A 57,005-nucleotide genomic window follows, 5' to 3' on the forward strand; every position below is an offset into this window, starting at 1 on the left:
GAGAACGAGAGGTGGTTGCTGGCCAGGATCACCGGGCCGGCCTCCGGGACGTTCTCCAGCCCCTCCACCTGCGGGCGGAAGATCAACCTCAGCAGCGGGCCGAGGATGATGTACTTCAGCAGCCAGTACAGCACCGGGGTCCTTCCAGGCGGGAGCGGTGACGGGCCACGATCGCCGGGGCCGCCGGGACCGTGCCCCGGGGCGCCGTCGGCGAGCGGGACTGTCGGGGAAGAGCGTACGAACAGGGAGCGGCACGCCACAACGCACTCCCGGAACCGGGTCCCGACGTGTCAGGATTCAGGGCACGACGATGCGGCGAAGGGGGTGACCGGTGTCAGGGGGCGGGCCCCGTCGGGGACGACGGGACAACGGGCTCGACGCGGCCGAGTACGCGGTCGCGGGCGACGTCGATCCGCGCGTCGGGGAGCACCTGCTCGACGTGCTCGCCGCGGGCGGCATCGCCGCCTACCTCCAGCCCTCGGCCGACCTCAACCCGGTGACCCGCACCACCACCGTCCCGTCCCGCCCGATCGACCGGCTCTACGTCGACCGCTCCCACCTGACCACCGCCCGCGACTACCTCACCCAGCTCAGCGACGAGGAGCGCCGCGAGCCGGCCCGCGACGACGAGCCGGACATCGAGGCCGAGTGGGCGAAGATCGTCGCCGGTTTCCACACCGCACCGAGCGCCGGGAGCCACCCCTGGCCGGCCGCCGAGGACGTCGACGAGCCGGTGGACCCGACCACCCCGGGCGGCGGCGCCCCGGGCCGCGCCGAGGAGACCGCCGGCCCGACCGCCACCGACGTGCGGCGGCTGCCCTACGCGGCGGACGTCTCCGGCATCTCGCTGAGCCGCGGGCGGCAGGACGAGCCCTCGCTCCTGGACGGCCTGGACACCTTCGGCGCCGACCTGCCCGGCGACGCGGACGAGGAGCACTTCACCCCGCCACCGCCGCCGCCGCTGCCGCGCTTCTCGAAGTACGCGGTGCTGGGTGTGCTCTGCATCGTGGTCGGGTTCCTGCTCTTCCTGTCGCCCACCGTGCTGTCGGCGGTCGACCCGTCGGTGGTGACCCTGTTCGGCTTCACCGGCATCCTGGCCGGCTTCGTGATGCTGATCTGGCGGCTGCGCCCCGGCGACTCCGACGAGCACGACCCGGACGACGGCGCGGTCGTCTGACCCGGGCGGGCAACCCGCGCCCGGATGCCGGGACACCCGCGTACCGGGCCGGCGACGTAACAGGGGTGTAACTTACTGTCAGTAGGAATACCGCTGAACGTCACTTCCCGCACCGGCTGTCCGGGTTGGGCGCCTCCTCCGGTGGTCGGTCCTCTGCTGATCGGAATGCCCGAGATGCGACAGAGTCCCCTCGTGGTGGTCGCCAACCGCCTTCCCATCGACGACAGTGTGGCGCCGGATGGCGCCTTCGAGTGGCGCCGCAGCCCCGGCGGCCTGATGAACGCCCTGCACCCCCTGCTCCGGCACATCCCGGCGACCTGGGTGGGCTGGGCCGGCGGCACCGGCCCGGCCCCGCACCTGCCCGACGTGGACGGGGTCCGGATGCGCGCCGTCGCGCTCAACGGCGAGGACTTCCGCGACCACTACGAGGGCTTCGCCAACGCCACCCTCTGGCCGCTCTACCACGACGCCGTCGAGCAGCCCGAGTACCACCGGCGCTGGTGGGAGGCGTACCAGCGGGTCAACCAGCGGTTCGCCGAGGCCGCCGCCGAGGTGGCCGAGCCCGACGGGCTGGTCTGGGTGCAGGACTACCACCTCCAGCTCGTGCCGGGGCTGCTCCGCGACCTCCGCCCCGACCTGCGGATCGGCTTCTTCCTGCACGTGCCGTTCCCGCCGCCGGAGCTGTTCATGCAGCTCCCCCGCCGCGCCGAGCTGCTGCGCGGGATGCTCGGCGCCGACCTGATCGGCTTCCAGCGGGCCCAGGCCGCGCACAACTTCGCCCAGCTCGCGACGAAGGTGCTCGACCTGCCCGCCACCGACCGGCGGATCGGCGTCGGCGACCGGGTGGTCCGGATCGGCGCCTTCCCGGTGTCGATCGACGCCGCCGAGCTGGGCGCGCTCGCCGCCCGGCCGGACGTCGCCGACCGGGCCCGGCGGCTGCGCCAGGATCTCGGCGACCCGGAGCGCGTCATCCTCAGCGTCGACCGGATGGACTACACGAAGGGCATCGAGCAGCGGCTCAAGGCCTACCACGAGCTGCTGAGCAGCGGGGACGTCAAGGTCCGGGACACCGTGCTGGTGCAGGTGGTGGTGCCCACCCGGGACCGGGTGGCCCAGTACCAGATCCTCCGTGACCGGGTGGAGCACCAGGTCGGCCGGATCAACGGTGAGTTCGGCCGGGTCGGCGAGCCGGCGATCCACTACCTCAGCCAGCCCTTCGACCGCACCGAGCTGGTCGCCCTCTACCGGGTCGCCGACGTGATGGCGGTGACCCCGCTGCGGGACGGGATGAACCTGGTGGCCAAGGAGTACGTGGCCGCCCGGGTCGACGGCACCGGCGCGCTGCTGCTCAGCGAGTTCGCCGGGGCAGCCGCCGAGCTGGCGCAGGCGTACCTGGTCAACCCGCACGACCTGGACGGGCTCAAGGCCGCGCTGCTGGCCGCCCTGCGGGCCGCGCCCGAGGACGTGGCGGCCCGGATGCGGGCCATGCGGGAGCACCTGGGCCGCAACGACATCCATGCCTGGGCCCGGTCCTACCTGCGCGCCCTGGACGAGAGCGGGTCGCTGGTCACCCGGGTCGCCGGCACCGAGTGACCCGCGCCGCCGCTCACCCGAGGGCGGGCGCCGGGTCCTTGTCCAGCCAGTCGAGGATCGCGTCGACCGGCTCCCGCCAGCGGGCGTCGAGCATCAGGTCGTGCCCCATGCCGGGAAACAGCAGCGGGGCGGAGGCGTAGCGGCGGGCCGCCCGCGTCAACGCGGCCGCCGGCACCACCCGGTCGTCGGGGCTGCCGAGCACCAGCACCGGCGGGCGGCCCACCGCCGGCTCCGGCTGCCGCCCGGTGAGCAGCTGCCACTGTGCCCGGCGGCCGGCCCGGCCCAGCCGGGCGAGGTGCCGGCGGGCCTCGGCGTCGGGCAGCTCCCGGCTGAACAGCTGCCGGCGGTTCAGGCGCAGGCCGGCGCCGAACACCGCGGGCACGGTGCCGGCGGGGTTGCGGCGCAGCGCCGTGCCGAAGGTGCCCCAGCCGCCGAGCACCGGCGCCACCAGCACCGCCGCCCGGGCCGGGTAGCGGGCCAGGGCGTGCGCCACCACCCGGGCGCCGGCGCCGTGCCCCACCAGCACCGCCTGCCGCGGCAGGCTCGCCGCCGCCTGGACCACGTCATGGGTGTACGACCGCAGCGTCGCCCCCGGCGCCGGCTCGCTGCCGCCGTGCCCGCGCAGGCTCAGCGCGTACGCCGGGAAGCCGCGGCCGGCGGCGTGCCCCAGCCAGTGCTCGGCGAACGCCCACGCCCCGTGCCCGAACCCGGGCACGAACAGCAGGGGTGGCTTCGCCTGGTCCAGCTCGGGCACCGCGGCGACGACCTCGCGGCGGGCCCGACGCTCCGGACGGGCCCACTCCCCACCCCGGACGACCCGCACCCGCTCGGCAGTCACTGAGCCGGCCTGTCGTTCGCGACTGCGGGACCACGCTGCGCTGCGTTCCTCGCGCTCACTTGTCCTCCAGGTCGTGGAGCGCCCGCTGGAGCGCGCGCAGGTAGTCGGCGTGGCCGACCTCGAACCAGTGCCGGGTGCTGTCCTTCACCCGGCCCGAGTACCGCTCGCCGAGGCCGGCGGCGACCCGGCGGCCGAACGCGGCGGCCCGGTCCGGGCGGGTGGTGCGCAGCGTGAGCAGCCGGGCGAAGAGCACGCTCTGCCAGTGCGAGATGGGGAAGATGCCGGAGTCCGGCTGCACCAGGCCCACCACGGCCAGGGTGGGGTGGCCGGCCGCGAACGCGTTCAGCCAGAGCCGGGGCCGGCCCGAGCCGTCCGCGTCGCCGAGCACCTGACCCTCCAGGAACTCGAAGCGCGGCAGGTAGCCGGTGGCGAAGACGACCAGCTCGGGGTCGATCTCGCGGCCGTCGGCCAGCTCGACGGTGCGGTCGCCGAACCGCGCGACGTCCGGCACCGGGGTGATCTCCCCGTGGCCCACGTAGTAGACGAGCTGGCTGTTGGCGATCGGGTGGGTCTCGTAGACCCGGTGGTCGGGCCGGGGCAGGCCGAACCGGGTCAGGTCGCCGACGGTGAGCCGCAGCGTCCAGTGGTAGAGCCACTGCCGCACCCGCAGCGGCACCCGCAGCGCCAGCAGGGTGTCGTTGACCTGGTCGGCGGGACGGCCGAAGACGTACTTCGGGGCGTACCAGTAGCCGCGGCGGGTGGAGTGCCAGCAGCGGGACGCCTGCTGGGCCGCCTCGACCGCGATGTCGCAGCCGGTGTTGCCGGCACCGACCACCAGCACCCGTTTGCCGCGCAGCTGGGCCGGGTCCTTGTAGGACGAGGCGTGCATGACCTCGCCGCGGAACTGCTCCAGCCCTTCGTAGCGGGGCAGCTTCGGCGACCAGTTGTGCCCGTTGGCCAGCACCACGGCCGCGTAGCGGGAGGTGCGCTCCGGGCCGTAGCCGCCGGTGCTGCGGGTGGTGACGTCCCAGCGGTCCCCCTCGACCGGCTCCACCCGGACCACCTCGGTGCCGAACCAGACGTGCTGGCGCAGGTCGAAGTGGTCGGCGTAGCGCTCGAAGTAGGACAGCAGCTGGGCGTGGTGCGGGTAGTCCGGCCAGTCGTCCGGCATCGGGAAGTCGGGGAACTGGGTGAACGGCCGGGACGAGATGAGGTGCGTGCTGGCGTAGACCGGGCTGCGGTCGTGCCGCCAGTTCCACGCGCCGCCGACGCCGGTCTCCCGCTCGTAGCAGTCCACGCCGAAGCCGGCCTCGCGGAGGTTCTTCACGGCGGTCAGGCCGCTGGCCCCGGCGCCGATGACGCAGACGGTGTCGCCCCGGTCGGAGACCGGGCGGCCGTCCCGGGTCGGGGCGACCGTCGGGTCCGGATCGGGACGGCCGAGGTCGGTGGAGGAGGACACCGGGGAATCTCCTTTTGTGCGGCACGAGTGCCGGGTCGGTGCGAAATCCTGCCGACAATGCCCGCCGTTGTCCAGCCCCCACGGGCGGATCGCGGCGGGCGGGGGCTCAGTCGCCGGCGGGCAGCAGCAGGTCGACCAGGACCGGGAAGTGGTCGCTGGCCCGGCGGGTACGCGGGGTGTCGACCACGTCGTAGTCGACCACGATGATCCGCGGGTCGACGAAGAGGGCGTCGATGCGCCGCCGCGGGTCGGCGCAGGAGAAGGTCTGCCGGTCGGCCCGGTCCGCGGCCACCGCCGCGTCGGTCAGTCCCTCCGCGACGGTCCGCCAGGCCGCCCCGTCCGGCCCCTCGTTCAGGTCGGCGCCCGCCACCACGGGCAGCGTCGCGGCGGCCAGTTCCCGCTTGAACGCGGCCGCCTGGGCGGGCCGCTCCGCCGGGTCGGTGGAGAGGTGGGAGCCGGCCAGCAGGAACCGGGTGCCACCCACGAGGCACTCGGCGTACGCGGCGCCGCGCAGGTGCCGCCCCGGGGTCAGCGGGTAGCGCTGGCAGCGGGTGGCCGTCACCCGGACGCGCAGGCTGGTCAGCAGCACGTTGCCCAGCGACGGCAGGCCACCGGCCGCGACGACCAGCCCGAACGAGTCGGCCAGCGTGGCGCACTTCTGCCGCCACCGGAACCGCCGCAGCCCCTCCTGGACGACCACCACGTCGGGCGCGGCCTCCCGGACCACCTCGGCCAGCGCCGCGGTGTCGTCCCGCTGGCTGTGGATGTTGTAGGACACGACCCGCAGCGGCACGCCGGCTGCCGGCACGTCAGATCCGCCGGGCCAGGTCGGCGGCGCCGATGACGCCGGCGGTGTTGCCCAGCTCGGCCGGGCGCACCTCGGCGACGGGCAGGCGGCTGCGCTGGGCCAGGGCGTCGGTGAACGACCGGCGGGTCGGGCCGAGCAGCAGGTCTCCGGCGTCGATCACGCCACCGCCGACCACCAGCACCTGCGGGTCGAGGATCTGCGCCATGTCGGCGAGGCTGGTGCCGAGCCAGCGGCCGACCTGGGCGAACGCCTCGGCGGAGACCGGGTCGCCGCCCTTCGCGGCGGCGGTCACCATCGGCCCGGTGATCCCCTCGGCCTCGCCACCGGCCAGCTCCAGCAGGGCGGTGGCCCGGTGCGGCTCCTGGCGGGCGGCGGCGCGGGCGAAGCGGACCAGGGCGCTGCCACTGGCGTACTGCTCGATGCAGCCCAGCCGGCCGCAGCCGCACTGGTGGCCGTCCGGCACGGTGAGCATGTGCCCCAGCTCGGCCGCGATGCCGTGGGCCCCGCGGACCAGCTCGCCGCCGAGCACGATCCCGCCGCCCACCCCGGTGCCGATGGTGAACATGACCATCGAGTCGTCGGCGTGCCGGGCCGCGCCGTAGCGGAACTCCGCCCAGGCCGCGACGTTGCCGTCGTTCTCCACGATCACCGGCAGGCCGGTGGCGTTGCTGACGTACTCGCGCAGCGGCTCATCCCGCCAGGCGAGGTTGGGGGCGAAGAGCACGGTGGAGCGGGAGGCGTCGATCCAGCCGGCCGCGCCGATGCCGACCGCGTCGACGGTCCGGCCGGTGGCCAGTTCGGTGACCAGCTCGGTGATGACGTCGCGGGTCTTGGCCACGTCGTCGGCGGGGGTGTCCCGTCGGGCCTGCACGAGAACCTTGCCGGTGTCGTCCACGACACCGCCGGCCACCTTCGTGCCACCGACGTCGACTCCGATGGTCAGCGTCACCGCTGCCACTCCCCTCTGCTGTGCTGCCCGGCGCGGCCGAACCGGCCGTGCGATCCCGGGATGTCCGGTGGTCAGGCCCCGTCGCCTGGTGCGTCCTCGCCCACCTCGCCGGACGCCCGCGAGGCGGGCACCACGGGACGGCCGGCCGGCCGCCGGCTCGGCGCCGGCACGTCGCACCCGTCGGCATCGGCGGGTGCGCCCTCCCCCCGGGTGGCGGCGGACCACACGTCCTGCTCGGGTGCCGGCTGAGAATCATGCCCGGTACGGGTCGCCTCGCGCCACACGTGATCCCCCGTCGCCGGTCCGGCGGCCGCCCCGTCGGACCCGCCCGTCGCCGTGGGGGCACCCGGCCCGGCCGGCTCCGCCGGGGTGAACGCGCGCAGCAGGCTGGCCACTCCGGCGGCCAGATCGCCGGCGCCGGTGGCGAGCCGCTCGGCGAATTCCGGACTCGGATCGCGCAACGCCGCGATACCCCGGCAGACCGGGCAGACGCAGCATTCCGGCGAGCCGGTGGCGAAACGCGCGCCGGCGCCGGGCGCGGCGGGCGAGCCGCCACCCGTGCCGGCGCCGCCCGGGGTGTGACCGAGGACACCCGAGAGGATCCCGCCGAGCGGGCCCCAGGGACCGGAGCCCGGCGTGGCGGCGGCCAGCTTCGCGCTGGCCAGCAGCATGGCGACGAGGCGCTCGGCCTCTTCCCGGGCCGAACCCGGATCAGTGGTGCCCATGGTTCGGCTCCTTCACCGTGACAACCGGGACGACGGTCGGGTCAGTGGGCCGCACCGAGTGCTTCTACCCGGCGCTTGAGCTGCTTCAACGCTGCATCCATGATCATCTTCTCGGCCTTGCGGCGAAACATGCCGAGCATCCCCACGGACAGCTCCACCTCGAGGGTGTAGGTCACCGTGGTCGTTCCGTCCGGGTTGTCGACGAGGTCGTACGACCCGCGCTGGGACTTCTGCATCTTCGACGGCGCCACCAGGCGCCACTCGATCCGGGAGATGTCCTCGGCGTACTCGTAGGCCAGCACGTACTCGTCGGCCATCACGCCCGCGTCGATGGTGAACCGGACCTGGCTGCCGTAACCGTCCTCGTACTCCTCGATCACCTCGGCCCGCCGCACCGCCTCGGCCCACTCGGGATAGCGGGCGAAGTCGCAGATGACCGCCGCCACCCGGTCCGGTGACGCGCCGACGACGATCGACTGGGTGGAGGAGTCCGCCATGGGGGGGAGGCTACCCGGCGGCGGACCGGCGCGCGCCGCTCCACCCCCGCCCGTCGCGGCGTGCCCGACGAGGGTGTCCCACCAACCGGGCGGGGAACCTCCCCACCTTCTCCCCGGAAGCGGGCGGGTAGGTTTCGACAGAGCCGACCACGGCCGGCCCGGCCAGTGCGAGCACGAGGGAGTGCAGGTGCGCGAGTTCTCCGTTCCGCCGATCGTCACCGTCGGCGACGCGGCCAACCTGACCGACCCGGTCTGGGACAACGCCGAGGTCGCCCCGGACGCCGTGCAGTTCGTCCGGCGCGCCGAGGGCACCGGCGGCACGTGGATCGACGTGACCTGCCGGCAGTTCCGCGACGAGGTCGTCGCGGTGGCCCGCGGGCTGGTCGCGGCCGGTGTGGCCCCCGGTGACCGGGTCGGCCTGATGAGCCGCACCCGCTACGAGTGGACCCTGTTCGACTACGCGATCTGGGCCGCGGGCGCGGTCACCGTGCCGATCTACGAGACCTCCAGCGCGGAGCAGGCCGCCTGGATCCTCTCCGACTCCGGCGCGGTCGCCGTGGTGGTGGAGAGCACCGCGCACGCCACCCTGGTCGCCGGGGTCCGCGACCGGCTGCCCGAGCTGCGTGAGGTCTGGCAGATCGAGCTGGGCGCGGTGGACGAGCTGGTCGCCGCCGGCGCGGCGGTCGACCCGGCCGACGTCGAGGTACGCCGCTCGACGCTGAAGGCCGACGACGTCGCCACCATCATCTACACCAGTGGCACCACCGGCCGTCCCAAGGGCTGCGTGCTGACCCACCGCAACATCTACGCCGACATCGCCAACGCCGTGCCGGTCCTGCCGAACCTGTTCCGCCAGGGCGCCTCCACCCTGCTCTTCCTGCCGCTGGCGCACGCCTTCGCTCGGCTCATCCAGGTCGGCGTGGTGCAGGCCCGGGCCACCATGGCGCACTGCTCGGACACCAAGAACCTGGTCGGCGAGCTGCAGGAGTTCAAGCCGACCTTCGTGCTCTCCGTACCCCGGGTCTTCGAGAAGGTCTACAACGGCGCGCGGCAGAAGGCCGAGGCCGACGGGAAGGGCGGGATCTTCGATCGGGCCGAGAAGGTCGCCATCGCCTACAGCGAGGCGCTGGAGACCCCCGGCGGCCCCGGCCTGGGCCTACGCGCCCAGCACGCGCTCTTCGACAAGCTGGTCTACGGCAAGCTGCGGGCGGCGATGGGCGGCCGCTGCCGGGACGCGATCTCCGGTGGCGCACCGCTCGGCACCCGGCTCGGGCACTTCTTCCGCGGCATCGGGGTGACCATCTGCGAGGGCTACGGCCTCACCGAGACCGCGCCGGCCGCCGCCGCGAACCTGCCCGGGCACACCCGGATGGGGTCGGTCGGCCGGCCGCTGCCCGGCGTCACCATCCGGATCGACGACGACGGCGAGATCCTGATCTCCGGGGAGATCATCTTCCAGGGGTACTGGCACAACGAGGCGGCCACCGCCGAGGCGCTGAGCGCCGACGGCTGGTTCCGCACCGGCGACCTGGGGCAGCTCGACGAGGACGGCTACCTCCGCATCACCGGCCGCAAGAAGGAGATCATCGTGACCGCCGGGGGCAAGAACGTCGCCCCGGCGGTGCTGGAGGACCAGGTCCGGGCGCACCCGCTGGTCAGCCAGTGCCTGGTGGTCGGCGACCGGCAGCCGTTCATCTCGGCGCTGGTCACCGTCGACGAGGAGGCGCTGCCGAAGTGGCTGGCCGCGCACGGCCGCCCCGAGGACACCAGCGTCGCCGAGCTGCGCGAGGACGAGACGCTGCGGGCCGAGGTGCAGACCGCGATCGACCAGGCCAACCAGACGGTCTCCAAGGCCGAGGCGATCAAGGTGTTCCGGATCCTGCCGCAGGACTTCACCGAGGCGACCGGCGAGCTGACCCCCTCGCTCAAGGTCAAGCGGCAGGTCGTGCACAAGACGTACGCGGCGGAGATCGCGGACATCTACCGAGGCTGACTACCATCCGTCACGTGCCCGCCTCGACACCCAGCCCACCGCAGACGCAGCCCCTCGCGGCCGCGGCCCGCGCGGTCCTCCTCGCGCTGGTCGCCGCCCTGACCCTGTTCGCCACCCGCGACGCCACCCAGCTGTGGTGGATCGCCCTGCTCGGCGTCGCCGGGCTGCCCGCCGTGCTGGCCCCGCAGCACCGACTGCTCGCCCCGATCAGCCGCTTCGCCGAGGTGGTGGTCCTCGGGCTGGCCGCCAGCCAGGTCGCCGCCGACACCCACCTCACCGGGGTCACCGGCGGGCTGGGCGCGTCGGCGGTGCTGCCGTACCTCGCCGTGCCGGTCACCGTGACCGCGCTGCGCCGCCGGTTCCGCGAGGGCGCGGCGCTGCTCGTGGTGTCGGCGGCAACCCTGCTGGTCAGCGCGGCCTTCACCGAGGTCGGCGGCGAGCCGCAGCTCGGCCAGCTCGGCTACCTGGCGGTCTGCGCGCAGTGGCTGATCCTGGCCGGCCTCGGGCTCTACACCGCCGGCATGCTCCAGCGGGTGATGCGGGTCCGCGGCGAGGGCAAGCCCCAGCCGTACGCGGAGGCCACCCGGCTGCTCACCCAGCTGCGCACGGTCGCCCGCCAGCTTCCCGGCGCCACCCTCGACCCGGGCGGCATCTCCGAGCACCTGCTGGAGGAGCTGCGGGTGGTGGCGAAAACCGACCGGGGCGCGGTGCTGTCGGCCAGCGGAGGCGGCCGGCTGGTGGTGCTCGCCCAGATCGGTGCGGACCGGGTGGACTGGGAGACCACGCTCGACGCGGACTCGGCCATCGCCGACGCCTGGGCCAGCCAGCAGCCGACCACCTCGGCCCGCTCGCAGGCCCGCTCCCGGCAGTCCGGCGAGGTCTCGGCGCTGATCGTGCCGCTGGTCGCCGGGGTGCGCACGGTCGGCCTGGTGGTCGTCGAGGCGGACACCGCGCACGCGTACCCGCCGCCGGTGGTGTCCCGGGTGACCGCGCTGACCGGCCCGGCGGCGCTGCGCCTGGAGGCCGCGCTGCTCTTCGACGAGGTGCGCTCCCTGGCCACCAACGAGGAGCGGCAGCGGCTGGCCCGGGAGATCCACGACGGGGTCGCCCAGGAGCTGGTGATGGTCGGGTACGGCATCGACAACGCCCTGGCCACCGTGCACGACGACGCCGAGGAGACGGCCGACTCGCTGCGCACGCTGCGCCAGGAGGTCACCCGCGTGATCACCGAGCTGCGGCTGAGCCTGTTCGAGCTGCGCAGCGAGGTGGACCGGCACGGCGGCCTGGCCGCCGCCATCGCCGAGTACGCCCGCACGGTCGGCGCCTCCGGCGGCCTGCGCGTGCACCTGTCCCTGGACGAGTCCACGGCCCGGCTGCCCGCCGCCACCGAGGCCGAGTTGCTGCGCATCGCGCAGGAGGCGGTGACCAACGCGCGCAAGCACGCCGGGGCGGCGAACCTGTGGGTCACCTGTGAGGTGGACCCCCCGTACGCGCAAATTGAAGTGTCGGATGACGGTCACGGCATCGGTGACCAGCGCCCCGACGGGCACTACGGTCTTGCGATCATGGCCGAGAGGGCGGAACGTATCCGGGGCCGGTTGGAGATCAGGCCGCGACAACCGAGCGGCACGACCGTGGCGGTGGTACTCGGCTCCTCGCCCCGGCGCGGTAAGGTGCGCGGCAGCGCAGCAGCAGAAGGGGAGTAACCCGAGGATGACCACTAGCCCGACACCGGCCACCCGTACCAAGGTTCTCCTTGTCGACGATCACGATCTGATCCGCAAGGGTTTGCGGCACGCCTTCGAGCGGGACCGGCAGTTCGAGGTCGTGGGCGAGGCCGCCACGGCCGCGGAGGGTGTGCGCCAGGCCGGCGCGCTCCAGCCGGACGTGGTGATCATGGACCTGCGGCTGCCGGACGGCAGCGGCCTGGAGGCCACCCGCGCCCTGCGCAAGTCCAGCGCGTCGATGGGCATCGTCGTGCTCACCATGTACGCCGGTGACGACCAGCTCTTCGGCGCCCTGGAGGCGGGGGCGAGCGCGTTCGTGCCGAAGACCGCCCCGGCCGACGAGGTGGTGGCCGCCGCCCGGCACGCCGCCTCCTCCCCCAGCGCGTTCACCGCGGCCGACCTGGCCGAGGCGATGAAGCGCCGGCTGGCCCCGTCCGGTCCGCAGCTCTCCCCCCGCGAGGGCCAGGTGCTGCGGCTGCTGGCCGACGGCATGAGCGTCGCCGGCATCGCCAAGCAGCTGTTCGTCAGCGAGTCGACCGCCAAGACGCACATCTCGAAGCTCTACGAGAAGCTCGGTGCCGCCAACCGCGCCCAGGCGCTCATGACGGCGCTGCGACTGGGGCTGCTGGAGGCCCCGGACGCGCCGAAGTTCTGACGGCGTCCCGCCAGCCTGACGCCGGAGAGGCCCCCGTCCGCACCGCGGACGCGGGCCTCTCCGGCATTCCGGGCACCTCGTGACCGCGTACGGTGAGGGGCCGGACGCGGAGCGATGGCGGTCTTTGCACCGCGACGGCGGGCGGGCAGAATACCCGGGTGATCCGCGCGGCGGTGACCCCCGCGCGCCGCCGACACAAAAGGGGCAAGCGCATGCAGCGGCCGGACTGGGCACCCGAGACCATCGACATCGAGCGCCCCAGCGTGGCCCGCATGTACGACTACTACCTCGGCGGCTCGCACAACTTCGCGGCCGACCGGGCGGCCGCCCGCGCCATGGTCGAGGCGGTGCCGGAGGCCCCGCTCATGGCCCAGGCCAACCGGGCCTTCCTCCGCCGGGCGGTGCAGTTCCTGGCCGACTCCGGGGTACGCCAGTTCCTCGACATCGGCTCCGGCATCCCGACCGTGGGCAACGTGCACGAGATCGCCCAGCGGATCGACCCGGAGTCCCGGGTGGTCTACGTCGACGTCGACCCGGTCGCGGTGGCGCACAGCCGGGAGATCCTGGCCGGCAACGACCGGGCCGCGGTGGTCCAGGAGGACCTGCGCCGGCCGGAGGCGATCCTCCGCCATCCCGACGTCCTCCGGCAGCTGGACTTCTCCCAGCCGGTCGCCGTGATGATCGTTGCGGTGCTGCACTTCATCCCCGACACGGACCGCCCGGAGGAGTTCCTGCGGACGCTGCGGGCGGCACTGGCCCCCGGCAGCTACCTGGTCATGTCGCAGGCCAGCGACGACGGCCGGGCCGGCACCGGCGAGCGGGCCGAGGCCGAGCGGGTCTACCGGCGCACCGACAACCAGCTCTTCATCCGCAGCCGGGCCGAGCTGACCGCGCTGTTCGCCGGCTTCGAGCTGGTCGACCCGGGCGTGGTCTGGGTGCCGCAGTGGCGGCCGGACGCCCCGGAGCACGCGGAGAACGCCGCGCAGGCGGTCTTCATGGGCGGCGTCGGGCGGCTCGGTGGATGACGACGGGGCCACCGCCACCCGCTCCCGCCCCGGCGCCTTCGCCCGGGCCTGGGCGAAGGCGGTCTCCGGGACCAGCTACCTGCCGATGACCCAGGCCCAGCTGGAGGCGCTGCTCCAGCGGCTCACCGAGCGGCTGGCGCTGGCGTTGCGCGCCGACCCGTTCGACCTGCGGATCGGCCAGCAGGTCGGCGCCGAGCTGGTGCAGTCGCACATCGCCTCCGCGGAGGGGCTCGGCCGCACCATCGAGGTGATCCAGCTCCGCCTCGTCCGGGATCTCGACCTGGCCGTCGACGACGTCGACGACCGGATGGCCCGGCTGCTGGCCACCGTCGCCACCGGGTACGCCCGCGCCCTGCGCGACCGCACGCTGGACGAGCAGGAGGCCATCCGGCGGGCCGCCATGATGGCCCGGGCACAGGCCGAACGCGCGCTGCGGGAGAGCGAGGCCCGGTTCCGGCACCAGGCCACCCACGACCCGCTGACCGACCTGCCCAACCGCACGCTGTTCACCGAGCGGCTCACCGCCGCCATCACCGCGCCCGGGCGGGGCGCCGACCGGATCGGGGTCTGCTTCCTCGACCTGGACCGGTTCAAAGTGGTCAACGACGCCCTCGGCCACCAGGTCGGCGACTCGCTGCTGGTGTCGGTGGCACGGCGGCTGCGCCGGGCGCTCGGCGAGCACCTGGTGGCCCGGCTGGGCGGCGACGAGTTCGTCATCCTGGTCGAGCGCACCGGCTGCACCGAGGACGTGGTGAAGGTGGCCGAGGCGGCCCTGGCCGCGGTGAGCGAGCCGGCGCTGGTCGACGGGCACGAGCTGACCGTGTCCGCCAGCGTCGGCATCGTGGAGCGGCAGGTGGCCGGCACCTCGCCGCTGGAGCTGATGCGCGCCGCCGACAGCACGCTGCACTGGGCCAAGGCGGCCGGCGGGGCCCGCTGGTCGTTGTTCGACGCCGACCGCAACCGGCGGGAACTGGCCCGGTACGCCCTCTCCGCGGCGATCCCCGCCGCGCTGGACCGGGGCGAGTTCTACCTCGACTACCAGCCGCTGACCGGGCTGCGCGACGGCCGGGTGGTCGGCATGGAGGCGCTGGTCCGCTGGCGGCACCCGGAGCTGGGCGTGCTCAGCCCGGACAGCTTCATCCCGCTGGCGGAGGAGACCGGCCTCATCGTCCGGCTCGGCAGCTGGGTGCTGGCCGAGGCGTGCCGCGAGGCGCGTACCTGGGCGGCCGGGCCGGCCGGCGCGCCGTTCGTCAGCGTCAACCTCGCCGTCCGCCAGCTGCACCGGCCCGGGCTGGTGCAGGAGGTGCAGGGCGTGCTGGGGCGCAGCGGCCTGCCCCCCGAACGGCTGCAGCTGGAGATCACCGAGAGCACCATGATGAGCGCCGTGGCCGAGCCGGTCCGCGCCCTGCGGGTGCTGGCCGACCTCGGCGTCCGGGTGGCCATCGACGACTTCGGCACCGGCTACTGCAACCTGGCGTACCTGCGGGACCTGCCGGTGAGTGAGCTGAAGGTGGCCGGCGAGTTCGTGGCCGGGCTGCGCGCCCCGGCCGACGACCCGGGCAGCCGCACCGACGAGCGCATCCTCGCCTCGCTGGTCTCCCTGGCGCACGCCCTCGGCCTGACCGTCACCGCCGAGGGGGTGGAGACGGCCGACCAGGCGGACCGGCTGCGGGCGATCGGCTGCGACGCCGGGCAGGGCTGGCACTTCGGCCGCCCGGGGCCGGCCGGGCCGCACCTGGACCGCTCCCCCGCCCTGACCGACACCGCCTCCTGAGCCGCGTCAGGCCGGGGTCCGCGGCCGGCGGCCGTCCTCCCCGTGCAGGTAGGCCAGCACGGCCAGCACCCGTCGGTTGTCGTCGCCGGACGGCGGCATCCGCAGCTTGCTGAAGATGTTGTTGATGTGCTTGTTGACCGCCTTCTCGGTGACGAAGAGCCGGGCCGCCACCGCCCCGTTGGACCGGCCCTCGGCCATCAGGCCGAGGACCTCCCGCTCCCGGGCGGTCAGCTCGTCCAGCGGTCCCGCCCCGGACCGGCTGGCCAGCAGTTGGGCCACCACCTCCGGGTCCATGACGGTGCCGCCGCCGGCCACCCGGCGCACCGCGTCGACGAACTGGTCCACGTGGGACACCCGGTCCTTGAGCAGGTAGCCCACCCCACCGAGCCGGTCGGAGAGCAGCTCCCGGGCGTAGAGCTGTTCGACGTGCTGGGACAGCACGAGGATCGGCAGGCCGGGGATCTCGGCGCGGGCCCGGATGGCGGCCTGCAACCCCTCGTCGGTGAAGGTGGGCGGCAGGCGGACGTCGAGCACGGCGACGTCCGGGCGGTGCGCGATCAACGCGGGCAGCACCGACGGTCCGTTGTCGACGGCCGCTACCACCTGGCAGCCGAACGCCTCCAGGATGCGGATCAGCCCGTCCCGGAGGAGGGCGAGATCCTCGGCGATGACAACTCGCACGGCAGCTCCATGCTGATGACGGTGGGCCCACCGGCCGGACTGGTCACCACCATCGTCCCATCGAACGCGGCCAGCCGACGCCCCATCCCCGCCAGGCCGCTGCCCGCCGCCGGGTCGGCCCCGCCCCGCCCGTCGTCACCGACCACGATGGTCAGCCGCCCGTCGGCGTGGCCGAGCTCGACCCAGGCCCGGGACGCCCCGCTGTGCTTGCTGACGTTCGTCAGCCCCTCGGCCACCGCGAAGTACGCGGCGGACTCCACGGGGGCGGCCGGGCGGCCCGGCAGGTCGACGGTCACCGCCACCGGCAGCGGCACGGCCAGCGCCAACGCGCGTACCGCGCCGGCCAGGCCGCGCTCGGCGAGCACCGGCGGGTGGATGCCGCGTACCAGCCCGCGCAGCTCGGCCAGGGCCTGCCCGCTGGTCTCCCGGGCCTCGGCGAGCAGCCGCCGCACCGCCTCCGGGTCGTCCCCCACGAGCTGTTCGGCCAGGCCGATGCTCATGCTCAGCGCGACGATCCGGGCCTGCGCCCCGTCGTGCAGGTCCCGCTCGATCCGCCGCAGCTCGGCCGCCTGGGCGTCCACCGTCTCGGCCCGCGTGACGGTGAGCTGGCGGACCCGCAGCGCCAGCTCGGCCGAGCGGGTCGGCGGCAGGAAGAACCGGGCGAAGGCCAGGTGCAGCCAGACCAGCCAGCGTCCGGCGGCCAGCCCGCCGACCAGGAACAGCGCGCCCAGCGGGAAGCAGAGCAGCGCCTCGACGAGGTTGTCGATCGGCCAGAACGGGCCGTAGCCGAAGCCTACGGTCAGGTGCAGCACCAGCGGGACCCCGAGCACCCCCTCCAGGCCGTACAGCGGCAGGGCGAAGGCGGCCAGGCAGACCGCGCCGGTGACCGCGCCGGGCAGCAGCCAGGACAGGTCGCGCCAGGTGGCCGGGTCGGTCACCACCCAGCGGAACCGCCGCCAGGTGCCGAACTGCGCCCCCGCCGGAGCCGGCAGGTAGGGCATGGCCAGTTCGACCCCGCCCCAGCCGGCCAGCCGGCGGTGCAGCCCGGCGCAGAGCCGGACCAGGGCAGTGGCCACCGGGAACAACGCGAAACCCACGCCAAACACCGGGATCAGCAGCAGCGACACCAGTGACAGCACGAAGAGCGCGACGTGCGTGCTCAACGACAGCAGGGCGATCAGCAGCCCCTGCGCGGCGGTGACCGCGCCGGGCCGGATCCAGGTGCGGAGCAGTCCGCGTACGTCCACGGGCCCATTCTGCGGCACCGGCCGCGCCGGATCGGTGGTGCTGCCACCACCTCGGCCGGCGCGCTGACACCCCTGACCCGCGCCGGGCGGGGCCGAAGGATCGGAATCGGGGTCGCCGACCCCGCAACCGTGACGACGAAAGGAAACTCGGATGTCCCCGCAACGCCTGGCCGGCCTGCCCGCCGGCCGCCGCAGCAAGTACGCGGTCCTCCTCCTCTGGCTGGTGCTGCTCGTGGCGGCCGGCCCGCTCGCCGTGAAGCTCGGCGAGGTGCAGGACAACTCGACGCTCGGCGCGCTGCCGGCCGGCGCCGAGAGCAGCCGGGCCGTGCAGCGGGCCGAGGCGGCCTTCCCCGAGTCGCGGCACCCGCTGGCCATCGCCGTCTACGTCCGCGACAGCGGCCTCACCGCTGCCGACCGGACCCGGGTGGAGGCCGACCGGGCCGCCTTCGCCCCGTACGCCGACGGCGGCGCCGTGTCCCCGCCGGTGGCCGCCGCCGACGGCCGGGCGCTGCTGCTCTCCCTGCCGGTCAGCCTCGACGACGAGCGGCGCGCCGAGGCGGTCGACGCGCTCAAGGACCGGCTGGCCGACGGCGCGCCACCCGGCCTGCGGACCGCGCTGACCGGGGACGCGGCCGCCGAGCACGACGTCTTCGACGCGTTCTCCGGGATGGACGGCGCGCTGCTGCTGGCCACCGCGCTCACCGTCGCCCTGCTCCTGCTGGTCACCTACCGCAGTCCGGTGTTGTGGCTGATCCCGCTGGTCGGGGTGGCCGTCGCCAACCAACTCGCGGGGGCGGTGGTCTACCTGCTGGCCCGGCACGCCGGGCTGGCCGTCGACTTCCAGAGCCAGACCATCCTCACCGTGCTGGTGTTCGGCGTCGGGGTGGACTACGCCCTGCTGCTCATCGCCCGCTACCGCGAGGAGCTACGGCGGCACGCCGACCGGCACGCCGCCATGGCGGCCGCGCTGCGCCGCTCGGCCGGCGCGGTCTGCGCCTCGGCGGCGACCGTCGCGATCGGACTGCTCTGCCTGCTCGCGGCCGACCTACCGGCCACCCGAGGCCTGGGCCCGGTCGGCGCGGTCGGCATCGCCGCAACGCTGCTGGCCATGACCACCCTGCTGCCGGCGGTGCTGGTGCTGTGCGGCCGGTGGCTGTTCTGGCCGTTCGTGCCCCGGTACACCCCCGGCGCCGACACCCGCGACCACGCCGCGGACCACGGGGTGTGGCGCCGGATCTCCGGTCTGGTCGCCGGCCGGCCCCGGGTCGTCTGGCTCGGCACCGCCGCCGCGCTGGCCGCGCTGACCCTGGGCATCGGCAACCTCGGCCTGGGCCTGCCCGACGACGAGTCGTTCACCACCGAGGTCGGCTCGGTCGCCGGGCAGCGGCTGATCGCGGCCCACTACCCGGGCGGCTCTGCGGCGCCAGCGGAGATCCTGGCCGCCGCCGCGACGGCCGACCGGGTGGTGGCCGCCGCCCGCGCGGTGCCGGGCGTCGCCGAGGTGGGCGCGCCGGAGCGCTCGGCGGACGGCCGGTGGGTCCGGGTGCCGGCGGTGCTCGCCGCCGCACCGGACAGCGACGCCGCCCGGGACACGGTGACCCGGCTGCGGACCGCCGTGCACGCGGTGCCCGACGCGCGGGCCCTGGTGGGCGGGCGGACCGCCACCGTGCTCGACGAGGAGCGCACGGTGAACCGCGACAACCGGGTGGTCATCCCGCTGGTGCTCGTGGTCGTCCTGGTCATCCTGGTGCTGCTGCTCCGGTCGCTGGTCGCGCCGCTGCTGCTGATGGTCAGCGTGGTGCTGTCGTACGCGGCCGCCATGGGGGCCGCCGGGCTGCTGCTCGACGCCCTGGGCCACCCCCGGCTCTTCGTCGGGGTCCCGCTGCAGGCGTTCCTGTTCCTGGTCGCGCTCGGGGTGGACTACACGATCTTCCTGATGACCCGGGCCCGGGAGGAGGTCGCCCGGATCGGGCACCGGCCGGGCGTGCTGCGCGCGCTGACCGTCACCGGGGGGGTGATCACCAGCGCGGGCGTGGTGCTGGCCGCCACCTTCGGCGCGCTGCTGGTGCTGCCGCTGGTGCCGTCGGTGCAGATGGGCGTCATCGTGGCGGTCGGCATCCTGCTGGACACCCTGCTGGTGCGCAGCCTGCTCATCCCGGCGCTGACCCTGGACCTCGGCGTGCGCACCTGGTGGCCGGGGCGGTTGGCCCGCCGGTCGCCGCAGCCGGTCCCGCCGGAGCCGGCCCTGGCCCGGACCTGACCGGTTCCCGTTCGCGACCCCGGCCCGGCTCCCGGGCCGGGGTCAGCCGGCGAGCAGGGCGGCCATCCGCTCGGCCTGGGTCTCCCAGCGCCACTCCCGCTCCACCCAGGTCCGGCCGGCCGCGCCGAGCTGGCGGGCCAGGTCCCGGTCGGCGAGCAGGGTGGCCACCCGGTCGGCGAGCTGGGGCACGTCCCGGCCGCGGACCACGTATCCGGTCTCGCCCTCGCGGACCGCGTCCGGCGCGCCACCGGAGTCGCCGGCCACCACCGGCAGCCCGGTCGCGCTGGCCTCCAGGTAGACGATCCCCAGGCCCTCGACATCCAGGCCGCGGTTGCGGGTCCGGCAGGGCATCGCGTAGACGTCGCCGGCGGCGTAGTGGGCGGGCAGCTCGGCCGAGGGCACCGAGCCGGTGAACACCACGTCGCGTTCCACCTCGGTGTGCCGGGCCAGCTTCTCCAGCGTCGCCCGGTAGGGGCCGCCGCCGACCACCAGCAACGCGGCGTCCGGCACCCGGCGGCGGATCTCCGGCATCGCCCGGATGAGCATGTCCTGCCCCTTGCGCGGGACCAGGCGCGAGACGCACACCACCACCGGCCGGTCGGCCAGCCCCAGCCGCAGCCGCACCCGCTCGCCGTCGACGCCCGGGTGGTAGGTGTCCACGTCGACGCCCGGGGCGAGCCGGCGCAGCTCGGTCACCCCGTCGAGCACCCGGGCCAGCCGGACCCGGGTGTACTCGCCGAGGTAGGTGGTGACGTCCACGCCCCGGCCGATCCGGCGCAAGGCCGTCCGGGCGCCGGGCAGCGCGGCCCAGCCGGCCTCGTGCCCGTGGGTGAGCGCCACCGCCCGGCGGATCCCGGCCCGCCGGCGCAGCCCCGTCGCGAGCAGCCCCAGCGGGGCCGCCGCGCCGAACCACACCGTGTCGCAGTCGTAGGCCCGGGCCAGCAGCGCCGCCCGGCGGGCCACCAGCGGGGTGGGCAGCAGCACCCTGGTCCGCTCCCGGACCACCTCGAACGGCTGGTCGGCGTCGAACTTGGCCGCGCCCCGCCAGCTCGACGCGTAGACCACCACCGAGCCCGGGGGCTGGCGCACCGCCAGGTTGTGCACGAACGACTGGATGCCGCCGGGGCGGGGCGGGAAGTCGTTGGTGATCAGCAAGGTGCGGCTCATCCGCCGGACTCCCTGGCGTAGGCGCGGGCGGCGGCCATCCGCTCCACGGTGGACGGATGGGACGCCGACCAGAGGTATTCCCAGCGGGGCGGGTCGGGGTCGGCCAGGTTCACCCCGGCCAGCCGGCGCTGCATCGCCTCGAAGGTGGCCGGGTCGCCGGTGAGCGCCAGCGCGTGCGCGTCGGCCCGGGCCTCCACCCGCCGGGAGACCAGCGCCTGCAGCGGCGTGGCCACCAGGCCGGCCACCGTGACCAGCGCGAGCAGCAGCGGGAACGCCCGCGGTTGGGCGATCGAGTCGACGCCGGCCTGCCGCAGCAGCGGCGCCCAGGACCCGATCAGGTAGAGGGCCACCACCGCGGCGGCGGCGCCCAGCGCGCCCGTTAGGGTGCCGGTCCAGACGTCCCGGTCCTTGGCGTGCCCCAACTCGTGGGCGACCACGCTGGTGACCTCCGCCGGGGCCGCCTCGCGCAGCAGGGTGTCGTAGACGACCACCCGCCGGGTCGGTCCCAGCCCCGAGACGTACGCGTTGACCGCCCGGGTCCGCCGCGAGGCGTCGGCGACCAGCACGTCGCGCACGGGCACCCCGTCCCGGGCCGCCAGGCTCGTCAGCTCGGTGCGCAGCGGGCCGGGCTCCATGGGGGTGAACCGGTTGAACACGGGCTCGACCAGCACGGGCAGCACGAACGACAGCAGCACCACCAGCGCGGCGGCCCCGGCCGCGCCGAACGCCCACCACCAGCGCGGGGAGAGCCGGACCACCGTGTAGAAGCCGAGCAGGACGAGCGCGCCGATGACCGCGCTGACCGCGTACGACTTGAGCAGGTCGACGGCCCAGCCGCCCCAGCCCTGGGTGCTCAGCCCGTAGCGGGTCAGCACGGTCTGCCGCCAAGCGGCGAAGGGCAGGGTGAGCAGGTCGGCGAGGAACACCACGGCCAGCCCGCCGAGCACCGCCTGGGCGGCCCAGTGCCCGCCGAAGGGCCGGCCGGCAAGCTCGACCAGGCGGCCGCCGAGCGGGGTGAGCCCGAGCAGCACGGCCACCACGAGGCCGACGGCGAGCGCCGACCAGCCGGCCGGGCGCAGCGCGCCGTGGAAGGCCCGGCCCCGGGCCACCTGGTCGACGGGGAGCGCGCGCAGCGCCGCGAGTTGGTCGGCGCGGGGTGCCGGCGGCCGGCTCCACGGCACCAGCAGCGCCCCGGCGACGAGCAGCGCGACGGCCAGCCCGGCCAGGGTCAGCACCGCCCAGCCGCGCGGGGTCACCGCGCCACCCCGTCGCGCCCTACCCGCATCATGCCGCTCCCCTCCCGCCGTGAGGGCTCATCCTAAGGCCCGTGGGCGGCGCGGTGGCCGTGGTGCCCGAGCGGGATCAGGCGACCCGGCGGCGGGCCGGACGCCGGGGAGCGGGCGGGGCGGCCAGCACCTGCACCTCGAACCCGGCCCGGGCGAACACCTCGATCGCCCGGTGCTCGGCGGGGCCCAGGTCGGCGGCCGCGGAACCGGTGTCGAGCAGCGCGGTCACCAGGCAGCCGGAGCACCCGGCGCCCCGGATCCCGCAGGTGTCGCAGTCGATGAGCATCAACGCCTCCTGACGAGTCGCCGGTGGCGGACAGGAGAGGAGCCCACCACCGTCGGTCACCACGAGGCTAGGCCGAGGCTGTGACAGAACCGGACAACGAGGCAGCACCCACCCCGAACCCGATCATCGGCGTCAGGACCGGGCGAGCCGCCGCAGCAGCGAGTCCGCACCGAGCGGGTAGGCGCCGTGCCGGCGTACCCCGTCGGCGACCTCGCGGTCGGAGGAGACCACCACCACCGGCCGCCCGGCCGGCTCGGCCCGGACCAGCCGGCGGATCAGCTCGTCCGCCGTCTCCCCCTTGTGGGAGAAGAGCACCCGCACCCCGCGCGGCGCGGGCGGCAGCCCGTGGATCCGCTCGGCGCCGTCGAAGACCACGGTGACCTCGTCCCCGGTCTGCGCGGCGATCCCGCCCAGCCCGGTGATCAGCCGCTTGCGCTGCTGCTCCAGCGACATCTCGCCGAAGCCCCGCTTGGTGACGTTGTAGCCGTCCACCACCAGGTGCGCCTTGGGCAGGGCGAGCAGCTGGTCGAGGCGGGCGGGGTCGTCGGTGTCCCGGGCCCGGGTCGCGGCCCCGGCCGGGGTGGCACCGGACCGGTCGGCGAACGCGTCGGCGACGAAGTCGGCGGGCAACTTCTCCACCGGGTCCAGGGCCAGCTCGCGGCGGAGCCCGACGGCGGCCTGTCCGATCGTCTCCAGCAACAGCCACAGCTTCGCCTCGTCGACCGAGCGGGCCTCCTTGGCGCTGACCCGGGCCACCCCGGCCGCGGCCTCCGCCTCGGCCAGCCGGGCCCGGGCGCGGCGCAGCTCGGCGTCCGCGTCGGCGGCCGCGCGGGCCGCCCGGCCGCGCTCGGTGGCCAGCATCTCGGTGGCCTTGCGCTCCCGGGCCTGGGTCTCCCGGAGGGTACGGGCGAGCTGCCGGGCCTCCTCGCGGAGCTGGCCCAGCTCCTCGCCGACCCGGGCGAGCTCGTCGCGGAGCTTCTCCGCCTCGACCCGGGCCACCGCCCGGTCGTGCTCGGCGCGGGTGGCCCGCTGCTCGGCCTCGCGGACCAGCTCGGCGACCACCGCGCTGTCCGCCTCGGCGCGCACCGCGGCGCCGCTGGCCTCGATCAGCTCCCGCCAGCCCCGGGGCCGGGCCAGGTAGGCCAGGGCGGCCACCTCGACCGGGTCCGCCGCCGCCGGGGCGGTCCCCTCCACCACGGCCGCGCCCAGGTCGCCGGCGTCGGCGAGCACCCGGGCGGTGACCCGCTGCCGGAACAGCGGGTCGGCGGTGAGCTGGGCGGCGATGGCCGGGGCACCGAGCCGGGCGCGCCGGTTGGGGGCGAACTTGGCCACCCGGCGCAGCGGCACCGGCACCTCGTCGGCGGCCAGCCCGGGCAGCACCGCGGCGGTGAGCGCCACGATGCGCTGCCGGACCGGCTCGGGCAGGGTGGGTTCCGGCTCGGGCGGTGCGGAGGGGTTCTCACCGGCGTCGTGCGCGCCGACCACCGGCTCCTCCAGGGAGGAGTCGTCGTCGTGCGGCTCGGTGAGGGGCATGTGGCAAGTCTCCCACCCCGAACGGGCTCACCACCCGGTGAGTGAGCCGATCTCTCATCCTACCGCCGTGGTAACCCTGGGGCTGCCGGGACGGGAGTGTCGGACCCCGCCGCTAGCGTGCCGCGGGTGACGCGAGCGGACTACGTCCAGGAGGCCCTGGCCGGCCTGGACCGGGTGGCGGGCACGGGGGTGGACCCCGCGCTGCCGCTCTACGCGACCACCTTCGTGGTGGTCGACCTGGAGACCACCGGCGGCGCGCCGGACGGCGGCGGGATCACCGAGATCGGCGCGGTGAAGGTGCGCGGCGGCGAGGAGCTGGGCGTGCTGGCCACCCTGGTCAACCCGGGGGTGCCGATCCCGCCGTTCATCACCGTGCTGACCGGGATCACCCAGGCCATGCTGCTTCCCGCGCCGCCGATCGAGCAGGTCCTCCCGAGCTTCCTGGAGTTCGTCTCCGACGCCGTCCTGGTCGCCCACAACGCCCCCTACGACGTGGGCTTCCTCAAGGCCGCCTGCGCGAAGCACGGCTACCGCTGGCCCAACCCGCGGGTGCTCGACACCGCCGCGCTGGCCCGCCGGGTGCTCACCCGCGACGAGGTGCCCAACCGCAAGCTCGGCACCCTGGCCGCCTACTTCCGCACCGCCACCCAGCCCACCCACCGGGCGCTGGACGACGCCAAGGCCACCGTCGACGTGCTGCACGGGCTGATCGGCCGGCTCGGCGGGCACCGGGTCGACACCATCGGCGAGGCCATCGAGTTCGCCCGGGCGGTCACCCCGACCCAGCGACGCAAGCGGCACCTCGCCGAGGGGCTGCCGAAGGTGCCCGGCGTCTACATCTTCCGCGCCGCCGACGACCGTCCCCTCTACGTCGGCACCTCCGGCGACATCGCCACCCGGGTGCGCAGCTACTTCACGGCCGCCGAGAAGCGGGCCCGGATCTCGGAGATGCTGGCCGCCGCCGAGCGGGTGGAGGCGGTCGAGTGCGCCCACTCGCTGGAGGCCGAGGTGCGCGAGCTGCGGTTGATCGCCGCGCACGCGCCGCCGTACAACCGGCGGTCGAAGTACCCGGAGCGCCAGGTCTGGCTGAAGCTGACCGACGAGGCGTACCCGCGGTTGTCGATCGTGCGCGACCTCGCCCCCACCGACTCGGCCTACCTCGGTCCGTTCCGCTCCAAGCAGGCCGCCGAGCTGGCCGCCGCCGGGTTCCACGACGCGGTGCCGCTGCGCCAGTGCACCCATCGGCTGTCCCGGCGCACCACCATGCCGGCCTGCGCCCTGGCCGAGCTGGGTCGCTGCCCGGCGCCCTGCGAGCACCGGATCACCCCCGAGGAGTACGACCACCGCGCCGCCGTCCCGTTCCGCACCGCCACCCGGGACGACCCGCAGGTGGTGGTGGACGCCCTGCTGGCCCGGATCGAGGTGCTCTCCGGCGCCCAGCGCTACGAGGAGGCCGCGGTGGTGCGCAGCCGGCTGGCCGCGGTGCTGCGCGCGGCGGTCCGGATGCAGCGCCTGGCCGCGCTGACCGGCATCGCCGAGCTGGCCGCCGCCCGTCCGGCCGCCCGGGGCGGCTGGGAGCTGGCCCTGGTGCGCCACGGCCGGCTGGCCGGTGCGGGGGTGTCCCCGCCGGGTGTCCACCCGCGACCGACCATCACCGCGATCCGGGCCACCGCCGAGACGGTCCTGCCCGGGCACGGCCCGGTGCCGGCGGCCACCGCGGAGGAGACCGAACGGATCCTGTCCTGGTTGGAGCGACCGGAGACCCGGCTGGTCGAGACGTCCGCCGGGTGGGCCTCGCCGATCGCCGGCGCGGGCCGGTTCCGCGACCTGCTGACCAAGGCGGAGAACGGCGCATCCCACCAACTCTCGACCGAACGCTCATGACCAAGTGTCCGATCGGACTACGTCAACTCCCTTAGGCTGTTGGAGAAGTGCAGTCCTGCCCGATTCGCGGGCCTGCTCCCGGTCGCCGGTCCCGGCGGCCCGGGGGCCGGGGTGAGGAGGTGTCCCAGGTGGACGTCGACGCCGGACACGGCGCCGCCCTGGGCGGCGCCCTTCCGACCCAGCCCGGCGACCTGCCGCTCTCCCGGCGCCTGCGCTCCCTGCTCACCTGGCCCACCACCGACAACGACCCGGTCACCGCGCTGGTCCGCGCCCATCGCGGCATCCATGCCAGCGCCGACGCCTCGGTGCTGCGGCGGGCCTACACGATCGCCGAGAACATGCACCGCGGTCAGTTCCGCAAGAGCGGCGAGCCGTACATCACCCATCCGCTCGCGGTCGCCCAGATCTGCGCGGACCTCGGCATGGACACCACCACCCTGGTCGCCGCGCTGCTGCACGACACGGTGGAGGACACCCGCTACACGCTCCAGGCGCTGCAGGAGGACTTCGGGCGCCAGGTGGCCCACCTGGTCGACGGGGTGACCAAGTTCGACAAGGCGTTCTACGGCAAGGCCGCCGAGGCGGAGACCGTCCGCAAGATGATCGTGGCGGCCGGCAAGGACGTCCGGGTGCTGATCATCAAGCTGGCCGACCGGCTGCACAACATGCGCACCCTCGGGGTCCGCTCGGCCGCCTCCCGGGAGCGGATCGCCCGCAAGACCCAGGAGGTGCTCGTCCCGCTCTGCGACCGGCTGGGCATCCAGACCCTCAAACGCGAGCTCGACGACGTGGTGCTGCTGCACCTGCAGCCGGAGGAGCACGCGCGGATCGCCCGGTTCGTGCACGACCGGCCGGGCTGGGACGCCTACCTCGACGACGTGGTGACGAAGACGAAGGCGGCGCTGCGGCGCAGCCGGGTGGACGCCGAGGTCGGCCCCCGCCCCCGGCACCTCTACTCGATCTGGAAGGACACGGTGGCCGGCGAGCACACCGCGCCCTACGACCTGCCCCGCATCGCCATCGTGGTGGACGGCCCGGCCACCGACTGCTACGCCGCGCTCGGCACGGTGCACGGGCTCTGGCGGCCGGTGCCCGGGCGCTTCAAGGACTTCATCGCCTCCCCGAAGAACAACCTCTACCGATCCCTGCACACCAGCGTCTGCGGCCCCCAGGACCGGACCGTCGAGGTGCTGATCCGCACCGAGGAGATGCACCACGCCGCGGAATACGGCGTGGCCGCCCACTACCGCTTTCCCCGCGCCACCGGCGGGGCGCCCGACCGGGCGGACGAGCTGGCCTGGCTGCGCCGGGTGCTCGACTGGGAGCAGGAGACGGTCGATCCCACCCAGTTCATGGAATCGCTTCGCTGCGACCTGGCCGAGGCGCAGATCCAGGTGGTCGCCGACGGTCGGCAGGTGGTGCTGCCGGCCGGAGCCACCCCGGTCGACCTCGCCTACGAGCTGGGCACCGAGCGGGGCGACCACTGCCTCGCCGCGCGGATCAACGGGCGGCTCGCCCCGCTCTCCTCCGAACTGGAGGAGGGCGACGTGGTGGAGATCTTCACCGAGAGCGACGCGGAGAGCGGCTTCGAGGTCGACGTGGCGCCGCGCGGGCCGCGCCGCGAGTGGTTGGGTTTCGTCAAGTCCCCGCACGCGCAGATGCAGATCAACCGCTGGTTCGCCGAGCACACCGAGCCGGGCATCTCGATCGCCGACAAGGTCCGCCTCGGCCGGGCCACCATCGGCCTGGCGCTGCGCAAGCACGACCGGGGCCTGGCCAGTGATCTGCCGCTGCTGCGGCTCTCCGAGGAGCTGGGTTACCCCGACCTGGAGACGCTGCTGGTGGCGGTCTTCGACCGCACCGTGGAGCCCGACACGGTCGTCCGGCAGCTGATCGATCTGGTCGACCACCGGCAGTAGCGAGCTCCGCTCATCCGCCGGCGCCGCCCGGCCACTAGCCTTACAGGCATGATCCCCCGCGCGCGTGCCACCGGACGGGCCCTCGGCTACCAGATCTTCTACCGGCTCCCGGTCCCGCTGCGGCGCCGGCTCGTCCGGCTCGCCGTACCGAAGTACATCGTCGGCGCGGTCACCCTGGTCCGAGACGCCGAGGCCGGCGGGGCGGGGCGGATCCTGCTGCTGCGCCAGCCGCCCGGCCACAGCTGGACCCTCCCGGCCGGCCTGCTGCAGCGCGGCGAGGCGCCGGTGGTCGGTGCGGCCCGGGAGCTGTACGAGGAGTCCGGCATCCGGCTCTCCCCCGAGCGGCTCCGCCCGGCCGTGCCGAACGCCGTGGTGCACGCCAAGGGCTGGGTGGACGTCGTCTTCGAGGCGGAGGTGCCGGCCTCCAGCACCGAGCTGACGGTGGACGGCGCGGAGGTCTTCGAGGCCGCCTGGCACCCGCTGGACGAGCTGCCGCGGCTGAGCCGGGCCACCGCCAACCTGCTCCGGTACTACGGGATCGGCCCGCGCGCGGGCGAGGTCCCGCCGGCGGCGCCACCCGCCGCGTGACCGCCGCCGGCGCGCCCGCCGCGTCCGGGCCGGGCTGGCGGACCGCCGTGGACGTCTGTGCGGTGGTGCTCGCCGCCGGCGAGGGGACCCGGCTGCGCCCGCTCACCGCGCACCTGCCCAAGGCGCTCTGCCCGGTGGGCAACGTGCCGCTGCTCGACCGGGCTCTGGACCGGCTGGCCGGGCTGGGCCTGACCGGGCCGGACCGGGTCGCGGTGAACGCCTGCTACCTGGGCGGTCAGGTGGTGGCGCACGTGGGCGCCCGGGCGCACCTGTCGGTCGAGCCGGGCGATCCGCTCGGCACCGCCGGCGGGCTGGGCAACCTGCGGGACTGGATCGCCGGGCGGGGGGTGCTGGTCGGCAACGCCGACGCGTACCTGGCCGACCCGGACGCCCCGCCGGGACCGGACGTGGCGGTGCTGCTGGACGGCTGGGACGGGCGGAGCGTACGCCTGCTCGGCCGGCCGGCGGACGACCCGGCGGCCCCCGGCACCTTCGACGGCCACCGGTTCGTGGGGTTCTCGCTGCTGCCGTGGCGGCTGGTCCGGGAGCTGCCGGCGACCTTCGGCGATCTGGTCCGGGCGGTCTGGCGGCCGGCGGAGGCGGCCGGCGCGCTCACCGTGGTCCCCTACCGGGGCACCTTCTACGACACCGGCACCCCGGCCGACTACCTGGCGGCCAACCTGCACGCGGCCGGTCCCGGCGGCCTGGTCGACCCGTCCGCCACGGTCGACGGGCGGGTGAGCAGTTCGGTGGTCGGCGCGGGCGCGGTGGTGCGCGGCGCGGTGGACCGCTCGGTTGTCTGGCCCGGCGCGACGGTCGCCGCGGGCGAACGCCTCAGCGGGGTGATCCGGGCGGGCACCGACCTGACCGTCCCGGCGGCCCGGTGACCCGCCCAGCCCTTAGCATGGGCCTCGACGTCGACGAACGGAGAAATGTCCCGTGATCACCGCGATCGTGCTGATCGACTGCGCCACCGACTCCATTCCCGAGGTGGCCGAGACGCTGGCCAACCTGCCCGGCGTCAGCGAGGTCTACTCGGTGGCCGGGCACGTCGACCTGATCGCCATGGTCCGGGTCCGCGAGTTCGAGCAGATCGCCCAGGTCATCGCCGGCAGCATCTCCAAGGTGCCCGGCGTGCTCAACACCGAGTCGCACATCGCGTTCCGCGCCTACTCCCAGCACGACCTGGAGGAGGCGTTCGCGATCGGGCTGGCCAACGCCGACTGACGCGCACGCGGGTGGCCGGCCCGCCCCGGGGGGGCGGACCGGCCACGGTCGGTCGTACGCGTCGTCAGCTCTGGCCGGGCGCCGGCGTCTCCGTGGTGCCCGGAGCGGGCTCCTCGGTGCCGGTGCCGCCCGGAGCCGGCGACTCGGTGCCGCCCGGAGCCGTCGACGTGGTGCCGCCCGGGCTGGGCGTGCCGCTGGCGCTGGTCTGCGGGACCGGGACGCCCAGGGTCTGGGCGAGAGCCACCAGTTCGTCGTAGTGCGCCTGGAGGATCGGCAGGGCGTCCTGGGCGAGCTGGACCACCGACTGCTCGGAACCCTGCGAGATCTCAGTCTGGGTGGCCTGGATGGCCTGAACGTGGCCGGCCAACTGGGCGGTCACCCACGCCTTGTCGAACTCGGCGCCGCTGAGGTTGTTCAGCCGGTCGAGGACCTTCTGCTGGTCGGCGGTCGGGTCGGCCGGCAGCTGGACGTTGAGCTGCTGGGCGGTGGACTGCACCGTCTGGTCCAGCTGGGTGTGGTCCGTCACGAACATCTTGCCCAGGTCCTTGACCTGCTGGTTCTGACCCTTCTGCTGCGCCAGGTTACCGGCGGTGATCTCGAACAGGTTCACCTGGTGCACCGCCTGCAGGTACTGCGTGTCCTGCGTCGACGGCTGCGCCGCGGCCTGGGCCGCGGCGGCTGGTGCCAGTCCCACGAGCACCAGCGCGGCCAGCAGGCCCAGGCGTTTGATTCCCAACATGCTTTCCCCCCCCTTGAGACGTCGGACCGCACGGATACCCGGCTGACCGGGGTTATTCCTGCGATTCCACCCGTCCGTGTCGGGGGGTGGCGGGACATCGGAGCGGGGCCGACCGGCGTCGCGCGGGCGGAACGGGACGGCGGGGCCGGAAACGGCCGTGGCGCCCGCCGGTGATCCGGCGGGCGCCACGGTCAGTCGTATCCGGGCGGGTCAGCGGCGGCTCTCGCCGCTGCCGATCTCCTCCCGTTCCGGTCGGGGCTCGACCGGCGGGTGCCCTGGCGAGACCGGCGCCTCGGCCGGCTTCTCGATCGGGTAGAAGAAGCCCCGGATGGCCGGGCCGAGGGCGCCGAGCCGGTTCATCTTCTTCGGCACCACCCAGCCGACGTAGTCCAGCGCCGGGCCGTGCCCGTCGTGCCCGTCGACCGGGGTGAGCGGCTGGTGGACCTCGACGAACCGGCCGTTGGGCAGCCGCCTGATGATGCCGGTCTCCACGCCGTGGGCCAGCACCTCCCGGTCGTGCTGCTGGAGACCCAGGCAGAGCCGGTAGGTGAGGTAGTAGGCGAGCGGCGGGACGACCAGCAGGCCGACCCGGCCGGCCCAGGTCATCGCGTTCAAGCTGATGTGGAACTTGTCGGCGATGACGTCGTTGGCGCCGGAGAGCGTCAGGACCAGGAAGAAGCCCACCGCCATCGCGCCCGCCGCGGTCCGGGCCGGAGTGTCCCGGGGCCGCTGGAGCAGGTTGTGGTGCTTGTAGTCCTTGAGGTGGCGGGCCTCCAGGAACGGGTAGAACAGGGAGATCATCACCAGGATGCCCGGCAGCACCACCGTCGGCCAGAACAGCGGCGGGATGACGTAGCCCTGACCGATGGGGATGCTGATCGCCCACGCCGGCATGAGGCGGGTCGAGCCGTCGAGGAACATGACGTACCAGTCGGGCTGGCTGGCCGCCGAGACCACCCACGCCTCGTACGGGCCGAAGTACCAGATCGGGTTGATCTGGAAGAGGCCACCCATCAGCGCGATCACGCCGAAGACGACCATGAAGAAGCCGCCCTGCTTGAGCGCGTAGCGCGGGAACATCCGCTCGCCGACCACGTTCTCGTTGGTCCGGCCGGGGCCGGGCCACTGGGTGTGCTTCTGCTTGAAGACCAGGCCCAGGTGGACGCTGATCAGCGCCACCAGCAGACCCGGGATGAGCAGCACGTGGGCGATGAAGAAGCGGCTGATGATGATGGTGCCCGGGAACTCCCCGCCGAAGACCGACGCGGTGACCCAGGACCCGATCACCGGGATCGACAGCATGATCGCGGAGGCGATCCGCAGGCCGGTGCCGGAGAGGCCGTCGTCCGGCAGCGAGTAGCCGGTGAAGCCGGCCAGGAAGCCGACCCAGAACAGCAGCGAACCGATGATCCAGTTCGTCTCACGCGGCTTGCGGAACGCGCCGGTGAAGAAGACCCGGAGCATGTGCACCACGATCGCGGCCATGAACAGCAGCGCCGCCCAGTGGTGCATCTGCCGCATGATCAGGCCGCCCCGGACGTCGAACGACAGGTCCAGGCTGGAGGCGTAGGCGGTCGACATCGGGGTGCCCCGCAGCGGGGCGTAGCTGCCGTCGTAGACCACCTCGGTCATCGCCGGCTCGTAGAAGAAGGTCAGGAAGACACCGGTCAGCAGCAGGACGATGAACGAGAAGAGCGCGATCTCGCCCAGCAGGAAGGACCAGTGGTCGGGGAAGACCTTGTTCAGCAGCTTGCGCAGCGGGGTGGCCACCTGGAAGCGGTCGTCCACCGCCCCGGCGGTCTTGGCCGGCAGCGCGGCCGGATCGAACTTTCGGCGCTTCATGGCCGCTCCCAGAAGTCGGGACCGATGGTTTCGGTGTAGTCGGACCTCGCCACGAAGAAGCCCTCCTCGTCCACCTCGATCGGCAGCTGGGGCAGCCGCCGGTTCGCCGGGCCGAAGACCGGCGTGGCGTTGTCGGTGATGAGGAACTGCGACTGGTGACAGGGGCAGAGCAGGCGGTTGGTCTGCTGCTCGTAGAGGCTGGCCGGGCAGCCGGCGTGGGTGCAGATCTTGGAGAACGCGACGTAGTTGCCCCACATGTAGTCGCCGTGACCGATCCGCGCGTTGGCGGCGCGCGACTTCTGCGCGTCGTCCTCACGCAGGTGGATCAGCAGGGTCGGCGAGTCGGCGTGCTTGTTGCTCACGCCGCCCTCGATGCCCGGGAAGACGGTCAGCTGACCGCCGACGCTGACGTCCGCCGGACGGATCGGCCGGCCGTCCTCGCGGATCAGGCGGATCCGCTCGCCGCCGTCGGCTGCCGCGAACCCGGTGTTGAACATCTGGCTGTTCTTGTGCGGGTTGGAGATCAGGCCACCGACCAGCGGCGCCGCGACGACCGCGCCGACCGGCGCCAGGCCGGCGAGCAGCGAGATGCCGAGCAGCGGCCGGCGCTTCACCCCCAGCTCGTCGGCCATGTAGAGCATGGTCTCACCGGTGATCTTGCGATCCTCCGGGGAGCCGGGCTGGTCGTGCCGGTCCTGGATCGAGACCTCCTTGGGCAACAGCTTCTTGCCCCAGGTGAGGATGCCGAAGCCGACGGCGAGGAGGGCGATGCCCAGGGTCACGCCGAGCAGCGGGGTGTAGTACTTGTCGCCGCCGCGACCGGCCTCCCACTTCCAGGGCCACCAGATGTAGATGATCAGGAACGCGGTGGCGGCGGCGCCGGTCAGCAGGAACATCGAGGCGACCGTGCGGGTCAGCCGACGCTCCGCCTTGCTGCCCGGGACCACCTGGGGCTCGTAGTGGACGATCTCGATGTCGTCCCGCCGCGCGCCCTCCTCGACGATCTCGAACCGGGAGAGCCGGGGGTCGTTCACGTCGAGCGGCTCCCGGCCCTGCTGGGCCTGGTGCTCGGTGTGGGTGCTCATGCCGTCACCTCGCTACGGGTGGCGCCGGGGGTCGGCACCACAGCACTGAAACGAATGATCCGCCCGGTCACGACTTGCCCGCAATCCACAGGCTCGCGAAGACCAGCGCGACGATGCCGACCAGGAAGATCGCGAGACCCTCGGTCGACGGGCCGTACCGGCCCAGGTTGAAGCCGCCCTGGTCCTGGTCGTGCTTCAGGGTCTCCTGGATGTAGGCGATGATGTCCGCCTTCTGCTCCGGAGTGATCTGGTTGTCGCCGAACACCGGCATGTTCTGCGGGCCGCTCAGCATGGCGGCGTAGATCTGCCGGTCGCTGGCCGGGCGCAGGCTCGGCGCGTACTTGCCCGAGGAGAGGGCGCCGCCGCCACCACCGAACGCGTGGCACTGCGAGCAGTTGATCCGGAACAGCTCGCCACCGGCGGCCATGTCGGCGTTCTGGTGCAGGTTGTTGCCCTGCGGCACCTGCGGGCCGCCGCCGAGCTCCTGGATGTACTGGCCGAGCTGGCGCACCTGCTCGTCGGTGAACTGCGGGGGCTTGCGCCAGGCCTGGGCTTCCTGCCGGGCCATCGGCATCCGACCGCTGCTGACCTGGAACTCGACCGAGGCCGACCCGACGCCGATCAGGCTCGGACCACGTCCCTCGACGCCCTGGGCGTTGCGACCGTGACAGGTCACACAGCTCACGTCGAACAGCGCCTTGCCCTCGTTGGCGGCGGCGCTCAGGGGCGGGTTGTCCTGCGCCTGCACACCGGGGGCGAAGACGGTGTAGGCGCCGCCGGCCAGCATCAGCGCGGCGGCCAGCCGGACCGCGGCACCCAGCCGGCGGCGGCCCCTGCTGCGCGCTGCGGGCCGCCCGCGCAGGCGCGCGAGCAGACCGCGTCGGCGGTCGTTGTCAGAAGTCATGACCTGTGTCCTTAACCGGTTGGACCTTGTCTCAGGGGACGGAGCAGCGGCGCGATACGTGACGCGCCAAGATCACTGAAGCCAGTAGATCATGGCGTAGAGCCCGATCCACACCACGTCGACGAAGTGCCAGTAGTAGGACACGACGATCGCCGAGGTCGCCTGCGCCGGGGTGAACCGGCCCATGGTGGTGCGGATCATGAAGATGATGAACGCGACGAGACCGCCGGTCACGTGCAGGCCGTGGAAGCCGGTCGTCAGGTAGAACATCGACCCGTAACCGTCTGCGTTGATCTTGACGCCTTCGTGCACCAGGTTCCGGTACTCGTTCGCCTGGCCGAGCACGAAGATCAGACCCATCACGAAGGTGATCGTGAACCACCGGCGCAGGGCGTGGACGTCACCCTTCTCGGCCGCGAAGACACCGAGCTGGCAGGTCACCGAGGACAACACCAGGATCACCGTGAAGGTGGTCGCGTAGGGGATGTTGAGGATCTCGGTGTGCTTCTCCCACTGCTCCGGCGCCGCCGCGCGGATCGAGAAGTACATCGCGAACAGCGCCGCGAAGAACATGAGTTCGCTGGAGAGCCACACGATCGTCCCGACGCTGACCATGTTGGGTCGGGTCAGGGAGTGGATCCGGCTCTTGTCAATGGCTGGGGCCGCAGTCACGCGGTCATTATTGCCCTTGACCGGGACCGACGATCAGCGGGGTGGCAAACCTGTGCCATCAGTGGCCCGATCGGGGTCGTCCGCTTCGCCTGACCTACCCTGAAAAGCGTGCTGCACGTCGATCCGATCTTCGCCGCCACCTCGGTGGCCCCGGCGACACTCGCGGCGGGGGCCGAGGCCGTCCCGCCGCCGTTCACCGTGGCCCGGGTCCTGACCGAGACCAGGCTGGACAGCTGGCTCGCCCTCGGTCTCGTGCTCGCCGCCGGCCTCTACCTCTACGGGGTGTACCGGCTGCGGCTGCGCGGCGACCGATGGCCGGTGGTCCGTACGGTCAGCTTCCTCTTCCCGGGCCTGGGCGGCATCGCCGCAGTCACGGTCAGCGGGCTGGGCGCCTACGACACCGCCCTGCTGTCGGTGCACATGATCCAGCACATGGTGCTGGCCATGATCGCGCCGATCTTCCTGGCGCTCGGGGCGCCGGTGACGCTCGCCCTGCGCACCCTGCCGGTGCGCCCGCGCAAGCGGCTCCTGGCGATCGTGCACAGCCGGATCGCCCGGGTCTACAGCTTCCCGCTGGTGGCCTTCGCCATCTTCGTGGTGAACCCGTTCGCCCTCTACTTCACCGGCCTGTACGAGATCACCCTCCGGCACGAGTGGGCGCACGAGCTGGTGCACGGGCACTTCATCATCACCGGCTGCGTGTTCTTCTGGCCGCTGCTCGGCCTGGACCCGCTGCCCGGGCGCTGGCCGTACCCGGCCCGGGCGCTGCTCATGCTGCTCTCCGTGCCGTTCCACACCGTGCTCGGGCTCACCATCATGCAGAGCACCACGCTGCTCGGCGGCGACTGGTACCCGTCGCTACACCTGAGCTGGTCCGATCCCTGGAACGACCAGGTGGTCGCCGGCGGTGTGCTCTGGGCCGGCGGCGAGTTCGTCAGCGTCACCATGCTGGCCGTGCTGGTCGTCCAGTGGATCAAGCAGTCCGAGCGCGAGGCCCGCCGGCTGGACCGCGAGCTGGACCGCCAGGAGGCCCGCCAGCGGGCCGCGGAAGCGAGCGCCTGACGCCGGCCAGGGCGGGGCGACCGGTCGGATGTGACGCCCGCTACGATCAGCGGGCAGCTACGAGGTGGGAGCCACGTCACGATGAGCGATCGTCTTTGCACCGTCCTGCTCTACAGCGACGACCCGAAGGTCCGTGACCGGATGCGACTCGCCGTCGGCACCCGGCCCGCCCCCGGGATCGAGATCGAGTTCGTCGAGGCCGCCGACTACGCCGGTTGCGTCCGGCTGGTCGACGACTACGAGATCGACCTGCTCCTGCTCGACGGCGAGGCGAGCCCCGGCGGCGGCCTCGGCATCGCCCGCCAGATCAAGGACGACCGGGACGACGCCCCGCCCACCTGCGTGGTGCTGGCCCGTGCGGCCGACCGCTGGCTGGCCGCGTACGCCGAGGTCGACGCCACGCTGACCCACCCGCTCGACCCGGTGACCGCCGGCACCACCGTCGCCGAGCTGCTGCGGCGCACCCACGCCGCGGCCTGAGGCAGCCGCCACACCCGCTCTCACGCCGCTCGGGAGGCCCGCCATGGGTGAACGGACCTGGCCGCTTCTGCTCAACGCGCTGCTGCGCGGCGAGGAGCTCTCCACCGCCGACACCGCCTGGGCGATGGGCGAGATCATGGCCGGCTCGGCCACCCCGGCCCAGATCGCCGGCTTCGCCGTGGCCCTGCGCACCAAGGGTGAGACGCCCGCCGAGCTGGGCGGCCTGGTCGAGGCGATGCTGACCCGGGCGGTCCCGGTGGTGCTGCCCGAGGAGGTCCGGGCCGGCGCGCTGGACGTGGTGGGCACCGGCGGCGACCTCGCCCACACGGTGAACATCTCCACGATGGCCGCGCTGGTCGTCGCCGGGGCCGGTGTCCGCGTGGTCAAGCACGGCAACCGGGCCGCCTCCTCCTCCTGCGGCACCGCCGACGTGCTGGAGTACCTGGGCGTCCCGCTGGACCTCGACCCGGAGCAGGTGGCGCGCTGCGTGACCGAGGCCGGCATCGGCTTCTGCTTCGCCGCCCGCTTCCACCCCGGCATGCGGCACACCGGCCCGGTCCGCCGCGAGATCGGCGTGCCCACCGCGTTCAACTTCCTCGGCCCGCTGACCAACCCGGCCCGCCCGCGGGCCGGCGCGGTGGGCTGCTTCGATCCGCGGATGGCCCCGGTGATGGCGGCCGTCTTCGCCGCCCGCGGCGACTCGGTGATCGTGATGCGCGGCGAGGACGGGCTGGACGAGTTCAGCACCGGCGCGCCGACCCGCGTCTGGGTGGCCCAGCAGGGCGTCGTCAGGGAGGCGCTGCTGGACGCGACGGCGCTCGGGGTACCCCGGGCCACCCTGGCCGACCTGCGGGGCGGAGACGCGGCGTACAACGCCGGCGTCGTCCGGCGGCTGCTGGCCGGCGAGACCGGCCCGGTCCGCGACGCGGTGCTGGTGAACGCCGCGGTCGCCCTCGCCACGCAGGGCCCGCTCGACGGCGACCTGCACGAGGCGCTGCGCGCCGGCCTGGCCCGGGCGACCGAGTCGGTCGACTCGGGCGCGGCCGCGGGCGCCCTGGAGCGCTGGCTCGAGGTGGCCGGCACGCTCTGAGCCGGCTGCCGTCCGGGTTTTGTCGGACCGGCGTGCCAAACTACACGGGAGTAATTTTCCGTTTTCCGCCGATGGCGCCACCGCCGCTCGGCGGGCACCGGAACGAGAGGAGACGCCCGTGTCGGACCGCGAGCTCTACTGCGACACCTGCGAGGGCGTCGTGCTGTTCGAGGCGCCCACCTGCGTCGACGGGCATGGCACCGACTGCCCCGAGCTGATCTGCACCGGCTGCGGAGCCGCCGTGCTCATCGCCACGTTCGCCTTCCGCGCCCCGCGCCTGGGCCACCGCCGCGGCGCCGCCCGCCCGTCCCAGCGCCGCGCCGCCTGACCGCTCCGCCAGTTCCCGGGCCGACCCGCACCGAGCCGCCAAGATCTCCCCGGTCACGGCGACGATCATGAGGTTCGCCGCGACCAAAGGCGCGAATCACACCGCCCACCCCATGATCGACGGGAAGAAGAGCGCGGGCAGGAAAAGCGGAAGGCCCGCGGCCCCGGAGGGGGCGCGGGCCTTCGCTGAAGGTTCGGGTCAGTGCTCGGCGGTGCGGCGGGTGCCGGAGTAGTACTCGAAGAGCAGGCCGCAGGCGCCGAAGACGACCGCCACCATGCCCAGGCCGATCAGCCAGAACTGCCAGAAGACCAGCCCGAGACCGGCGATCGCGGCGGCCAGGGCCAGGCCGAACGGCCAGTAGCTGCCCGGGCTGAAGAAGCCGATCTCGCCCGCGCCGTCGGCGATCTCGCCGTCCGGCCGGTCCTCGGGACGCAGGTCGATGCGGCGCGAGACGAACCAGAAGAAGCCGCCGCACATCGAGCAGAGCAGGAAGGACAGCAGCAGCGCCACGGTGCCGACCCACTCGACCCGGCCGCCGTCGCCGTACGTCCAGGCACCGTAGAGGATCGCCGCGCCGAAGAGGAACGTCGCGATGATGAGGAAGATCTTCCACTCGGTCTTCATGCCGGACCCCTCAGCTTCCCGCGCCGGCCGTCGCGTCGGACGGGTTGAAGTTGGCCGTGTTGCGCCGCGTCTTGAACGGCTTGGTTTCGGTGGCGTACGGGTCCTCGCCGATCGCCGAGAGCGCGTCCTGGGTCGACTTGCCGGCCTTCTTGGCCGCCAGGAACTGGTCGTACTTCTCCGGCGAGACGACCCGCAGCTCGAAGTTCATGAAGGCGTGGTAGCTGCCGCACAGCTCGGCGCAGCGGCCGACGAAGTGACCCTCCTGGTCGAGGCTGGAGACCTCGAAGGTGTTGCGGATGCTGCCCGGCATGACGTCGCGCTTGAACAGCAGCTCCGGCACCCAGAAGGAGTGGATGACGTCGCGGCTCTGCTCCTCGAACCGGATCGACTTGCCGCTCGGCAGCACCAGCACCGGGATGACCTCGCTGGTGCCCAGCACCGAGGCGACGGTGTTGGCGTCGCGACCCTGGCCGTCGCGGTAGTTGAACTGCCAGTTCCACTTGAAGGCGACGACCTCGACGGTGACGTCGGGGTTCTTCGACTCCTTCACCACGTCGGTCTGCACCACCGCGGTGTAGTAGAAGAGCACGGAGACCACGAGGATCGGCGCGATGGTGTAGAGGAACTCCATCGGCAGGTTGTAGCGGGTCTGCACCGGCAGCGCGTTGCCGCGCTTCCGGTAGCGGATCACGCACCAGAAGATCAGGCCCCAGACGAACACGCCGACCGCGAGGGCCGCGATGCAGGACGCGATCCACAGGTCGTACATCCGGTGCGACTCGGGGGTGATGCCGCCCTGCGGCCACCCGAAGCCGCCGAACGTCTGGCCGACGTCACAGCCGGTGAGCAGAACCAGCAGCGCCGCTCCACCGAGACCGAGCCCGGCGAGTCGACCAGCACCACGCCGCCGGCCCCCGCCGGCCCCCGAGGAAGCGCTGTGCCGTACGGCCGACGGCCGTACCTCCGAACTCCTTGCGACCACCTGGTCCTGCCTCCCTAGCGCGCCGCGGTGATTGTTTCGCTCGACACCGACGGCAAAGGCGTCACCGACGGTCGCAGATTACTCGACCATGGCGGGCCTGACCGTCTTGGGGTCACTGTCCGCCCCCATCGGGGGGATCTTGGGCGTACCGGGGCGATAGCGTGGCGCTCGTGAGCGCAATCCCGGTCTACCTGGACGCGGCCACCGCCGCACCGCTGCACCCGGTCGCGCGGCAGGCGCTGCTGGCCGCGCTGGACGACGGCTGGGCCGACCCCGCCAAGCTCTACGGCCAGGCCCGCCGGGCCCGCCAGCTCCTCGACGCCGCCCGCGAGGCCGCCGCGCAGACCCTCGGGGTCCGCGCCGACGAGCTCTCCTTCACCCCCAGCGGTACGGCGGCCGCGCACGCCGCCGTGCTCGGTGGCCTGTCCGGGCGGCGCCGGGCCGGGGCGGCCCTGGTGCACTCGGCGATCGAGCACTCGGCGGTGCTGCACGCCGCGGAGCGGCACGTGGCCGGCGGGGGCGACGCGGTGTCCGTACCCGTGGACCGGCTCGGCCGGGTCGACCTGGACGCCTGGGCGGCGGCGGTGGCCGCCCCCGGGGTGGCCCTGGCCGCGCTGATCGGGGCGAGTCACGAGGTGGGCACGGTGCAGCCCGTGCCCGCGGCGGCGGAACTCTGCGCCGAGGCGGGGGTGCCGCTGTACGTCGACGCGGCGCAGCTGGCCGGCCGGGCGCCGCTGCCGGCCGGCTGGTCGGTGCTGAGCGCCAGCGCGCACAAGTGGGGCGGGCCGCCCGGCGTGGGGCTGCTGGTGGTGCGCAAGGGCACCCGCTGGGAGTCGCCGTCCCCGGCCGACGAGCGGGAGTCGGGGCGTACCCCGGGGGTGGTGAACCTGCCGGCGGTGGTGGCCGCCGCGGCGAGCCTGCGCGCGGCGGCGGCCGACGCGGCGACCGAGGCGGCCCGGCTGGCGCCGCTGGTCGACCGGATCCGGGCCCGGGTGGCGGCCGAGGTGCCGGACGTGGAGGTGGTCGGCGACCCGGTGGACCGCCTCCCCCACCTGGTCACCTTCTCCTGCCTGTACGTGGACGGCGAGGCGCTGCTGCACGCGCTGGACCGGCGGGGCTTCGCGGTCTCCTCCGGCTCCTCGTGCACCTCCTCGACGTTGCGGCCGTCACACGTGCTGGAGGCGATGGGGGTGCTGTCGCACGGCAACGTCCGGGTGTCGCTGCACCGGGAGACCACCGAGGCCGACGTCGACCGGTTCCTGGCCGAGCTGCCCGGGATCGTCGCGGGCCTGCGTGCCGAGGCGGGAGCGGCCGGCCTGTGAGCGCGAGGAGTGAGCCGGTCCTGCGAGCCCCGCAGTCGCGAACGGAGGGCGCCCTGTGAGCGAGCCGGACGAGGTGCTCGACTGTCGGGGCCAGCGCTGCCCGCTGCCCGTGATCAATCTCGCCCGGCGGCTGCCCGAGCTGCCGGTCGGCGCGGTGGTCCGGGTGCTCGCCGACGACCCCGCCGCGGCCGTGGACATCCCGGCCTGGTGCCGGATGCGCGGCCAGGAGTTCGTGGCCGCGCACCCGGACGGCCCGGGCTACGACGTGCGCCGCACCCACTGACCCCGGGCTCAGCGGAGGTAGGCGAGGATCCCCGGCGGCGGGTCGGTGGCGACGGCCGTGCCGACCACGGGCCGCGGGGCGGTCACTGCAGGTGCGGCCGGACGTCCTCGGCGGCCGCGTCGCCGTACGACTCGGCGAGCCGCTTGACGAACAGGTCCCGGCGGACCTCGTACTCCTGGCCGCCGAAGTTCTCCAGCACCAGCGTGGCGAGCAGGCAGCCGACCTGGGCGGCGCGCTCCGGGCTGACCCCCCAGTTGAGCGCGGCGAAGAAGCCGGCCCGGAAGCCGTCGCCGACGCCGGTCGGGTCGACCGCCTGGATCTCCCGGGCGATCGGCACGTGAATGGTGCCGACGTCCCGGCCGGCGATCTCCACGCCCTGCTTGCCCAGCGTTGTCACCCGGACCTTCACCCGGTCCAGCAGCTGGGCGTCGGTCAGGCCGGCCTTGCTCTGGAGCAGCGACTTCTCGTACTCGTTGGTCATCAGGTAGTCGGCGCCGTCGACCAGGCCGAGCACGTCCGCGCCGTCCATCCGGGCGAGCTGCTGCGACGGGTCGGCCACGAAGGCGTAGCCGCGCTCCCGGCACTCCGCGGAGTGCCGGATCATGGCGGCCGGGTCGTTGGCGCTGACCAGCACCAGGTCGAGACCGCCGAGCCGCTGCGCCACCGGGGCCAGCTCGATGTTGCGGGCCTCGCTCATCGCGCCCGCGTAGAACGAGGCGATCTGGCACATGTCGGTGTCGGTGGTGCAGACGAAGCGGGCCGTGTGCGCGATCTCGCTGACGTGCACCGAGTCGCAGTCGACGCCGTGCCGCTCCAGCCAGGACCGGTAGTCGGCGAAGTCCGCCCCGACCGCGCCGAGCAGCACCGGGCGCAGCCCGAGCTGGGCCATGCCGAAGGCGATGTTCGCGGCGGTGCCGCCGCGCCGGAGCACCAGCTCGTCGACGAGGAAGGACAGCGAGACCTTGTCCAGCTGGTCGGCGATGAGCTGGTCGGCGAAGCGGCCGGGGAAGCTCATCAGGTGGTCGGTCGCGATCGAGCCGGTCACGGCGATCTTCATGTCAACCCTCGCGGTCGGGAGCACGGCGCGGGTCAGCCTACCGGTCGCCCCGACCGACCGGACGGGGGTCGGTCGACAACCTGCCGTCGCCCGCACACCCGGACGTCACCGTCCGAATGCCCCCCGGACACGACAAAACGGCGGGACCACCCCGTGAGGGATGGCCCCGCCGTCAGGCAGGCGTCGTCGGCCCCGTCGACTCAGCTGAACGAGTCGCCGCAGGCGCAGGAGCTGCCGGCGTTCGGGTTGTCGATGGTGAAGCCCTGGGCGTCGATCCGGTCGGCGAAGTCGATGGTGGCGCCGGCCAGGTAGGGGGCGCTCATCCGGTCGACGACGACCTCGACACCGCCGAAGTCGGTGACGACGTCACCGTCGAGCGACCGCTCGTCGAAGAACAGCTGGTACCGCAGGCCGGAGCAGCCGCCCGGCTGCACGGCGACCCGGAGCCGCAGGTCGTCACGGCCTTCCTGCTCGATCAGGGCCTTGACCTTCTGCGCCGCGACGTCGGTGAGGACGACGGTGCTGGGGGCCTTGGCCTCGGTCGACTCGGTCTGCGCTGGCGTGGTCACGTGGAAGTCTCCCTGCGCGGTATGGGGTCCGGACGCACTGGCAAACGCCGCACGTCCGCCAATGATTCCCGGTGTGGTCCAGATCCGATCGTACGCCGCCGGGACGGGCGGCACCTCCGGTGGCACGAGCCACGCCGCGTGAGCCGCGCCGCAGGCCAGGGCTGGCTCAGCGGCTCCACTGGCGGGCCAGGCGGGCGCCGAGCGCGCGCAGTCCCTCGGCCGGGCGGCCCATCGCCGCCTCCACTCCCCCACGCTCCTCGCCGCCGAAGTGCTCGACCAGGCTGTGCGCCTCGGTCACGCCGGCGGCGGCGGCCTCCCGTCGTCCGGTGCTCACCCGGCCGGCCAGCACCACGCAGGGCACCCCCCGGTCCCGGGCGGCCCCGGCCACCCCGGCGACCACCTTGCCGCGCAGCGACTGGTGGTCGAAGGAGCCTTCGCCGGTGATCACCAGGTCGGCGGCGTCCAGCGCGGCGTCCAGGCCGATGGCCCGGGTGACGAGGCCGATGCCGGACTCGCACCGGCCGCCGAGCGCGAGGACCGCCGCGCCGAGGCCGCCGGCCGCGCCGCCGCCGGGCAGGGCGCCGAGCCCGGACGGGCAGCCCGGCAGGTTCTTCTCCAGCACCGCGGCCCAGCGTTGCAGCGCGGCGTCGAGCAGCAGCACGTCCGCGCGGGTGGCGCCCTTCTGCGGGCCGTACACGTTGCTGGCGCCGTGCAGCCCGAGCAGCGGGTTGTCGACGTCGGTGGCGGCGACCAGCGCCGCGCCGCGGAGCCGGGGAGCGCCGTCGAGCGCGGTCGCCGCCGCGAGGGCCGCCCCGCCGTACGGCAGGGCCCGGCCGGCCTCGTCCAGCGGGGTCACCCCGAGCGGGGTGAGCATCCCGGCGCCGCCGTCGTTGGTGGCCGAACCGCCCAGGCCGATCACCACGGTCCGCGCCCCGGCCTCCACCGCGGCCGCGACCAACAGGCCGAGCCCGTAGGAGGTGGTCGCCTTCGGGTCCCGCTCGGCGGTGGACAGCAGGTGCAGCCCGCACGCCTGCGCGCTCTCCAGGTAGGCCACACCGTCGTCGGTGAGCAGGATCTCACCGGCGGCGGGCCGGCCGAGCGGGTCGACGGTGGGCACCGGCAGCTGCCGGCCGCCGAGCGCCTCGGCGAGCACGGCCACGAACCCGGGGCCGCCGTCGGCCAGCGGCCGGATCAGCAGCTCGTCGGCGGGGGCGACCTCCCGCCAGCCCTCGGCCACCGCGGCGGCCACCTCCGCGGCCGGCAGCGTGCCGGCGAACTTGTCCGGGCAGAGCAGCACACGCATGCCCAGCAGTGTGGCAGGCCACATCCGTGGCGGCCGCACGGCCGCCCCGCTGTGGGACCATGGGGGCGTGACTTCGACCTGGGTTGAGCCCTCCAACACCGCCACTGCGCTGCTGCTCCTCGGCCGCGGCAGCGACCCCGCCACCGAGCGTGGCGTGGAGTGTCCGGGTGACCTGCCCGCGCCGAGCGACCCGGACCTGGTGGCCCGGGCGGCCGCGGCGAAGGCCGCGCTCGGCACGAAGGTCTTCGTGCTGGGTCACCACTACCAGCGCGACGAGGTGATCCAGTTCGCCGACGTGACCGGCGACTCGTTCAAGCTGGCCCGGGAGGCGGCGGCCCGGCCCGACGCGGAGTACATCGTCTTCTGCGGCGTGCACTTCATGGCCGAGAGCGCCGACATCCTCACCTCGGACCGCCAGAAGGTGATCCTGCCCGACCTGGCCGCCGGTTGCTCGATGGCCGACATGGCGGTGCTGTCGCAGGTCGAGACCGCCTGGGACGTGCTGACCGAGCTGGGCATCGCGGCGGACACCGTCCCGGTGACCTACATGAACTCCTCGGCGGACATCAAGGGCTTCGTCGGCCGGAACGGCGGCGTGGTCTGCACCTCCTCCAACGCGAAGCGCGCGCTGGACTGGGCGTTCGCGCAGGGGCAGAAGGTGCTCTTCCTCCCCGACCAGCACCTGGGCCGCAACACCGCCGTCCTGGAGATGGGCTTCTCGCTGGACGACTGCGTGCTCTACGACCCGCACAAGCCGAACGGCGGGCTGACCCCGGAGCAGCTGCGCAACGCGAAGATGATCCTGTGGCGCGGGCACTGCTCGGTGCACGGCCGCTTCACCCTCGAGAGCGTCAACGACGTGCGCGAGCGGGTGCCGGGGGTCAACGTGCTGGTCCACCCGGAGTGCCGGCACGAGGTCGTCAACGCCGCCGACCAGGTGGGCTCGACCGAATACATCATCAAGACCATCGAGGCGGCACCCGCGGGCTCCGCGTGGGCGGTCGGCACCGAGCTGAACCTGGTCCGCCGGCTGGCGCTGGCCCACCCGGACAAGCAGATCATGTTCCTCGACCGGGCGGTCTGCTACTGCTCGACGATGAACCGGATCGACCTGCCGCACCTGGTCTGGGCCTTGGAGGAGCTGGCCGCCGGCCGGGTGGTCAACCAGATCACCGTGGATCCGGACACCGCCGGACACGCCCGGGCCGCGCTGGACCAGATGCTCGCCCTCCCGGGCGCCTGATAACCCTCAGTCACATCACTGGTACGGAAACGCGGCGGAATCCCCGGTTCGTGCCCTCACTGGTGATGTGACCGATTCCATTCTCGTCACGGAGGGCTATGCTGCCGGGGCGACGACTGACGCGGGCCGTTTTCATCGGGCCGCCATCCGGGTACCGATGCAGATCGTGCACCTGACTCATCTACACGGCAGCACCAACGCGCTGGAGGTTGCGTTGACCGACGACGTCCTGGTCGTACACGGAGGCACTCCGCTCGAAGGGCGGATCCGCGTGCGCGGCGCGAAGAACCTCGTGTCCAAGGCGATGGTCGCCGCCCTGCTGGGCGACAGTCCCAGCCGGCTGTTCGACGTGCCGCGGATCCGGGACGTGGAGGTCGTCCGCGGGCTTCTCGACCTGCACGGCGTCAAGGTCAGCGACGGCGAGGAGGACGGTGAGCTGGTCTTCGACCCGTCCAACGTCGAGAGCGCCAGCACCGACCAGATCAACGTGCACGCCGGTTCCAGCCGGATCCCGATCCTGTTCTGCGGCCCGCTGCTGCACCGGCTCGGTCACGCCTTCATCCCCGACCTGGGCGGCTGCCACATCGGCCCGCGCCCGATCGACTTCCACCTCCAGGCGCTGCGCGAGTTCGGCGCAACCGTGGACAAGACCCCGGAGGGGCTGCACCTGTCGGCGCCGAACGGGCTGCACGGCACCAAGTTCGCCCTGCCCTACCCGAGCGTCGGCGCCACCGAGCAGGTGCTGCTCACCGCGGTGATGGCCGAGGGCGTCACCGAGCTGCGCAACGCCGCGGTCGAGCCCGAGATCATCGACCTCATCTGCGTGCTGCAGAAGATGGGCGCGATCATCAAGGTGCACACCGACCGGGTGATCGAGATCCAGGGCGTGAAGCGGCTCAGCGGCTACACCCACCGGCCGATCCCGGACCGGATCGAGGCGGCGAGCTGGGCGGCGGCCGCACTGGCCACCCGGGGACACGTCGAGGTGCTCGGCGCCCAGCAGGCCGACATGATGACCTTCCTGAACATCTTCCGCTCGGTCGGCGGCGAGTACGAGGTCACCGACCTCCGCCCGCCGCGCGGCGGCGGGCCGGGCCAGGAGGGCGGCATCCGGTTCTGGCACCCGGGCGGTGAGTTGAACGCGGTGGCGCTGGAGACCGACGTGCACCCCGGCTTCATGACCGACTGGCAGCAGCCCCTCGTCGTGGCGCTCACCCAGGCCCGCGGCCTGTCGATCGTCCACGAGACGGTCTACGAGCAGCGGCTCGGCTACACCGAGGCGCTGAACACGATGGGCGCCAACATCCAGGTCTACCGGGACTGCCTGGGCGGCACCCCGTGCCGTTTCGGCCGGCGCAACTTCAAGCACTCCGCGGTGATCGCCGGCCCGAGCAAGCTGCACGCGGCCGACCTGGTGATCCCCGACCTGCGGGCCGGTTTCAGCCACCTGATCGCGGCCCTGGCCGCCGAGGGCACCTCCCGGGTCTACGGCGTCGACCTGATCAACCGGGGCTACGAGGACTTCGAGGCCAAGCTGGCGGACCTGGGCGCGCACGTCGAGCGTCCGTGACGTGACACCCCTCTTCCCGCTGCGACAACTCCAGCTCGGCTGGCGGCCATAATTCGGCCTCCGCGCCGGCAGACGGCGCTCCGGACCGAATGAAGGCCGGTCTCACGCCGCGCCGCGACCTGGAGCCGTCGGCCCGGTGCACCCGCGATGTGCACCGGGCGCGGCTGTTTGGCTACTCTTGCCGGCGTGCCGTCGCTGTTTCGCCGTAAGCCCACCGACCTCGTCGAGGAGTCCGTCACCCCGGTGACGACCGACGAGGCGTCCGCCTCTGCCCAGTCACGGGGTCACACCCCGAGCAAGAAGGACCTCGGGCTGACCACCCCGAAGCGGCCGGCCGCGGGTCGTCGCCCGGCCGCCCCGGCCCGCCCGCTGACCAAGGAGGAGGCCCGGGAGCAGCGCCGCGCGGCGCGCGCCGAGTCCACGGCCGAGTTCCGGCGCGAGGGCGGCCCGCGCGACCGGGGCCCGGAGCGGCTGCTGGCCCGCAACGTGGTCGACTCCCGGCGTACGGTGGGCACCTGGTTCTTCGGCGGCGCGCTGATCGTGCTGCTCGGCTCCAACCAGGCCATGCCGCCGATCGTCCGGCTGCTGTCGAACCTGCTGTGGGGCGCGCTGGCGCTCGGCGTGGTGATCGACTCGGTGCTGATCGCGCGGAAGATCAAGAAGCTGGTCCGCGAGCGCTACCCGACGAGCACCGAGCGGCTCGGCTCGCTCTACTTCTACGCGATCATGCGGTCGATCACGTTCCGCAAGATGCGTGCCCCGGCGCCCCGGGTGAACATCGGCGACAAGATCTGACCCGGGCCCGCCCGGACTCCGACAACTCCAGTTCGGCGCATCTGTCGCCGCGCCCCGACCGGGAGCCCTCGCCGGCCCCTTTCCGCTCCGGCGGGGAGGGGCCGGTGTCGTCGTCAGGCCACCCCGAGCAGCCGCAGCAGCGCGGTGGTGCCCGCCGCCGCGAGCACGACCAGCACGAAGGGCGCCCGGCGCCAGGCGAGCAGCAGGCCGACCAGCACGCCCGCGGGCCGGGCGTAGCCGGCGAAGCCGCCGGCCTCGGTCAGCGCCGCGGTGGCAGCGAGCGCGGCCAGCAGCGCGGCGGCGCCGACCGGCAGCAGGTGGCGGGACCACTCGGGCAGGTCCAGCCGGTCGCGCAGCAGCACCCCGGCGACGCGGAAGCCGTAGGTGCCGGCGGCCAGCGCGAGGATCACGGCGATCAGCACGAGGCCTCCCCGGCCCGCACGACCCGTCCCGCCCCGTCGCCGTCCGCCCGCCCGCCGCCGGGGTCGTCCGGCGCGGCGGCGGGGTCGTCCGGTCCGCCGGTCGAGCGGCGGCGGCCCAGCAGGGGCAGGACCAGCGCGGCAAGCGCGAGCAGCACCGGCAGCCCGGCGGGCAGCAGCGGGGTGGCCAGCACGGCCAGCCCGGCACCGGTGAGCGCCACCCCGCGGATCTCCCGGTCGCGCAGGCTGGGCAGCAGCAGGGCGGCCAGCCCGGCCGGGAAGGCGGCGTCGAGCCCCAGCGCCCCCGGGTCGCCGACCGCTCCCCCGGCCAGCACGCCGAGCCCGGTGCCGGCGTTCCAGGCCAGGAAGAGCAGCACCCCGGCGAGCCAGAAGGCCCGCCTGCGCCCCGGCCCGGCCGGGCGGGCCAGCGCGAACGCGGTCGCCTCGTCGGTCATCAGGTGGCTGCCGAGCAGCCGCTGCCAGCGCCGGGGGCCGAGGGTGCCGCCGAGGGCCAGGCCGAACGGCAGGTGCCGGGCGTTGAGCAGCAGGCCGGCGAGGACCGCCGCGAGCGGGCTGCCCGCCGCGATCAGGCCCACGGCCATGAACTGGGCGCCGCCGGCGTAGACCAGCACCGACATGGCCAGGGTGGCCCAGGCGGGCAGGCCGGCGGCCACCGCCACGGCGCCGAACGAGGCGCCCACGGCGACCATCGCCGCGCCGATGGCGGCGACGTCGCGGAGCACTCGGCCGCCGTCCGTTCGATATGCCGTACGCATGTCCATTATCCTGAACACGAGCACCCGTGTTCGTCAAACCGAACAAACAGACCACTGGAGCGAACAATGGCGGTCGACCCCGCTCCCCCGCTCGCCACCATCGCGGCCGCCCTGCGCCGGGAGCGCGACCGGGCGGGCCTGTCGCTGACCGAGCTGGCCCGTCGCGCCGGCATCGCCAAGTCCACCCTGTCCCAGCTGGAGTCGGGGGCCGGCAATCCCAGCGTGGAGACGCTCTGGGCCCTCGGCGTGGCGCTCGACGTGCCGTTCAGCCGCCTCGTCGAACCCCCCACCGCCGCCGTCCGGGTGGTCCGGGCCGGCGAGGGGCCCCGCATCCGCTCCGAACACGCCGACTTCTCGGCCACCCTGCTCGCCGCCGGCGCGCCGCACGTCCGGCGCGACGTCTACGTGATGGAGCTGGAGCCCGGGGCGGTGCGGCTCGCCGAGGCGCACACCCCGCGCAGCGTCGAGCACGTCGTCGTCGCCGCCGGGCGGATGCGCGTCGGCCCCGAGAGCGACCTGGTCGAGCTGGGACCGGGCGACTACGCCACGTTCCCCGGCGACACCCCGCACCGGTACGAGGCGTTGGCCCACGGCACCTTCGCCGTGCTGGTGATGGAGCACCCGTGAGGGCGCACGCTCAGCCCACCTCGGCCGGGCTGCGGTAGAGCCGGGCCACGACCTCCTCGATGTCCGGTTCCACGATCGAGATGTCCCGCAGCGAGGCCAGGCCGGCCAGCCCGGCCACCACCTCGGCGACGCTCGCCGACTCCAGCGCGAAGACCAGCCGCCGCCCGTCCGCCTCCACCCGCTGCACCGGCGCGCCCGGCAGCACCGGAGGCGCGGGCAGCGCGGCGTCCAGCTCGGCGACCACCATCCGGCGGGAGCCGTACCGGCTGTGCAGGGCGGCGATCGAGCCGTCGTGCACCACCCGCCCATGGTCGATCACCACCAGGCGCCGGCAGAGCCGCTCGATGTCGGCCAGGTCGTGGGTGGTGAGCACGAGGGTGGTGTCGCCGGCCCGGCCCAGTTCCGCCAGGAAGCCGCGGACCGCCTGTTTGCTGACCACGTCCAGCCCGATGGTCGGCTCGTCCAGGAACAGCACCTCGGGGCCGTGCAGCAGGGCGGCGGTCAGCTCGCCGCGCATCCGCTGGCCCAGGGACAGCTGCCGGACCGGGGTGTCCAGGAACTCGTCGAGGTCGAGCAGGCCCCGGCAGCGGGCCAGCCGGGCCGCGTGCTCGCCGGGCGGCACCCGGTAGACGTGCCGCAGCAGCGCGAACGAATCCCGCAGCGGCAGGTCCCACCAGAGCTGCGAACGCTGCCCGAAGACCACACCGATGCGCAGCGCCAGCCGGGTCCGGTCGGGCACCGGACGCAGCCCACAGACCCGGGCCTGTCCCGCCGAGGGCATCAGCACGCCGGTGAGCATCTTCAGCGTCGTCGACTTCCCGGCGCCGTTCGGACCGATGTAGCCGAGCATCTCGCCCCGCTCCACCCGCAGGTCCACCCCGTCGACCGCGGTGACCGTCCGCTTCTCCCGGCGCAGCCGCCCGGCCTTCACCCGGACGGTGAACTCCTTGCGCAGCCCGTCCATCTCGATGACGTTCATGACCCCGTACTCCGGTAGTGGCGGATCCCGACGCGCCAGGCCCCGGCGGCGACCGCCGCGGCGACCAGCGCGACCCCGGGCGCGGCCCAGCCGACCCAGGGCGGCAGGCCCAGCGGGTCGGCCCGGCCCAGCAGCGCCAGCGCCGGGTGGTAGCTGACGAAGGCGAAACCCAGCCCGTACGCGAAGACCGCACGGAACCAGCCGCCGTAGACGGTGATCGGGTACGAGGTGAAGTCGCGTCCGCCGTAGGTGACCGAGTTGGCCAGCTCCCCGGAGTCGATCCAGTAGAACGACACGGTGGCGGTGGTGACGAAGACCGCGGCGAAGAAGACCACCGCGGCCGGCGGGGCGACCAGCGCGAGCGCCACCCGGCCCGGCGTCCAGTCGATGCCGGCCGAGGCGAGCGCGAACACCAGCACGGCCAGCCCGAAGAGCGCCCGGGAGACCTTGCGCAGCGGCAGATCCATCAGGAGCAGCTGGGGCAGCGCGGCCAGCGGCCGGACCAGCACCGCGTCGAAGAGGCCGGTGCGGACGTACCGGGGCAGCCGCTCGATGTTGCCGACCAGCAGGTCGGCGGTGGCGAACGCGAACGAGGACAGGCCGACGATCACCAGCGTCTCGCGGAGCGTGAACCCGCCCAGCTCCCGGGTGACCCCGAAGAGCACCAGCACGGTCACCACGTCGAACGCGGTGGCGCCCATGTTGCCGACCAGGTCCACCACGAACGAGGTCCGGTACGCCGCCTGCGACCGGGCCTGCGCCCCGAGCAGCGCCCGGTACGCCCGCAGCGTGCCCCGGCGCCCACCAGCACCCGGGCCGTGGCCTGTGAGCGCGCCCCCGGGCGGGACGGCCGCGCCGCTCAGCCTCCCCGGCTCAGCCACCCTGCACCACCAGCCGGTACTCGGCTCGGCGCTGCACCAGCCGGCAGAGCGCCAGCAGCAGCACGGCCCAGCCGAGCTGGAGCCCGACCAGACCGAGCTCGATCGGGATCGACTCCCGCTCGACCAGCACGTCGAGCGGGACCTGCAACAGGCTGGGGAACGGGGTGGCGTACCGCAGCGTGGCCTCCAGCCAGCCCGGGAGGAAACCGAGCGGGAAGTAGAGCCCGGCGAGCACGCCGGAGCCCAACGTCCAGAGGATCATGGGCCCCCGGACGTCCTGCAACCAGTAGGCGGTGGCGTTGACCAGGTAGCGGCAGGCGAAACAGACCACCACGGCGAGCAGCACGGAGAGCCCGAAGAGCGGCAGGGTGGCCCAGTGCCGGGGCAGGTAGACCTCGAAGAAGAACGGGCCGATCACCACCGGCGGCAGCAGCCGGGCCAGCGAGGCGAACCCGGCCCGGCCCAGGTCGGTGGCGAGGTAGCTGGTCACCGGATGCACCGGGCGGAGCAGGTCGGCGGCGATCTCCCCGGTCCGGATCCGATCGGCCAGCTCGGTCCAGCCCCAGATCGCGATCACCGCGAGCAGCCCCTGCCCCGCCCACACGAAAGTGCCGAGCTGGGCGCGGTCGTAGCCGGCCACAGTGCCGGCCGCACCGGCCACCGCGAGGAAGATGTAGCAGCGCAGGAAGCCGAAGACGGTGTTGGTGACGACCCCCGCCACGGCGGCCTGCCGGTAGGTGGCGTGACGCCGGAATCCGGAGGCGGCTATCGCGCCGAATGTCCGAAACCATCGGGTAACGTTTGGATCCGTGGGCGGTGCCACAGTGGCGGTGACAGAGCCCACGCCGCTACCCTCCTTCCGCAGCCACGACGTGCTGGACCGGGCGACTCTACCGGCACGACTGGGCGCCCAGCGCGACAATTTCCAACGAGGTGACATCGCCGTGAGCGAGCGACGCGAGCCGGCCCCGGGGCCGCGCCGCGCGGGCGGCGACAGGGTCCCCCGATGAGCGGCTGGGACCGCTGGCGCGAACTGGCCGAACCGTCCTGGGCGGCCGAACCCACCCACGAGTGGCGTCCGCAGTTCCCCGGGCAGCGCTATCCGGGCGACATCGGACTCGAGTACCTGACCCCGCCCGCGCCGCGTGGCCGGGCCTCGGTGGTCGGCCGGGCCGAGGTGCACCCGGTCAGCCCGGCGCCGGGAGTCGAGGACGCCCACCCGGTCAGCCCCGCCGCACCGGATGACCTCGACCGACGCCGCGGCGCGCACCCCGTCAGCCCGGCAGGACCGGATGACCTCGACCGGCGGCGCGGCACGCACCCCGTCAGCCCGGCAGGACCGGATGACCTCGACCGGCGGCGCGGCACGCACCCCGTCAGCCCGGCAGGACCGGATGACCTGGACGGTCGGCGCGGCGGGCGGCCGGGCGGGGACGGGCGGCGGCCCGAGGATGCTCCCCGGCGCGGGGCCCCGGGCGACCGGTTCGACCAGCGGTGGGTGCGCCCGGAGGCGGCGCGCGGGACGGCGCCGCACCGGCCGACCTCCCCCGCTCCCGAGCCCGGCTGGGTGCCGGAGCCGGACGAGTACCCGCACCACGCGCCGCCGCGATCGGGCCGACCGGAGCAGCGCCGCACGCCGGCGGACGGCCGGAGCAACCCGCCGCCGGGCGGCCCGGCGGACCGGCGCGAGCCGGCGTTCGACGGCCGGCGGGACCGGCCGTTCGAGGGCCGGCGCGAGCCGGGGTTCGACGACCGCCGCGAGGCGGCCTTCGACGGCCGGCGGGATCCGGCCTTCGACGGGCGGGCGGGGCGGCGGGAGGCCGACCCCGGGCGTCCGGCGGAGCGGCGCGACCAGGACATGGCCGGTCGGGAGGACCAGGGATTCGCCGGCCGACGCGACGCCGCGGCGGCCCGCCCGGACCGGCGGAGCCAGGACCCCCGCCAGCCGGGCGATCCACGTTTCGGCGGGCCGCCGCGTGGCGAGCCGGGTCGGGGCTACGACGGACCGCCGCGCCGGGAGCCGGACCGGGATTACGGCGACCCGCCGCGCCGGGAGGCGGCCGCGCGAGCCGAGACGTACCGGGAGATGCCCGAGGCCGGGCGCGGGCCGGTGGACCCGTACCGCGCCGAGCCGGGCCGGTACGGCGAGTCGCGTCCCGCCGCGTTCCGGCCGGAGGAGCGCCGGGAGGGTCAGCGCCCCCCGGGCGACCGCGCCCGCCCGCACCACGGGGAGTGGCCGGTGGTCGAGCGGCGACCGCGCACCGAGCCGGCCGCGTACCGGCCCGACGAGCGGCACCGCCCGACGGTCGACCGGCCCGGCCCGGACGGCCGCCCCGCCCGCCCGGTGGACGAGGCGGCCCGCTACGACGGTCGTCGCCCCGAGTCGGGCAGCCCGCGGCCGGACGTCGCCGGCCCACGACCGGAGTCGGCCCGGCCCCGCCCGGAAGCGGTGGACGGCCGGCCCGAGCCGGTCCGTCCCCGGCCCGAGTTCAACGGTCCACGCCCCGAGTCGGTCGGGCCGCGAGCTGAATCCACCGGTCCGCGTCCTGACTCGGTCGGGCCTCGGCCGGAGTCGGTCGGGCCTCGACCGGAGTTCCGGCCGCGGCCGGACGGGTGGCAGGGGCGGCCGGGCGAGCCCGGGTCGGCCCGGCCGGGCGACGGCTGGCGACTGCCGGTCGAGCCGGCCGCGCGTACCCGTCCGGACGACCTGCGGGACCGGCCGGTGCGCCCCGAGGAGGTCAGGCAGCAGCCCCCGCCCGGCGCGCGACCGGACCAGCGACGCGACGCAGCCATGCCGGCCGCCCCGACCCGCCCCGGAGAGCGGCAGGACCCGCCGATGGCGCCGCCTTCGCCGCGCCCCGACGATGCCCGCCAGCGGCCCGTACCCCCGCCACGGTTGGACGAGCGGCGTCAGCCGGCCATGCCGGCCCCACCGACCCGGCCCGACGGCGTCCGGCGGCCACCGGTGGAGCCGACGACCCGACCGGACCCGCGCCGGGCGGCGCCGACCTCGGGCGCGCCGCTGCCGGGCGCGCCGGTGTCGGGCGCGCCGGTGTCGGGCGCGCCGCTGCCGGCCACGCCGGTGTCGGGCGCACCGGTCGCCAACGCACCCGTCTCCGGCATGCCCGTGTCAGGGGCACCCGTGTCAGGGGCACCCGTCTCCGCGCCGCCGGTCTTCGAGGCACCCGTGTCCGGCCCACCGATCCCCGGCGCGCCCACTTCCGGGGCTCCCACTTCCGGGGCACCCGTCTCCGGCGCGCCCACCTCAGGCGCGCCCGTCCCCGGTGTGCCCACCTCAGGCGCGCCAGTTTCGGGTCGGCCCACCGGCCCGGGCGACCGGTCCGACCGGCCGGCGGGACCGGCGGCCGGATCGGCAGCGGCCACGCCCGCCCATCGCACCGAGCAGCCGGCGGTGGACGGCCGCAGGACAGCCCCGCCACCGCAGGCCCGACCCGTCGAGGGGTCGGCAGCGGCCGCACCGGCCCGACCCGCCCCACCCGCCTACCCCGGCGCCGGAGCCGCCCGGCCGGAGCACACCGTCAGCCCGACCGTGCGCGCCGCAGGCCCCCAGCCGGGCAGCGCCACCGGTCCGACCACGCCCGCCGAGGCCGCTCGGCCGACCGACGACGGCCGCGCGACCACGCCGGCCGGCCCGGTTCCGCCGGACGCGGCCGACCGGTTGTCCACCCCGGTCACCGTGGACGGGCACGGTGGCCTCGGCGAGGCCGCCGACCGGCCGGAGGACGCGCCGGCTACGCGGCCGGCCGACGCTGACGTGGAGGCCTGGTTCCGGGCGAACGAGCTGGTGTCGCCGGCCGCTCCGGCGGAGGCGTCCGATCCGCCGCGTGCGACGGAACCGGCGTCGTCGCCCGCGGCCGGCTCGGTCGATCCGCCGGCCGTGCGGCCGGTCAGCGCGCCGCCACCCAGGCCGCCCGTCGACCACAGCCCCGCCGATCCCCAGGCCGACCAGCCGGTCAGCACTACGCCGCTCAGGTCGTCCGTCGACGACGGCCCCGCGGAGCAGGACCAGCCGGTCGAGGTGCGTGGCGCGGCCGGTTCACCGAACGCGCCGATCCAGGGGCCGTCCGCGCCGGTGCTCGATGCTCCGGGCCAGGCCACGGGGTCCGACGCGACCGGGACCCGGCCGACGCCGGAGCTGTCCGACCCGGCGTCCGAGGCTCAGGTGGCGCTCCGTCCGGAGACAGCCGCACCGGACCGGGATCGGTCCGCCCCCGACCTCGACGCCCGCACCGGGTCGGAACGCGGAGTCACGCCGTCGCCGGAACCATCCGCGCCCGCCTCGGTCGACTCGGGCTCCGCCAGCCGTGCACCCGACGCCAGGCCCGTCTCGGCAACGCCTGCGCCAAGCCCCGCCACACCCGTCTCCGCACCGCCGGCCGCAAACCCCGACGCGGCCGTCCCCACGACGCCCGCGCCAAGCCCCACCGCGCCGGTCTCGGCACCGCCCATGCCCAGCCCCGCCGCGCCCGCCTCCGGCCCACCCGCGCCGGACCCGTCCACCCCCGCACCGGCCATGCGGGAGTCGACCACCGCCGCCCGGGCAGTTCCGGCCGTGCAGCCCACCCACGCCGATGCCCCCGCCACGGCGGCCACGGAAGGCACGCCGACGGCCCCGACGCCCCATCCGCCGACCGAGGCCGCCCTACCGGCCGAGACCACTCCGGGCGCCACGTCCCGCGGCGTCGCACCGCCGCCGCACGCACCGACGCAGGCCGGGGTGCCGGCACCGGCGGCACAGGCGGCACCGGCACCGGCAGCCACCTCGCACGAGAACGCCGCGACCCCGCAGGAGCCGACCCCGCGGGAGCCGACCCCCGCTACCGACCAGCCACGTCCGGTCCCGGGTCCGCCGGCCGTATCGGAGGCGCCGGTACGGGCGCAGGCCACCCCGGCCGAGGCGTCCGCCGATTCCATCCCGGCCGGGGACACCCCACCCACGCCGACCGCCGCACCGAGCAACCAGGCAGCGGCCGACCAGGAAACGGCCGACCACGAAGCCGCCGACCACGAAGCGGCCGACGAGACAGCCGCCGACCAGGAAGGGGCCGACGAGGAAGCGGCCGCGCCGGAGGCCGGCACCGAGCGGCGGGAGGCCCGCCCGGCCGACCCGGAGCAGGCCCTGGCCGCCGTCCGCTGGCGGCTGCACCCGGAGACCCTCCGCGAGGAGGCCCCCGAGCCGGCGGCGCTGCGGGAGATCCGGGACGGCCTCACCGCCAAGCTCGGCACCACGTTGGACAACCGCAGCCGGGCGCGGCTGCTCAGCCTGCGCTCGGTGGCGTCCCGGATCCTCGGCGAGCTGGACGACTCATTGGCCGACGCGCGGCTCGCCCTCACGTACGCCGAGGCCACGGGTGAGTTGCGGCGGACCGCGCTGGCCCGCGCCCGGCTGGCGGAGGTGCTGCGCTGGCGGGGCGAGCACGCGGAGGCGGACCGGCTCTTCGCGGAGGCCAACTCGCCGGAGCTGCCGGACCGGCTGCGCGCGGTGCTGCACGAGCACGCCGGCCGCTCCTGCTACGACCAGGGCCGGCTGACGGAGGCGTGCCTGCACTTCGAGCGGGCTCTGGACCTGCGCCAGGGTGAGGACGGGGAGCTGAACGCGCGGACCACGCTCGCCCTGGACGCGGTCGCCGAGCGGGCCGCGACCGGTGGGTTCGGGCCGAAGCCGCGCAGCCGGGAGGCGCTCCTGGGCGGCGAGCGGCACCCGGTGCCGACGTTCGACGAGGAGCAGGAGCTCTGGGGGTACGCGGACGCCGAGGGCGAGCTGGTGATCGCCCACGGGTACGCCGAGGTGCAGCCGTTCCGCGAGGGTTTGGCGTGGGTACGCCGCCCGGAGGCGTCCCGCTGGGCGTTGATCGACACGACGGGCGCGGCGCTGATCGAGGCGAACAACGGCTACCGGGCGGTGGGCTCGTTCTCGGAGGGGCTCTCCTGGGTGTCGATGGACGGCAAGGGCCGGTGGATGGCCGTCGACTCGACCAACATCGTGAGGATCCCGCCGGGCTACGAGGACGTCCGGCCGTTCCGGGGCGGTCTGGCGGCGGTGCGGCAGAACGG

At 74.4% G+C, this 57,005-nt stretch carries 53 protein-coding genes (2 of these 53 running past the window's edge); 25 read left to right on the forward strand and 28 right to left on the reverse strand.

Features of this window, described 5'->3' with window-relative positions; genetic code table 11:
• On the reverse strand, window positions 1–134 hold the 5' portion of the coding sequence (locus ACFYPD_RS24765) for a lysophospholipid acyltransferase family protein (RefSeq protein WP_387117881.1). It extends 559 nt beyond the left edge of the window; the window shows 134 of its 693 coding nt (coding positions 1–134); the start codon lies at window positions 132–134; the stop codon falls past the left edge of the window.
• A 197-nt stretch (window positions 135–331) separates the two neighbouring features.
• Here ACFYPD_RS24765 and ACFYPD_RS24770 point away from each other — a divergent pair, with 197 nt between their 5' ends.
• Entirely contained in the window at window positions 332–1,177 is an 846-nt protein-coding gene (locus tag ACFYPD_RS24770; protein ID WP_387117883.1) for a DUF308 domain-containing protein, read from the forward strand.
• A gap of 174 nt (window positions 1,178–1,351) precedes the next feature.
• A complete protein-coding gene (locus ACFYPD_RS24775) occupies window positions 1,352–2,770 on the forward strand; it encodes a trehalose-6-phosphate synthase (protein WP_387117886.1) in 1,419 nt (472 codons plus the stop codon).
• Window positions 2,771–2,783: 13 nt separating this feature from the next.
• Here ACFYPD_RS24775 and ACFYPD_RS24780 read toward each other — a convergent pair whose 3' ends face one another.
• The 6 genes from ACFYPD_RS24780 to ACFYPD_RS24805 form a co-directional block, all read right to left on the reverse strand.
• Entirely contained in the window at window positions 2,784–3,608 is an 825-nt protein-coding gene (locus tag ACFYPD_RS24780; RefSeq protein WP_387117889.1) for an alpha/beta hydrolase, read from the reverse strand.
• Window positions 3,609–3,663: 55 nt separating this feature from the next.
• Window positions 3,664–5,067, reverse strand: coding sequence for a flavin-containing monooxygenase (locus ACFYPD_RS24785; protein WP_387117892.1), 1,404 nt, complete (start codon window positions 5,065–5,067; stop codon window positions 3,664–3,666).
• Window positions 5,068–5,173: 106 nt separating this feature from the next.
• Window positions 5,174–5,875, reverse strand: coding sequence for an endonuclease/exonuclease/phosphatase family protein (locus ACFYPD_RS24790; protein ID WP_387117895.1), 702 nt, complete (start codon window positions 5,873–5,875; stop codon window positions 5,174–5,176).
• 1 nt (window position 5,876) lies between these two features.
• Window positions 5,877–6,833, reverse strand: a complete 957-nt coding sequence (locus ACFYPD_RS24795) for an ROK family glucokinase (RefSeq protein ID WP_387117898.1) — start codon at window positions 6,831–6,833, stop codon at window positions 5,877–5,879.
• Between the two features lie 62 nt (window positions 6,834–6,895).
• A complete protein-coding gene (locus ACFYPD_RS24800; RefSeq protein ID WP_387117901.1) occupies window positions 6,896–7,549 on the reverse strand; it encodes a hypothetical protein in 654 nt (217 codons plus the stop codon).
• Window positions 7,550–7,590: 41 nt separating this feature from the next.
• A complete protein-coding gene (locus ACFYPD_RS24805; RefSeq protein ID WP_387117904.1) occupies window positions 7,591–8,046 on the reverse strand; it encodes an SRPBCC family protein in 456 nt (151 codons plus the stop codon).
• A 187-nt stretch (window positions 8,047–8,233) separates the two neighbouring features.
• Here ACFYPD_RS24805 and ACFYPD_RS24810 point away from each other — a divergent pair, with 187 nt between their 5' ends.
• The 5 genes from ACFYPD_RS24810 (at window position 8,234) to ACFYPD_RS24830 (ending at window position 15,220) form a co-directional block, all read left to right on the forward strand.
• Window positions 8,234–10,039 carry an AMP-dependent synthetase/ligase gene (locus ACFYPD_RS24810; protein WP_387117907.1) on the forward strand — a complete coding sequence of 602 codons (1,806 nt, stop codon included), beginning with the start codon at window positions 8,234–8,236 and terminating at the stop codon, window positions 10,037–10,039.
• Between the two features lie 14 nt (window positions 10,040–10,053).
• Window positions 10,054–11,745 carry a GAF domain-containing sensor histidine kinase gene (locus ACFYPD_RS24815; protein ID WP_387117910.1) on the forward strand — a complete coding sequence of 564 codons (1,692 nt, stop codon included), beginning with the start codon at window positions 10,054–10,056 and terminating at the stop codon, window positions 11,743–11,745.
• A gap of 7 nt (window positions 11,746–11,752) precedes the next feature.
• Window positions 11,753–12,421, forward strand: coding sequence for a response regulator transcription factor (locus ACFYPD_RS24820; protein WP_007072219.1), 669 nt, complete (start codon window positions 11,753–11,755; stop codon window positions 12,419–12,421).
• A gap of 212 nt (window positions 12,422–12,633) precedes the next feature.
• Window positions 12,634–13,446, forward strand: a complete 813-nt coding sequence (locus ACFYPD_RS24825) for an SAM-dependent methyltransferase (RefSeq protein WP_387117913.1) — start codon at window positions 12,634–12,636, stop codon at window positions 13,444–13,446.
• 85 nt (window positions 13,447–13,531) lie between these two features.
• Entirely contained in the window at window positions 13,532–15,220 is a 1,689-nt protein-coding gene (locus tag ACFYPD_RS24830) for a putative bifunctional diguanylate cyclase/phosphodiesterase (protein WP_387118139.1), read from the forward strand.
• Window positions 15,221–15,226: 6 nt separating this feature from the next.
• On the opposite strand, the gene ACFYPD_RS24835 is transcribed toward ACFYPD_RS24830, so the two are convergent.
• Window positions 15,227–15,901 (reverse strand): LuxR C-terminal-related transcriptional regulator, encoded by a 675-nt coding sequence (locus ACFYPD_RS24835; protein WP_387117916.1) that lies wholly within the window; start codon window positions 15,899–15,901, stop codon window positions 15,227–15,229.
• The gene (locus ACFYPD_RS24840) at window positions 15,853–17,148 is read right to left on the reverse strand and encodes a sensor histidine kinase (RefSeq protein ID WP_387117919.1); all 1,296 of its coding nucleotides are present in this window, start codon (window positions 17,146–17,148) and stop codon (window positions 15,853–15,855) included. The genes ACFYPD_RS24835 and ACFYPD_RS24840 overlap by 49 nt, the downstream gene beginning before the upstream one ends.
• Window positions 17,149–17,299: 151 nt before the next feature.
• Between ACFYPD_RS24840 and ACFYPD_RS24845 the strand changes: the two genes are divergently transcribed.
• A complete protein-coding gene (locus ACFYPD_RS24845) occupies window positions 17,300–19,408 on the forward strand; it encodes an MMPL family transporter (protein WP_387117922.1) in 2,109 nt (702 codons plus the stop codon).
• 42 nt (window positions 19,409–19,450) lie between these two features.
• On the opposite strand, the gene ACFYPD_RS24850 is transcribed toward ACFYPD_RS24845, so the two are convergent.
• From ACFYPD_RS24850 to ACFYPD_RS24865, 4 genes are all read right to left on the reverse strand, one after another.
• The gene (locus ACFYPD_RS24850; protein WP_387117925.1) at window positions 19,451–20,575 is read right to left on the reverse strand and encodes a glycosyltransferase family 4 protein; all 1,125 of its coding nucleotides are present in this window, start codon (window positions 20,573–20,575) and stop codon (window positions 19,451–19,453) included.
• Complete coding sequence (locus ACFYPD_RS24855; protein WP_387117927.1) at window positions 20,572–21,831, reverse strand: M48 family metallopeptidase; 1,260 nt, start codon at window positions 21,829–21,831, stop codon at window positions 20,572–20,574. Before ACFYPD_RS24855 ends, ACFYPD_RS24850 begins: the two co-directional genes overlap by 4 nt.
• 106 nt (window positions 21,832–21,937) lie before the next feature.
• Entirely contained in the window at window positions 21,938–22,147 is a 210-nt protein-coding gene (locus ACFYPD_RS24860; RefSeq protein ID WP_387117930.1) for a hypothetical protein, read from the reverse strand.
• 132 nt (window positions 22,148–22,279) lie between these two features.
• Complete coding sequence (locus tag ACFYPD_RS24865) at window positions 22,280–23,680, reverse strand: NYN domain-containing protein (protein WP_387117932.1); 1,401 nt, start codon at window positions 23,678–23,680, stop codon at window positions 22,280–22,282.
• 126 nt (window positions 23,681–23,806) lie between these two features.
• Between ACFYPD_RS24865 and ACFYPD_RS24870 the strand changes: the two genes are divergently transcribed.
• From ACFYPD_RS24870 to ACFYPD_RS24890, 5 genes are all read left to right on the forward strand, one after another.
• On the forward strand, window positions 23,807–25,564 hold the full coding sequence (locus tag ACFYPD_RS24870; protein ID WP_387117935.1) for a DEDD exonuclease domain-containing protein: 1,758 nt from the start codon (window positions 23,807–23,809) through the stop codon (window positions 25,562–25,564).
• A 128-nt stretch (window positions 25,565–25,692) separates the two neighbouring features.
• Window positions 25,693–27,483, forward strand: coding sequence for a RelA/SpoT family protein (locus tag ACFYPD_RS24875; protein ID WP_387118143.1), 1,791 nt, complete (start codon window positions 25,693–25,695; stop codon window positions 27,481–27,483).
• Window positions 27,484–27,531: 48 nt separating this feature from the next.
• Window positions 27,532–28,071 carry an NUDIX hydrolase gene (locus ACFYPD_RS24880; protein WP_387117937.1) on the forward strand — a complete coding sequence of 180 codons (540 nt, stop codon included), beginning with the start codon at window positions 27,532–27,534 and terminating at the stop codon, window positions 28,069–28,071.
• Window positions 28,068–28,958 carry an NDP-sugar synthase gene (locus ACFYPD_RS24885; RefSeq protein ID WP_387117940.1) on the forward strand — a complete coding sequence of 297 codons (891 nt, stop codon included), beginning with the start codon at window positions 28,068–28,070 and terminating at the stop codon, window positions 28,956–28,958. The genes ACFYPD_RS24880 and ACFYPD_RS24885 overlap by 4 nt, the downstream gene beginning before the upstream one ends.
• A gap of 52 nt (window positions 28,959–29,010) precedes the next feature.
• On the forward strand, window positions 29,011–29,298 hold the full coding sequence (locus ACFYPD_RS24890; RefSeq protein WP_013287689.1) for an Lrp/AsnC family transcriptional regulator: 288 nt from the start codon (window positions 29,011–29,013) through the stop codon (window positions 29,296–29,298).
• Window positions 29,299–29,362: 64 nt separating this feature from the next.
• On the opposite strand, the gene ACFYPD_RS24895 is transcribed toward ACFYPD_RS24890, so the two are convergent.
• The 5 genes from ACFYPD_RS24895 to ACFYPD_RS24915 form a co-directional block, all read right to left on the reverse strand.
• Window positions 29,363–30,037, reverse strand: coding sequence for a DUF4142 domain-containing protein (locus tag ACFYPD_RS24895; RefSeq protein ID WP_387117942.1), 675 nt, complete (start codon window positions 30,035–30,037; stop codon window positions 29,363–29,365).
• 210 nt (window positions 30,038–30,247) lie between these two features.
• A complete protein-coding gene (locus ACFYPD_RS24900) occupies window positions 30,248–31,879 on the reverse strand; it encodes a cytochrome bc complex cytochrome b subunit (RefSeq protein ID WP_387117945.1) in 1,632 nt (543 codons plus the stop codon).
• A complete protein-coding gene (locus ACFYPD_RS24905; RefSeq protein ID WP_387117948.1) occupies window positions 31,876–32,964 on the reverse strand; it encodes a ubiquinol-cytochrome c reductase iron-sulfur subunit in 1,089 nt (362 codons plus the stop codon). Before ACFYPD_RS24905 ends, ACFYPD_RS24900 begins: the two co-directional genes overlap by 4 nt.
• A gap of 67 nt (window positions 32,965–33,031) precedes the next feature.
• Entirely contained in the window at window positions 33,032–33,868 is an 837-nt protein-coding gene (locus ACFYPD_RS24910) for a cytochrome c (RefSeq protein WP_387117951.1), read from the reverse strand.
• A 72-nt stretch (window positions 33,869–33,940) separates the two neighbouring features.
• Window positions 33,941–34,540 (reverse strand): heme-copper oxidase subunit III, encoded by a 600-nt coding sequence (locus ACFYPD_RS24915; RefSeq protein WP_091268281.1) that lies wholly within the window; start codon window positions 34,538–34,540, stop codon window positions 33,941–33,943.
• A 108-nt stretch (window positions 34,541–34,648) separates the two neighbouring features.
• On the opposite strand from ACFYPD_RS24915, the gene ACFYPD_RS24920 reads away from it, so the two are divergent.
• The 4 genes from ACFYPD_RS24920 (at window position 34,649) to ACFYPD_RS24935 (ending at window position 37,500) form a co-directional block, all read left to right on the forward strand.
• Entirely contained in the window at window positions 34,649–35,602 is a 954-nt protein-coding gene (locus tag ACFYPD_RS24920; RefSeq protein WP_387117954.1) for a cytochrome c oxidase assembly protein, read from the forward strand.
• An 81-nt stretch (window positions 35,603–35,683) separates the two neighbouring features.
• Window positions 35,684–36,082, forward strand: a complete 399-nt coding sequence (locus tag ACFYPD_RS24925) for a hypothetical protein (protein ID WP_387117956.1) — start codon at window positions 35,684–35,686, stop codon at window positions 36,080–36,082.
• A 43-nt stretch (window positions 36,083–36,125) separates the two neighbouring features.
• Window positions 36,126–37,172, forward strand: a complete 1,047-nt coding sequence (gene trpD, locus ACFYPD_RS24930) for an anthranilate phosphoribosyltransferase (RefSeq protein ID WP_387117959.1) — start codon at window positions 36,126–36,128, stop codon at window positions 37,170–37,172.
• 118 nt (window positions 37,173–37,290) lie between these two features.
• Window positions 37,291–37,500 carry a hypothetical protein gene (locus tag ACFYPD_RS24935; RefSeq protein ID WP_387117962.1) on the forward strand — a complete coding sequence of 70 codons (210 nt, stop codon included), beginning with the start codon at window positions 37,291–37,293 and terminating at the stop codon, window positions 37,498–37,500.
• Between the two features lie 198 nt (window positions 37,501–37,698).
• On the opposite strand, the gene ACFYPD_RS24940 is transcribed toward ACFYPD_RS24935, so the two are convergent.
• Both ACFYPD_RS24940 and coxB read right to left on the reverse strand, forming a co-directional pair.
• A complete protein-coding gene (locus ACFYPD_RS24940; protein WP_387117964.1) occupies window positions 37,699–38,124 on the reverse strand; it encodes a cytochrome c oxidase subunit 4 in 426 nt (141 codons plus the stop codon).
• Between the two features lie 10 nt (window positions 38,125–38,134).
• The gene (coxB, locus tag ACFYPD_RS24945) at window positions 38,135–39,106 is read right to left on the reverse strand and encodes a cytochrome c oxidase subunit II (protein ID WP_387117967.1); all 972 of its coding nucleotides are present in this window, start codon (window positions 39,104–39,106) and stop codon (window positions 38,135–38,137) included.
• Between the two features lie 170 nt (window positions 39,107–39,276).
• On the opposite strand from coxB, the gene ACFYPD_RS24950 reads away from it, so the two are divergent.
• A complete protein-coding gene (locus ACFYPD_RS24950) occupies window positions 39,277–40,428 on the forward strand; it encodes a cysteine desulfurase family protein (protein WP_387117970.1) in 1,152 nt (383 codons plus the stop codon).
• Window positions 40,429–40,483: 55 nt separating this feature from the next.
• Complete coding sequence (locus ACFYPD_RS24955; protein WP_387117973.1) at window positions 40,484–40,711, forward strand: sulfurtransferase TusA family protein; 228 nt, start codon at window positions 40,484–40,486, stop codon at window positions 40,709–40,711.
• A gap of 82 nt (window positions 40,712–40,793) precedes the next feature.
• Here ACFYPD_RS24955 and ACFYPD_RS24960 read toward each other — a convergent pair whose 3' ends face one another.
• The 3 genes from ACFYPD_RS24960 to ACFYPD_RS24970 all read right to left on the reverse strand — a co-directional run bounded on the left by ACFYPD_RS24960 (window position 40,794) and on the right by ACFYPD_RS24970 (window position 43,664).
• Window positions 40,794–41,768 (reverse strand): carbohydrate kinase family protein, encoded by a 975-nt coding sequence (locus ACFYPD_RS24960; protein WP_387117976.1) that lies wholly within the window; start codon window positions 41,766–41,768, stop codon window positions 40,794–40,796.
• Window positions 41,769–41,968: 200 nt separating this feature from the next.
• Window positions 41,969–42,337: an iron-sulfur cluster insertion protein ErpA gene (gene erpA, locus ACFYPD_RS24965; protein ID WP_107079767.1), complete on the reverse strand. Its 369-nt coding sequence runs from the start codon at window positions 42,335–42,337 to the stop codon at window positions 41,969–41,971.
• A 166-nt stretch (window positions 42,338–42,503) separates the two neighbouring features.
• Complete coding sequence (locus tag ACFYPD_RS24970) at window positions 42,504–43,664, reverse strand: glycerate kinase (protein ID WP_387117979.1); 1,161 nt, start codon at window positions 43,662–43,664, stop codon at window positions 42,504–42,506.
• A 43-nt stretch (window positions 43,665–43,707) separates the two neighbouring features.
• On the opposite strand from ACFYPD_RS24970, the gene nadA reads away from it, so the two are divergent.
• From nadA to ACFYPD_RS24985, 3 genes are all read left to right on the forward strand, one after another.
• Window positions 43,708–44,883 carry a quinolinate synthase NadA gene (nadA, locus tag ACFYPD_RS24975; protein ID WP_387117982.1) on the forward strand — a complete coding sequence of 392 codons (1,176 nt, stop codon included), beginning with the start codon at window positions 43,708–43,710 and terminating at the stop codon, window positions 44,881–44,883.
• A 157-nt stretch (window positions 44,884–45,040) separates the two neighbouring features.
• On the forward strand, window positions 45,041–46,453 hold the full coding sequence (gene murA / locus ACFYPD_RS24980; RefSeq protein ID WP_387117985.1) for a UDP-N-acetylglucosamine 1-carboxyvinyltransferase: 1,413 nt from the start codon (window positions 45,041–45,043) through the stop codon (window positions 46,451–46,453).
• Window positions 46,454–46,600: 147 nt separating this feature from the next.
• Entirely contained in the window at window positions 46,601–47,248 is a 648-nt protein-coding gene (locus tag ACFYPD_RS24985; protein ID WP_387117988.1) for a DUF3043 domain-containing protein, read from the forward strand.
• Between the two features lie 113 nt (window positions 47,249–47,361).
• Here ACFYPD_RS24985 and ACFYPD_RS24990 read toward each other — a convergent pair whose 3' ends face one another.
• The gene (locus tag ACFYPD_RS24990) at window positions 47,362–47,670 is read right to left on the reverse strand and encodes an AzlD domain-containing protein (RefSeq protein WP_387117991.1); all 309 of its coding nucleotides are present in this window, start codon (window positions 47,668–47,670) and stop codon (window positions 47,362–47,364) included.
• Window positions 47,664–48,443 carry an AzlC family ABC transporter permease gene (locus tag ACFYPD_RS24995; RefSeq protein ID WP_387117994.1) on the reverse strand — a complete coding sequence of 260 codons (780 nt, stop codon included), beginning with the start codon at window positions 48,441–48,443 and terminating at the stop codon, window positions 47,664–47,666. The genes ACFYPD_RS24990 and ACFYPD_RS24995 overlap by 7 nt, the downstream gene beginning before the upstream one ends.
• 66 nt (window positions 48,444–48,509) lie before the next feature.
• Here ACFYPD_RS24995 and ACFYPD_RS25000 point away from each other — a divergent pair, with 66 nt between their 5' ends.
• Window positions 48,510–49,070: a helix-turn-helix domain-containing protein gene (locus ACFYPD_RS25000; protein ID WP_387117997.1), complete on the forward strand. Its 561-nt coding sequence runs from the start codon at window positions 48,510–48,512 to the stop codon at window positions 49,068–49,070.
• Window positions 49,071–49,080: 10 nt separating this feature from the next.
• On the opposite strand, the gene ACFYPD_RS25005 is transcribed toward ACFYPD_RS25000, so the two are convergent.
• The 3 genes from ACFYPD_RS25005 to ACFYPD_RS25015 all read right to left on the reverse strand — a co-directional run bounded on the left by ACFYPD_RS25005 (window position 49,081) and on the right by ACFYPD_RS25015 (window position 51,774).
• A complete protein-coding gene (locus tag ACFYPD_RS25005; protein ID WP_387118000.1) occupies window positions 49,081–50,049 on the reverse strand; it encodes an ATP-binding cassette domain-containing protein in 969 nt (322 codons plus the stop codon).
• Complete coding sequence (locus ACFYPD_RS25010) at window positions 50,046–50,837, reverse strand: ABC transporter permease (protein ID WP_387118147.1); 792 nt, start codon at window positions 50,835–50,837, stop codon at window positions 50,046–50,048. The genes ACFYPD_RS25005 and ACFYPD_RS25010 overlap by 4 nt, the downstream gene beginning before the upstream one ends.
• 85 nt (window positions 50,838–50,922) lie before the next feature.
• Complete coding sequence (locus ACFYPD_RS25015; protein WP_387118003.1) at window positions 50,923–51,774, reverse strand: ABC transporter permease; 852 nt, start codon at window positions 51,772–51,774, stop codon at window positions 50,923–50,925.
• A gap of 1,769 nt (window positions 51,775–53,543) precedes the next feature.
• Here ACFYPD_RS25015 and ACFYPD_RS25020 point away from each other — a divergent pair.
• Entirely contained in the window at window positions 53,544–54,704 is a 1,161-nt protein-coding gene (locus ACFYPD_RS25020; protein ID WP_387118150.1) for a pentapeptide repeat-containing protein, read from the forward strand.
• Between the two features lie 760 nt (window positions 54,705–55,464).
• On the forward strand, window positions 55,465–57,005 hold the 5' portion of the coding sequence (locus ACFYPD_RS25025) for a WG repeat-containing protein (protein ID WP_387118152.1). 355 nt of this gene lie beyond the right edge of the window; 1,541 of the gene's 1,896 nt are visible here — the first part of the coding sequence; the start codon lies at window positions 55,465–55,467; the stop codon falls past the right edge of the window.

This window comes from Micromonospora sp. NPDC005299 (genome assembly GCF_042872345.1).
Taxonomy (GTDB): Bacteria; Actinomycetota; Actinomycetes; order Mycobacteriales; family Micromonosporaceae; genus Micromonospora.

Bases quoted from the DNA above. Each gene is read 5' to 3' on its own strand.
- ACFYPD_RS24970 (WP_387117979.1), bottom strand. From the start codon at position 43,664: ATGTGGCCTGCCACACTGCTGGGCATGCGTGTGCTGCTCTGCCCGGAC.
- ACFYPD_RS25005 (WP_387118000.1), bottom strand. From the start codon at position 50,049: ATGAACGTCATCGAGATGGACGGGCTGCGCAAGGAGTTCACCGTCCGG.
- ACFYPD_RS24940 (WP_387117964.1), bottom strand. From the start codon at position 38,124: ATGAAGACCGAGTGGAAGATCTTCCTCATCATCGCGACGTTCCTCTTC.
- ACFYPD_RS24905 (WP_387117948.1), bottom strand. From the start codon at position 32,964: ATGAGCACCCACACCGAGCACCAGGCCCAGCAGGGCCGGGAGCCGCTC.
- ACFYPD_RS24800 (WP_387117901.1), bottom strand. From the start codon at position 7,549: ATGGGCACCACTGATCCGGGTTCGGCCCGGGAAGAGGCCGAGCGCCTC.
- ACFYPD_RS24820 (WP_007072219.1), top strand. From the start codon at position 11,753: ATGACCACTAGCCCGACACCGGCCACCCGTACCAAGGTTCTCCTTGTC.
- ACFYPD_RS24830 (WP_387118139.1), top strand. From the start codon at position 13,532: ATGACCCAGGCCCAGCTGGAGGCGCTGCTCCAGCGGCTCACCGAGCGG.
- ACFYPD_RS24880 (WP_387117937.1), top strand. From the start codon at position 27,532: ATGATCCCCCGCGCGCGTGCCACCGGACGGGCCCTCGGCTACCAGATC.
- ACFYPD_RS24775 (WP_387117886.1), top strand. From the start codon at position 1,352: ATGCGACAGAGTCCCCTCGTGGTGGTCGCCAACCGCCTTCCCATCGAC.
- ACFYPD_RS24985 (WP_387117988.1), top strand. From the start codon at position 46,601: ATGTGCACCGGGCGCGGCTGTTTGGCTACTCTTGCCGGCGTGCCGTCG.
- ACFYPD_RS24910 (WP_387117951.1), bottom strand. From the start codon at position 33,868: ATGACTTCTGACAACGACCGCCGACGCGGTCTGCTCGCGCGCCTGCGC.
- ACFYPD_RS24995 (WP_387117994.1), bottom strand. From the start codon at position 48,443: ATGCGTACGGCATATCGAACGGACGGCGGCCGAGTGCTCCGCGACGTC.
- ACFYPD_RS24925 (WP_387117956.1), top strand. From the start codon at position 35,684: ATGAGCGATCGTCTTTGCACCGTCCTGCTCTACAGCGACGACCCGAAG.
- ACFYPD_RS24805 (WP_387117904.1), bottom strand. From the start codon at position 8,046: ATGGCGGACTCCTCCACCCAGTCGATCGTCGTCGGCGCGTCACCGGAC.
- ACFYPD_RS24865 (WP_387117932.1), bottom strand. From the start codon at position 23,680: ATGCCCCTCACCGAGCCGCACGACGACGACTCCTCCCTGGAGGAGCCG.
- ACFYPD_RS24900 (WP_387117945.1), bottom strand. From the start codon at position 31,879: ATGAAGCGCCGAAAGTTCGATCCGGCCGCGCTGCCGGCCAAGACCGCC.
- trpD (WP_387117959.1), top strand. From the start codon at position 36,126: ATGGGTGAACGGACCTGGCCGCTTCTGCTCAACGCGCTGCTGCGCGGC.
- ACFYPD_RS24960 (WP_387117976.1), bottom strand. From the start codon at position 41,768: ATGAAGATCGCCGTGACCGGCTCGATCGCGACCGACCACCTGATGAGC.
- ACFYPD_RS24845 (WP_387117922.1), top strand. From the start codon at position 17,300: ATGTCCCCGCAACGCCTGGCCGGCCTGCCCGCCGGCCGCCGCAGCAAG.
- ACFYPD_RS25000 (WP_387117997.1), top strand. From the start codon at position 48,510: ATGGCGGTCGACCCCGCTCCCCCGCTCGCCACCATCGCGGCCGCCCTG.
- ACFYPD_RS24895 (WP_387117942.1), bottom strand. From the start codon at position 30,037: ATGTTGGGAATCAAACGCCTGGGCCTGCTGGCCGCGCTGGTGCTCGTG.
- ACFYPD_RS24825 (WP_387117913.1), top strand. From the start codon at position 12,634: ATGCAGCGGCCGGACTGGGCACCCGAGACCATCGACATCGAGCGCCCC.
- ACFYPD_RS24860 (WP_387117930.1), bottom strand. From the start codon at position 22,147: ATGCTCATCGACTGCGACACCTGCGGGATCCGGGGCGCCGGGTGCTCC.
- murA (WP_387117985.1), top strand. From the start codon at position 45,041: ATGCAGATCGTGCACCTGACTCATCTACACGGCAGCACCAACGCGCTG.
- ACFYPD_RS24850 (WP_387117925.1), bottom strand. From the start codon at position 20,575: ATGAGCCGCACCTTGCTGATCACCAACGACTTCCCGCCCCGCCCCGGC.